General features: G+C 28.8%; 47 protein-coding genes. 40 read left to right on the top strand and 7 right to left on the bottom strand.

The window, feature by feature from the left end:
• The first annotated feature begins 527 nt into the window (after positions 1-527).
• The 19 genes from spo0A (at position 528) to CLCHR_RS09605 (ending at position 24,578) form a co-directional block, all read left to right on the top strand.
• Positions 528-1,343, top strand: coding sequence for a sporulation transcription factor Spo0A (gene spo0A, locus CLCHR_RS09695; protein WP_079439513.1), 816 nt, complete (start codon positions 528-530; stop codon positions 1,341-1,343).
• A 465-nt stretch (positions 1,344-1,808) separates the two neighbouring features.
• Positions 1,809-3,101: a uracil permease gene (gene uraA, locus CLCHR_RS09690; protein ID WP_079439512.1), complete on the top strand. Its 1,293-nt coding sequence runs from the start codon at positions 1,809-1,811 to the stop codon at positions 3,099-3,101.
• Between the two features lie 193 nt (positions 3,102-3,294).
• The gene (locus CLCHR_RS09685; protein ID WP_079439511.1) at positions 3,295-3,696 is read left to right on the top strand and encodes a hypothetical protein; all 402 of its coding nucleotides are present in this window, start codon (positions 3,295-3,297) and stop codon (positions 3,694-3,696) included.
• Positions 3,697-3,733: 37 nt separating this feature from the next.
• Positions 3,734-4,744 (top strand): type II toxin-antitoxin system antitoxin SocA domain-containing protein, encoded by a 1,011-nt coding sequence (locus CLCHR_RS09680; RefSeq protein ID WP_079439510.1) that lies wholly within the window; start codon positions 3,734-3,736, stop codon positions 4,742-4,744.
• Positions 4,745-4,757: 13 nt separating this feature from the next.
• Entirely contained in the window at positions 4,758-5,387 is a 630-nt protein-coding gene (locus tag CLCHR_RS09675) for a histidine phosphatase family protein (protein ID WP_079439509.1), read from the top strand.
• 86 nt (positions 5,388-5,473) lie between these two features.
• The gene (locus CLCHR_RS09670) at positions 5,474-5,944 is read left to right on the top strand and encodes a GNAT family N-acetyltransferase (RefSeq protein ID WP_079439508.1); all 471 of its coding nucleotides are present in this window, start codon (positions 5,474-5,476) and stop codon (positions 5,942-5,944) included.
• 789 nt (positions 5,945-6,733) lie between these two features.
• Positions 6,734-6,964, top strand: coding sequence for a hypothetical protein (locus tag CLCHR_RS09660; RefSeq protein ID WP_079439506.1), 231 nt, complete (start codon positions 6,734-6,736; stop codon positions 6,962-6,964).
• A gap of 328 nt (positions 6,965-7,292) precedes the next feature.
• Positions 7,293-9,923, top strand: coding sequence for an AAA family ATPase (locus CLCHR_RS09655; RefSeq protein WP_079439505.1), 2,631 nt, complete (start codon positions 7,293-7,295; stop codon positions 9,921-9,923).
• A 150-nt stretch (positions 9,924-10,073) separates the two neighbouring features.
• Positions 10,074-10,640 carry a metallophosphoesterase family protein gene (locus CLCHR_RS25170; RefSeq protein WP_242966008.1) on the top strand — a complete coding sequence of 189 codons (567 nt, stop codon included), beginning with the start codon at positions 10,074-10,076 and terminating at the stop codon, positions 10,638-10,640.
• The gene (locus CLCHR_RS25165) at positions 10,600-11,139 is read left to right on the top strand and encodes a metallophosphoesterase (RefSeq protein ID WP_242966007.1); all 540 of its coding nucleotides are present in this window, start codon (positions 10,600-10,602) and stop codon (positions 11,137-11,139) included. Before CLCHR_RS25170 ends, CLCHR_RS25165 begins: the two co-directional genes overlap by 41 nt.
• 263 nt (positions 11,140-11,402) lie before the next feature.
• Complete coding sequence (locus tag CLCHR_RS09645) at positions 11,403-11,990, top strand: TetR/AcrR family transcriptional regulator (protein ID WP_079439504.1); 588 nt, start codon at positions 11,403-11,405, stop codon at positions 11,988-11,990.
• Positions 11,987-12,727 (top strand): epoxyqueuosine reductase, encoded by a 741-nt coding sequence (locus CLCHR_RS09640; protein WP_079439503.1) that lies wholly within the window; start codon positions 11,987-11,989, stop codon positions 12,725-12,727. Before CLCHR_RS09645 ends, CLCHR_RS09640 begins: the two co-directional genes overlap by 4 nt.
• A gap of 114 nt (positions 12,728-12,841) precedes the next feature.
• On the top strand, positions 12,842-14,020 hold the full coding sequence (locus CLCHR_RS09635; protein ID WP_079439502.1) for an acetyl-CoA C-acetyltransferase: 1,179 nt from the start codon (positions 12,842-12,844) through the stop codon (positions 14,018-14,020).
• A 285-nt stretch (positions 14,021-14,305) separates the two neighbouring features.
• Positions 14,306-16,279 (top strand): sigma-54-dependent Fis family transcriptional regulator, encoded by a 1,974-nt coding sequence (locus tag CLCHR_RS09630; RefSeq protein ID WP_079439501.1) that lies wholly within the window; start codon positions 14,306-14,308, stop codon positions 16,277-16,279.
• Positions 16,280-16,690: 411 nt separating this feature from the next.
• Positions 16,691-17,857, top strand: a complete 1,167-nt coding sequence (locus CLCHR_RS09625; RefSeq protein ID WP_079439500.1) for an iron-containing alcohol dehydrogenase — start codon at positions 16,691-16,693, stop codon at positions 17,855-17,857.
• Positions 17,858-18,193: 336 nt separating this feature from the next.
• The gene (locus CLCHR_RS09620) at positions 18,194-19,084 is read left to right on the top strand and encodes a sulfide/dihydroorotate dehydrogenase-like FAD/NAD-binding protein (RefSeq protein WP_079439499.1); all 891 of its coding nucleotides are present in this window, start codon (positions 18,194-18,196) and stop codon (positions 19,082-19,084) included.
• On the top strand, positions 19,084-20,469 hold the full coding sequence (gene gltA / locus CLCHR_RS09615) for an NADPH-dependent glutamate synthase (protein ID WP_079439498.1): 1,386 nt from the start codon (positions 19,084-19,086) through the stop codon (positions 20,467-20,469). The genes CLCHR_RS09620 and gltA overlap by 1 nt, the downstream gene beginning before the upstream one ends.
• Positions 20,470-20,954: 485 nt before the next feature.
• Entirely contained in the window at positions 20,955-22,673 is a 1,719-nt protein-coding gene (locus CLCHR_RS09610; protein ID WP_079439497.1) for a methyl-accepting chemotaxis protein, read from the top strand.
• A gap of 543 nt (positions 22,674-23,216) precedes the next feature.
• Positions 23,217-24,578 (top strand): citrate/2-methylcitrate synthase, encoded by a 1,362-nt coding sequence (locus CLCHR_RS09605; protein ID WP_079439496.1) that lies wholly within the window; start codon positions 23,217-23,219, stop codon positions 24,576-24,578.
• A gap of 187 nt (positions 24,579-24,765) precedes the next feature.
• Here the strand turns inward: CLCHR_RS09605 and CLCHR_RS09600 are convergent, their stop codons facing one another.
• Positions 24,766-25,701 (bottom strand): DMT family transporter, encoded by a 936-nt coding sequence (locus CLCHR_RS09600; protein WP_079439495.1) that lies wholly within the window; start codon positions 25,699-25,701, stop codon positions 24,766-24,768.
• A 142-nt stretch (positions 25,702-25,843) separates the two neighbouring features.
• Between CLCHR_RS09600 and CLCHR_RS09595 the strand changes: the two genes are divergently transcribed.
• Complete coding sequence (locus CLCHR_RS09595) at positions 25,844-26,398, top strand: helix-turn-helix domain-containing protein (RefSeq protein WP_079439494.1); 555 nt, start codon at positions 25,844-25,846, stop codon at positions 26,396-26,398.
• A gap of 42 nt (positions 26,399-26,440) precedes the next feature.
• Here CLCHR_RS09595 and CLCHR_RS25720 read toward each other — a convergent pair whose 3' ends face one another.
• Positions 26,441-27,259: a PLL family lectin gene (locus CLCHR_RS25720; protein ID WP_479723259.1), complete on the bottom strand. Its 819-nt coding sequence runs from the start codon at positions 27,257-27,259 to the stop codon at positions 26,441-26,443.
• Positions 27,260-27,908: 649 nt separating this feature from the next.
• On the opposite strand from CLCHR_RS25720, the gene CLCHR_RS09585 reads away from it, so the two are divergent.
• The 6 genes from CLCHR_RS09585 (at position 27,909) to CLCHR_RS09560 (ending at position 36,855) form a co-directional block, all read left to right on the top strand.
• Positions 27,909-28,880 (top strand): CPBP family intramembrane glutamic endopeptidase, encoded by a 972-nt coding sequence (locus tag CLCHR_RS09585; protein WP_079439492.1) that lies wholly within the window; start codon positions 27,909-27,911, stop codon positions 28,878-28,880.
• Between the two features lie 377 nt (positions 28,881-29,257).
• Entirely contained in the window at positions 29,258-31,351 is a 2,094-nt protein-coding gene (locus CLCHR_RS09580) for a glycosyltransferase family 39 protein (RefSeq protein WP_079439491.1), read from the top strand.
• 94 nt (positions 31,352-31,445) lie between these two features.
• Complete coding sequence (locus CLCHR_RS09575) at positions 31,446-32,993, top strand: glycosyltransferase 87 family protein (protein ID WP_079439490.1); 1,548 nt, start codon at positions 31,446-31,448, stop codon at positions 32,991-32,993.
• A 96-nt stretch (positions 32,994-33,089) separates the two neighbouring features.
• Positions 33,090-33,773, top strand: a complete 684-nt coding sequence (locus CLCHR_RS09570) for a response regulator transcription factor (RefSeq protein ID WP_079439489.1) — start codon at positions 33,090-33,092, stop codon at positions 33,771-33,773.
• Positions 33,770-35,260: a sensor histidine kinase gene (locus CLCHR_RS09565; protein ID WP_079439488.1), complete on the top strand. Its 1,491-nt coding sequence runs from the start codon at positions 33,770-33,772 to the stop codon at positions 35,258-35,260. Before CLCHR_RS09570 ends, CLCHR_RS09565 begins: the two co-directional genes overlap by 4 nt.
• A gap of 368 nt (positions 35,261-35,628) precedes the next feature.
• Positions 35,629-36,855, top strand: a complete 1,227-nt coding sequence (locus CLCHR_RS09560) for a hypothetical protein (protein WP_079439487.1) — start codon at positions 35,629-35,631, stop codon at positions 36,853-36,855.
• 348 nt (positions 36,856-37,203) lie between these two features.
• Here CLCHR_RS09560 and CLCHR_RS09555 read toward each other — a convergent pair whose 3' ends face one another.
• Together CLCHR_RS09555 and CLCHR_RS09550 are read right to left on the bottom strand one after the other, a co-directional pair.
• Entirely contained in the window at positions 37,204-38,514 is a 1,311-nt protein-coding gene (locus CLCHR_RS09555; RefSeq protein ID WP_079439486.1) for a hypothetical protein, read from the bottom strand.
• On the bottom strand, positions 38,507-38,995 hold the full coding sequence (locus CLCHR_RS09550) for an RNA polymerase sigma factor (protein ID WP_079439485.1): 489 nt from the start codon (positions 38,993-38,995) through the stop codon (positions 38,507-38,509). Before CLCHR_RS09550 ends, CLCHR_RS09555 begins: the two co-directional genes overlap by 8 nt.
• A gap of 365 nt (positions 38,996-39,360) precedes the next feature.
• On the opposite strand from CLCHR_RS09550, the gene CLCHR_RS09545 reads away from it, so the two are divergent.
• From CLCHR_RS09545 to CLCHR_RS09500, 11 genes are all read left to right on the top strand, one after another.
• Positions 39,361-41,385 (top strand): sensor histidine kinase, encoded by a 2,025-nt coding sequence (locus CLCHR_RS09545; protein ID WP_079439484.1) that lies wholly within the window; start codon positions 39,361-39,363, stop codon positions 41,383-41,385.
• Positions 41,386-41,809: 424 nt separating this feature from the next.
• A complete protein-coding gene (locus CLCHR_RS09540; protein ID WP_079439483.1) occupies positions 41,810-43,816 on the top strand; it encodes a methyl-accepting chemotaxis protein in 2,007 nt (668 codons plus the stop codon).
• 217 nt (positions 43,817-44,033) lie between these two features.
• Entirely contained in the window at positions 44,034-44,402 is a 369-nt protein-coding gene (locus CLCHR_RS09535) for a desulfoferrodoxin (RefSeq protein WP_079439482.1), read from the top strand.
• Positions 44,403-44,745: 343 nt separating this feature from the next.
• Complete coding sequence (locus tag CLCHR_RS09530) at positions 44,746-45,342, top strand: FMN-dependent NADH-azoreductase (RefSeq protein ID WP_079439481.1); 597 nt, start codon at positions 44,746-44,748, stop codon at positions 45,340-45,342.
• Between the two features lie 319 nt (positions 45,343-45,661).
• Positions 45,662-45,817, top strand: a complete 156-nt coding sequence (locus tag CLCHR_RS24745) for a hypothetical protein (RefSeq protein ID WP_169896781.1) — start codon at positions 45,662-45,664, stop codon at positions 45,815-45,817.
• Positions 45,818-45,883: 66 nt separating this feature from the next.
• Complete coding sequence (gene yaaA / locus CLCHR_RS09525) at positions 45,884-46,669, top strand: peroxide stress protein YaaA (RefSeq protein ID WP_079439480.1); 786 nt, start codon at positions 45,884-45,886, stop codon at positions 46,667-46,669.
• Between the two features lie 16 nt (positions 46,670-46,685).
• Positions 46,686-47,612 (top strand): ribonuclease Z, encoded by a 927-nt coding sequence (locus CLCHR_RS09520; RefSeq protein WP_079439479.1) that lies wholly within the window; start codon positions 46,686-46,688, stop codon positions 47,610-47,612.
• 48 nt (positions 47,613-47,660) lie between these two features.
• Positions 47,661-48,092, top strand: a complete 432-nt coding sequence (locus CLCHR_RS09515) for an N-acetyltransferase (protein WP_079439478.1) — start codon at positions 47,661-47,663, stop codon at positions 48,090-48,092.
• A gap of 488 nt (positions 48,093-48,580) precedes the next feature.
• Positions 48,581-49,282 (top strand): lysophospholipid acyltransferase family protein, encoded by a 702-nt coding sequence (locus tag CLCHR_RS09510; protein ID WP_079439477.1) that lies wholly within the window; start codon positions 48,581-48,583, stop codon positions 49,280-49,282.
• Positions 49,283-49,642: 360 nt separating this feature from the next.
• Positions 49,643-51,682: an elongation factor G gene (locus tag CLCHR_RS09505; protein WP_079439476.1), complete on the top strand. Its 2,040-nt coding sequence runs from the start codon at positions 49,643-49,645 to the stop codon at positions 51,680-51,682.
• A 52-nt stretch (positions 51,683-51,734) separates the two neighbouring features.
• The gene (locus CLCHR_RS09500) at positions 51,735-52,547 is read left to right on the top strand and encodes a M48 family metallopeptidase (RefSeq protein WP_079439475.1); all 813 of its coding nucleotides are present in this window, start codon (positions 51,735-51,737) and stop codon (positions 52,545-52,547) included.
• Positions 52,548-52,615: 68 nt separating this feature from the next.
• On the opposite strand, the gene CLCHR_RS09495 is transcribed toward CLCHR_RS09500, so the two are convergent.
• Both CLCHR_RS09495 and CLCHR_RS09490 read right to left on the bottom strand, forming a co-directional pair.
• Positions 52,616-53,080, bottom strand: coding sequence for a DMT family transporter (locus CLCHR_RS09495; RefSeq protein ID WP_079439474.1), 465 nt, complete (start codon positions 53,078-53,080; stop codon positions 52,616-52,618).
• Positions 53,081-53,099: 19 nt separating this feature from the next.
• A complete protein-coding gene (locus tag CLCHR_RS09490) occupies positions 53,100-53,522 on the bottom strand; it encodes a DMT family transporter (RefSeq protein WP_079439473.1) in 423 nt (140 codons plus the stop codon).
• Between the two features lie 195 nt (positions 53,523-53,717).
• Here CLCHR_RS09490 and CLCHR_RS09485 point away from each other — a divergent pair, with 195 nt between their 5' ends.
• The 3 genes from CLCHR_RS09485 (at position 53,718) to pgaD (ending at position 56,325) form a co-directional block, all read left to right on the top strand.
• Entirely contained in the window at positions 53,718-54,416 is a 699-nt protein-coding gene (locus CLCHR_RS09485) for a cyclic nucleotide-binding domain-containing protein (protein WP_079439472.1), read from the top strand.
• 254 nt (positions 54,417-54,670) lie between these two features.
• Positions 54,671-55,897, top strand: coding sequence for a poly-beta-1,6-N-acetyl-D-glucosamine synthase (pgaC, locus tag CLCHR_RS09480; protein WP_079439471.1), 1,227 nt, complete (start codon positions 54,671-54,673; stop codon positions 55,895-55,897).
• 2 nt (positions 55,898-55,899) lie between these two features.
• Complete coding sequence (pgaD, locus tag CLCHR_RS09475; RefSeq protein ID WP_079439470.1) at positions 55,900-56,325, top strand: poly-beta-1,6-N-acetyl-D-glucosamine biosynthesis protein PgaD; 426 nt, start codon at positions 55,900-55,902, stop codon at positions 56,323-56,325.
• Positions 56,326-56,479: 154 nt separating this feature from the next.
• Here pgaD and CLCHR_RS09470 read toward each other — a convergent pair whose 3' ends face one another.
• Positions 56,480-57,589, bottom strand: a complete 1,110-nt coding sequence (locus CLCHR_RS09470; RefSeq protein ID WP_079439469.1) for a DEAD/DEAH box helicase — start codon at positions 57,587-57,589, stop codon at positions 56,480-56,482.
• Positions 57,590-57,671 lie beyond the last annotated feature (82 nt).

Genomic DNA, 57,671 nt, shown 5'->3' with positions numbered 1-57,671 from the left:
ATAATCAAAATTTCATTAAAAAGTGTTGTTGAAGAAAAATAGTAGAATAAATAGATTTGTCTAGGAATTTTCAGCATAATTAAATAAATTTGGTATAATTTTATTACTATAATAAATATACATTGTAGAAAAAGTAATATAATTATATAATAAATATATATTATCTAAATAATTGAGAATTAAGGAAATATATAGTTACAAGTTTATTTATAAAAATACCTAAAAGTATTTTAATATAAACTATTTACTTTCTGAGAAAAAAAGTGTATAATTTACAAATAGTGGAAGATAAATACATTAAAACAATAAAACCTATTAAATATTTACCGAAGATTAAATATATTAATGGATATTCAATAAGAAAGGTACATACCCCTATAATAAAAAGAAATCTTACAAAAATTTGTTGAAATAACCTTATGTTATAAAAATTTTAGAGTGACATTATTCAATAAGAAAGGTTATATGGGTAAATAAAATAAAAAGTTAAACATAATTTTAGAATGGACAAAAGGAGAGAAAAAGATATGGAAGATTCAAAAATATCTGTACTTATTGCTGACGATAATAAGGAATTTTGTAGCATCTTAAATGATTATTTATTAAATCAGAGAGATATAATTGTTACAGGAATTGCAAAAGATGGGAGAGAGGCATTAGAGCTGATTGTAGAAAGAAAACCGGATTTGGTAATTCTTGATATTATCATGCCTCATCTAGATGGGTTAGGTGTACTTGAAAAATTAAATACAATGCAATTAGAGAAAGTTCCAAGAATAATAATATTATCAGCAGTTGGGCAGGATAAAATTACTCAACAGGCTATAACACTAGGAGCAGATTATTATACTGTAAAACCTTTTGATATGGAAGTATTTACAAAAAGAATAAGAGAAATGTTTAATTCTTCTACACTTCAAGAAACAAGTATTAGAACTTCATATCAATCATCAATTATTTCTTCAAATGAAACAAAAACAAAGACACCTATAGATTTAGAAACAGAAATTACTAGTATCATACATGAAGTTGGAGTACCTGCGCATATTAAAGGGTACATGTATTTAAGAGAAGCAATAACTATGGTTGTTAACGATATGGAATTATTATCAGCAGTAACTAAAGAGTTATATCCTTCAATAGCTAAGAAGTACAATACAACAGCTTCAAGAGTTGAAAGAGCAATAAGACATGCAATAGAAGTTGCATGGGGTAGAGGCCAAATAGAGGCTATAAACAGATTATTTGGATATACAGTTCATAATGATAAAGGCAAGCCAACAAATAGTGAATTTATCGCGATTATAGCTGATAAATTAAGACTTAAGAATAAAGTGTCTTAATAGGATTCTTTGTGCGAAATGTCATGGCAATAATATCTATAAAAATCACTATGGATTTCAACGTTTTATACCTATAAAGATTAAATTGAATTATTAGATAAACATCTTTTGTACTTCGGTTTTAAGACTGATATACAAAAGATGTTTTTTTATTGCCGAGAATTACAAAAATAATAAAAATAGTGTTAGATTAAAAAAAGAAGTTGCGAATTAAGAATTATAGATATGTAACAAAGGAGAAAATAAAATGCGAAATGCAGATGAGAGAGATTATTAAGGCAATACTTGAAAGTGATTACAAAACCATTGTGGCATTTAAAAGTAAATTAATGAATTCACATTTGTGAAATTTTTAAATAATTAACTGAAAATATTATAATGTTATTGACAAAATACATATATTTGTGTTACATTTTGTAAAGCATACTTTTAATTTAGTTCAGAGAAACTAAGAAGGGGGAACATATGACAAATAATAATATTAAAAATGAAAAAGATTTTGTAGACGTAACAGAGAAATTATCTTTAAAGAAGGCAATTCCATTAAGTATCCAGCATTTATTCGCAATGTTTGGTGCTTCAGTCTTAGTGCCACTTATTTTCAAAATTGATCCAACTACAGTCCTATTTTTTAATGGTATTGGTACATTACTATATGCATTTATCACTAAAAAGAGGATTCCAGCTTATCTAGGATCAAGTTTCGCATTTATTTCGCCAGTTTTACTTTTATATAGCCAAGGTTATGATTTCCAAACTATACAAGGTGGATTTGTATTTGTTGGAATAGCGTTTTCAGTGATAGCAATTATTGTAGGATATACTGGAATGGGATGGATAAATAAATTATTCCCACCAGCAGCTATGGGATCAATAATAACAATTATAGGTTTAGAACTTGCTAGTAATGCTGCTGATCAAGCAGGATTTCCAGTAGGATTAAGTAATTCACCTACTTTAAATGTAACATGGGTAATAGTTTCAATGGTAACGTTGGGTACAGTGATTTTATGTAATGTATTATTAAAAGGATTCTTAAAAGTTATACCAATACTTATTGGGGTAATTGTAGGATATATTACAGCATTTTGTATGGGACTAGTAGATTTTGGTACTGTAAATAATGCAAACTTCTTTGTATTACCAAACATAAAGGTTGCTCATTTTAATATGAATGCAATATTAACAATACTACCGGCAACTTTTGTTGTAGTAGCTGAACATGTTGGGCATTTAAAAGTTACAAGCAGTATTGTAGGTAGGGACCTAGCAAAAGATCCTGGACTTCACAGATCTTTATTAGGTGACGGATTATCAACAATTATTTCAGGAATGTTTGGTTCTGTGCCAACAACAACTTACGGTGAAAATATTGGTGTTCTAGCACTAACTAAAGTATATAGTGTATATGTAATTGTAGGAGCAGGATTAATATCTATAGTTTTAGGATTTTCAGGAAAGATGTCAGCACTTATAAGTACAATTCCTACTCCAGTAATAGGAGGTATTAGCTTCTTATTATTTGGAACAATAGCAACATCTGGACTTCGAACTTTTATTGAAGAAAAAGTTGATTTCGCTAAATCAAGAAATTTAATACTTACATCAGTAGTATTTATAGTAGGATTAAGTGGTATAAAACTAACGCTAGGAACTATCGAGCTAAAAGGAATGGGATTAGCTACAATTGTAGCAATGTTAATAAGTATTTGTTTCATGATTTTCGATAAACTAGGAATTATGAACGAAGCAGAATAAAATTGCTCGGAAAATAAAGAAATTTAAATGATAATGTACAGGGGATAATGGAGAAGAATCTTTATTATCCCTTATTTTTTACGTTAAGTATAAACAAAGTTCTTGTTTTTAGCTTTTATTGACACACATACTTTTAGATGATACGCTTTTGTTATGTAAAATATAATCTATATTTTGCTAAGGTGGTGAAAAAATGTTATTAAAAGATTACTCGGAGAATCAAATCAAAAATCTAGTGGAAATTATAAGAGATTGTGCTTTAGAAGGTAGATATACAATATCTTTTGAAGATAACAAGTTTGAAAATATTCAATTTATTCAGGAATATAACATAAACGAAAATAAACGTATCCATATATTATTCAATTTAAAGTATACAAATTTCTGTTATGGACTTCAAAATATGAAAGAGGGTATAGAACAAAATAATTTATATGTCTTTTGTTCTCAAGAAGAATTATATAATATTGAAGGAATTAAAGAATTGGTTGATATATATTTGAAATTTAATATAATACATAGCGATTTAGAAGAATATAGAATTATAGTGTCGATGCATAAGAGAAATAAACCTAGTACATATCTTTTTAAATAGAATTATTAGTTCCAACCTTTAAAGGAGGGATATATATATGAAGAATTTAGCATACTGTGAACATTGTATGAGCAATAAAGAGTATAAATTACAAAGAAATAAAAAAACTTCTGTTTTGAATAATGAAGAAATAAGTTTTGAGGCTAAAGAGGCTATTTGCGAAGCATGTGGCAACGAAATTTTTGTTTCTGATATCTGCGATCACAATTTGAATGTATTATATGAAAAATATAAAATAAGACATAATATTATTAGTATTATGGAAATTAAGAATATCTTAACTAAATATTCTATAAGTAATGAGGAATTATCGTTATTACTAGGATGGAAGAGTTATACGTTAAAAAGATATTTGAATGGAGATATGCCTCTAAAAGATCATTCCAATGTGCTTAAAAAAATATATGAAAGCATAGATTATTATTCAATAGTATTACAAACAAACAGAGATAAATTAGATGTAATTAGTTACAGTAAAAGTAGGCAGACAGTTAGAAATTTATTAAATGCAGAAATTATTGAAGTGAAGATGGAGGCTGTAATAAAATATATTTTAATTAGAGGTGAGGACTTTACAGATTTAACTCTACAAAAATTATTATACTTTGTACAGAGTTTTTATTACATGTTTACAAATACTTTTATTTTTGAAGAGGATTGTAAAGCTGCAATTGATGGGCCTGTTTATGCAAGTATACGTGAAAGATATAGAATATTTGGTTATAAAGAGGTTCATCGCGGGATTTTAAGTAATGACAAATTAACTTTGGATGATTTTGAAAGAAATATTGTAGAAAGTGTAATAAAGTTTTATGGTTGTTATAGTGGGAAAATTATAAAACAAATGACTCAAAATGAAGCACCTTGGATATTATCTAGAACAAAAAATACATGTTCTACAGATTTAGACGAAGAAGATTTTGGGATAATAATAGATAAAAGTTTAATTTCAGAATACGTTATAAGTGTTAAAGAAAAATATAATATATTAAATCTATTAGATATTCAAAAATACAGCACTGATTTATTTAATAAAATATCGATGTAGAAAGAGGAAAGACATGAAGACAACATTATTACTTATCAGGCATGGTGAAACAGAGTGGAATACACAAGGTAGATTTCAGGGATGTACTGATATTGATTTATCAGAAGAAGGAATTAAACAGGCGGAATTATTGAAAAAACGTCTTAATGGTAATTTTGACTATATATATACAAGCCCTCTTAGTAGAGCACTAAAAACAGCAAATATAATAGCATCTGATACGGATAAAGAGGTCATAACAGCTCCAGAAATACGAGAAATAAATTTTGGTGAATGGGAGGGGCTGACGATACATGAGATAAGTGAAAAATATCCTGAAATATTTAAGGCTTGGAGAACAGATAAAGTAGAAAGTTATATCTCAGGTGGAGATTTAAGTATTAGAAATGCTGCGAATAGAGCATCAAAGTGTATTCTTGATATTGTTTCAAAACATAAAGGTAAGAAGATAATAATTGTTGCGCATGGTGGAATTATTAAAGCTGGGCTTATTGGAATATTTGAATGGGATATGACAATGTATCATAAAATTTTGCTTGGAAATACATGCATAAATACAATAAACTTTAATGATGAATTGATGCCATCAATACTATCATTAAATGACACTAATCATATTGGCGATAAAATAAAGAAAGTTTAATTATTATGTGTATTCAATCATTAAATGCAAAGTATGCTATAAGAGTTGAAAGATATTTTTTAGCGTAATTACGGGGGTACTTATTTATGTTAATAAGAGAAATAGAAGAAAAAGATAATAAAGAAGTAGAAACTCTAATAAGAACTTGTTTAATAGAATTTGGTGCAAATAAACCAGGATGCGCTTGGTCTGATCCAAATTTAGGCTGTTTTTATCAAGTTTATCAAGATCAAAAGTCAAAATATTGGGTTGTTGAAAAAGACAATAAAATTATCGGTGGATGTGGTATTGGTCCATTAGAAAATACTAAGAATATATGTGAGTTACAGAAGATGTATGCCCTAAAAGAGGCAAGAGGGACTGGAATAGCAAAGGAATTATTGAAAATATCATTGGATTTTGCAAAAAAATATTATGATAAATGTTATCTTGAAACATTTAATAACATGGTCGCTGCGAATAAATTTTATCAGAAGAATGGATTTGTTCAGCTCGATAAACCTATATTAGAGACTGAACATTATGCATGTGATGTATGGTATGTAAAATCCTTATAGAGTAGAGTTTTGGGATATAATAACAAAATTATTGTAATTGTAATCATTAAATCATATTTAATAGAAAATGCAGTCAAACCAGACTGTATTTTTTATTATTTAATTCATATAAAATTTCGAACTAAATTATTACAATTGATTGTATTATTGTATGTATCTGAATGAATTATATTTTATTATTTTGTAAATAATATTGATAATTTAAATGCCTTTGGTAAAGAGTAATATATTTGTCCAAATTTTTCGATAATGAAATAATAAATTTATTTTTGGGAATAAAAAAAAGCAGTAAGCAGTTAAGCAAAGTTTTTCTGAAGAATATCTTCTGCTTAAGTCTTAATATTTCTATATATCCCACAATAACACCCCTTTTGCTAAAATTTACAGATTTTTATAGATAAATTATAATGTATGAAGAATTATTTAGCAAAGAAAATCGTAATACAATTATTATTGTATAATGACATAATAATTATTATTTATATTCAAATTAATAATGTTTAATTTCAACTTTAAATCAAATTAATAATTAAGATATTATTTAGGAGTAAAAAAGTCTAAATAATTCTAAAAAAGAAGGTGAATTATAAGAAAATATTTTACTATAATATAATGCATATGTAGTATGAGACTATAATATAAATAGATTAGTTTCATAGTAAACATTTTATGGAATTATGAATCTTAAGAAGATATGTTAGGGGTGAAACAAAAAAAGTTTGAGTTTATAATCTTTTATTAAAATTGCTGCTTTACAATGTGTACAAGGGATTGTGATGAGTGTAAATTATGAATAAAAATATGTCTAGACAAATAGCAATTGAATTTATATCCAGTGATAAAATTATGAAATTTAGTGTAGATTCTTTACATGAGACTATACAAATTAGTAGTAAAGATATGAATAGGTTGTATGAATGGTTAAAAGATGATGAAATATCTGTGAGTTTAAATAGTGAGAATAAACAAATTATACTTTTTAAGAGCAGTTTACTTAAAGCTGAAATAATTAATGGATAATGGAAAGGGATTGGGAAAATAGTAGACCAAGGACCTTTAATACTAAATTGGTGAGCTTGCCACAAATGCTGTAGTTATTTTCTTAAATCCATTTAGCTAGGTAAATATATGCAAAATGCAATAAGGTCATAGTAAGGAGAAAATCCTTTCTATGGCTTTTTAAGGTTATATAATTTCACAATTAAATAATTGTGAATGTAAAGGTTGTAATATGAAAAAAATTGGACTTATGATATAATTTTGGAGATGAGAGAATTTAAAGTAAGAATATATATAAATATGAAAAGATAAGATATTGAGAACTTTATGTGCTTTGAGAGGAGGAAATATGGACTACACTGATTTACATGATAAAATGCAATTTCATAGATTTCAAAGTGAGATACAACAATATAATAATAATCGTTTTTATAATAAATCCACTACAATACTCTCAGAAGCTATAAAGTGTTTCGGTGATCATCCAGGGTTGCACTATCTTTTAGCGTTAACTTATTATTATTGCAAGGAATACTTAAAAGCAACTGAGTGTTTAAAAACAGCAATTTATTACGATGAGAATAACAACAAGTACTTAGGGCTTATTGGCTGTTGTTTTTTTCAGATAAATGATTTTGAAAGCGCTTATAATTATTCTAAAAAAGCATATGAATTAGACCATTACAATTTAGATGCTATTATTACTCTTGGAAAAATTGAACTTTACAGAAACAATTATGACGAAGCATTGCAATATGCTGCTTTAGCTGTAGGTATAGATGATAAAAATTTCAAAGCAACAAGATTGTTAAGTAAATGCTATATTGCAAAAGGTGAAGATGAAATCGTAACTTTGGAGATATTAAGAAAAGCTAGAAGATTAGGTAATGATGATGATCTTGATTTTGATATAATTAAATTTTTATACATAAATGGGAACTATTTTGAATGTTTAAAAGAATGCAAGAGGAGTATAATTGAAAACACTGATTCCTATATTGCTCAAAAGGCAACAATGTATGTTTCTAAGATATATGAAAAAGTAATGTTAAGTAAAGCCAGAATGAACCAAGAATTAGAACTTAGACAAGATAAAGAGAATTCCGATAATTTAAATCTAAATGAAGAGTTTAAGATAAATGAGAACAAGATAAAATCCTCGATTGATAATATCATGGATTTGGGACTGAAAAATGAAGATTTAGTAAGTTCCAGCGAAGATAAAATGGAAAAAGTAAAAGAAGAATATTCAAAGAAAAATGAAGATATTTCAAATAAACAAATAGTTAATCAAAATAATTTTACGCATAAGGAGAGATCAAAAGAAAATGGAGACAGAAATTCAGCTTCTTTGGAAGAGGCTTTAGATAAGCTTGAAGCTTTAATAGGATTAAATAACGTTAAAACAGAAATAAAAAGAATAGTGCAACTCATAAAGTATGAGAATAATAGAGCAAATGTTTTGGGAATAGAGAAGAATATCAGCCAAAGTTATCATTTTTTATTTTTGGGTAATCCAGGAACTGGAAAGACGACAGTGGCGAGATTGATTACAGATATTTTTTATTATCTGGGAATCTTGGAAAAAGGGCAATTGGTAGAAGTTGATAGAAGTTCAATTGTAGGTCGTTTTATAGGTGAAACCGCAAAACTCACAAAAAAAGCGATCGATAATGCAATGGGTGGTATCTTATTCATCGACGAGGCGTATTCTCTAGCAAAGGGTGGAGAAGGAAGCAACGATTATGGAGCTGAAGCAATAGAAGTTTTAATTAAGGAAATGGAGGATAAAAGAGATAAGTTCACAGTGATTCTAGCAGGATACACAAAGGAAATGAGAAATTTAATGAAACTAAATCCTGGATTAAAAAGCAGGATTAATTTAGAGATTGAATTTGAAGATTATAAAGATCATGAATTAGTTGAAATTGCTAAAAGTATGGCAAATGAAAATTACTATCAGCTAAATAAAGATGGAGAAAGAGCCTTTTTAGAGAAAATAAAAATAGAAAAGGTTGATGAAAATTTCGCTAATGCTAGAGTAGCGAGAAATATCCTGGAATCAGCTATAAGAGAAAAGGCTTATAGAATCGGGGATAGCGAAGTTACTAAAGAAGAATTATTAACTTTATCTTCTGAAGATTTTGGGGTGAATTTGGAATTTAATGCACGAGATAAGATGAAAGAATTGCAAGAAGAATTGGATAGTTTAGTTGGACTAAGTGAGGTTAAAAATATTGTAAAAGGCATAATAAATACATTAGAATTACAACATAGAAAAAAGGAACTAGGCATAGAGTCTGAAGATATTTCATTAAATATGATATTTACAGGAAATCCGGGGACTGGAAAAACTACAGTAGCAAGAATTCTAGGAAAAATATTAAAAACTATAGGTGTGCTAAAAAAAGGTCATATGATTGAGGTGACTAGAGCAGATTTAGTTGGAGAATATGTTGGGCAGACTGCTCCAAAAACTTTAAATAAAATCAAAGAAGCTTATGGTGGAATATTGTTTATTGATGAAGCTTACAGCCTAAATGGTAGTGGTGGGAATGATTTTGGAAAAGAAGCTATAGCTACATTAATTAAAGAAATGGAAGATAATAGAGATAAGTTAGTTGTAATAATGGCTGGATATACAAAAGAAATGAAAGATTTAGTGAATTTAAATCCAGGCATGGAAAGCAGAATAAAATTAGTAGTAGAATTTTCAGATTACGATGCCGGTGAACTAATGGAAATCTTTGAAGGACTATGTATAAGAGAAAGTTACGTTCTTACAGAAGAAGCTAAACAAGAATTAACATCTGAGTTTGAAATTCAATATAATAATAAAGATAAAAATTTTGGTAATGGAAGATTAGTAAGAAAATACTTTGAGAAAATAAAAATGAAACAAGCAGGCAGAATTATAAAAGATGATATTAGAGATAAAGAAGAATTACTTAAAATTATTATAGATGATATAAAAGAATAGATAAAAAAGTGAGATTTTAACTTTTAAATTATACACAATGGATGAAAGAGGGAAGATATGTTTTACATGATAATCAGCATCATTTTGTTATTATATTTCGGTTTAAATTATTATATAGGCTCATGGTTTCGGGATAACATGGGGGATGCAATGTCATTTATGAATATTGAAGTATACTGGAGTATTTTTTTTATAATTGTTTTGTTTAGTTTTGTTGGAGTTATATTGAATCACTATTTACCAAAGTTCTTACAACATAGAATATATTTATTGGCTTCCTATTGGCTGGCTGCTTTAACATATTTCACGATGTGTATTATTACGTTAAATTTAATTAATATGTTAGGAATATGGTTTCACTTAATCCCATTGCAGATTCTAAGTAAAGAAAATAATTCTTTTAGAATAGGGCTATTAGTTTTAATTACAGTATCAATTTTACTTATATATGGGACTATAAATGCTAAGAATTTGAGAGTTACATCATATAAGTTAAATATAGAAAAACAAGCAGGTCCTTTAAAAAGATTACATATCGCTCTTTCATCTGATATCCATCTAAGTGATTTAAAAGATAAGGGGATGAAAAAACTAGTTGAAAAGATTAATGAAATAAAACCTGATATTGTATTATTTGCAGGAGATATTATTGATGCTGACCGAGATATGGCTCTATATGATTTTGATAGTATGCAAAATCATTTTAAAAAATGTTAAAAGCAAATATGGGATTTATGCATCACTCGGAAATCATGACTATGATCATAAAGGTGATTCTACATATAGAATTGATAATTTTGAAAAGGTTGGAATTAATATATTAAGGGATAGTGTTATTAATATCAATAAAAGTTTTTACATAATAGGACGCGAGGATAAGTTTTATGAAAGAATCAATGGAACAAAACGTAAAGAGTTTTTAGAATTAATGGATGGGATTGATAAAAACCTGCCTATAATTGTACTAGATCATCAGCCATCTAATTTAGAAGAGCCTATCAAGACAGGAGTTGATTTACAGTTATCTGGTCATACGCATAAAGGGCAGTTCTTTCCATTTAATTTGATTACAAAAAGAGTTTTTAAAAAGGATTATGGATATTTAAAGATAGGTAACTTCCAAATTATAGTTTCAAGTGGAGCAAGAACTTGGGGGCCTCCCATACGTATTGGCAGCAAAAGTGAAATTGTAGATATAGAAATTCAATTTATGTAAGGCAATAGCTATTTAAGCCGTGATATTTGAATAAAAATAGATTATAGCTACAACTATTAAATAAATATCTGTCTATAGTATGGATGAAAATATAGAATTAAGAAAAATTATAAAAGTTATAGTGCGTAATAAAAAATAAAGCCTATAACTTTTATTTTATATTTACAGAATTATTAATAAGAATTTTATAATTATAATTGACAAAATAGACAAAGTGGTCTATTATTAAGTTAAGAATTTAACAATCTATTCGAGGTGATAAAATGATTAAGACAACAAAAGGAGAGCAGTCCAAAATAAGATTAATTGAATGTGCTGCAGAGTTGTTTTTGCAAAAAGGATATAATGCAACTGGAATTAATGATATTTTAGCAGGTACAGGATTACCTAAAGGATCATTTTATTTTCACTTTGCAAGTAAAAAAGACTTAGCTATTAATGTTTCAGCTTATTATGAAAACAAAATTGGAACATGGATATTTAACACTTCTAAGGGAAAGATTTGGACAGATTTTATAACTGAAATAGTACAGAAAATGATTGAAGAAGCAGAAAATGAAAAACATTATGGGTGTCCTTTTGCGGTATTAGGCCTCGAAATAGCTTTTTCTGATCCAGACATCTCAGAATATTATTATAAATCTATGAAAAAATTAATACATATTTTTGCCTCTGTTCTTAAGTTTTCAGATATACCAGAGGACAAGATAGATATTTTATCAAATCGTGCTTTTGCTATATATGAAGGATATTTACTGTATTATAGAATAGGCAAAGATGTAGAAGTATTAAAAATGATGTTAAGGGATTTAATAGATATATATGAAAATTTTAAGGAGGTGAAAGCATGAAAGAACAAATAAGAAATTATATTAAAAGCAGAGGAGTAGATGATGTAGGATTTGCATCAGTATCTGAATATTTAAGTCCAAATACACCTAAAATAGAATCTTTTTTTCCTAGAGCAAAATCAATAATAGTAATGGCTTATAAAGAATTGACGACTTGTGAGAGTAGCGATCCTCAACTAGCAATGAATGGAAGATTGGATAAGAAAGAGGTAATGAGATCTGATGCTTATAAGATATGTCATTATTTAGAGGAGGAATTTAATGCAAAGATTCTTTCCATACCAGAATCATTTCCTAGGGGAGGAACCTCAGCAGTATCCCTTAGGCATGCTGCAGTGGCAGCGGGGTTAGGAACTTTTGGAAGACACAATCTTGTTATACATCCTAAGTTTGGAACAAGAGTTACTTTCACTGCAATAGTCACTAATTTAGAGATTGAGCCAGACGATAAAATAGAAAATAGATTTTGTAATGATTGTAATATTTGTGTTAAAAGTTGTCCAGCAAAGGCTTTAGATGAAGAAGGTAAAACCGATGTGAGAAAATGTATGACAGTTTCGCAGCCGTTTTCCTTTGTATCATACTTATCATTTTTAGATAAATATGTTGAGGCTAGTAAAGAAGAAAGGCAAGCAATGACGATGGAATTCTTTCCTTATTATCAAGCCACTGCATATACAACACAATATTATTGTTTTAATTGTTTAAAACTATGCCCAGCATGTAGAAGTATTTAGATAAATCCAATTTAAATTTAGGATATATTTTTTAAAAAACAAAATAAACAAACTGGTCTATTAATATTTGTTAACAAGTGACAAGAATATGTTAAATTATAGGAGGAATAGAAAATGAGAGATGTAGTAATAGTAAGTGCAGTAAGAACAGCAATAGGAGCATATGGTAAGACTTTAAAGGATGTACCAGCTGTAGATTTAGGAGCTATAGTAATAAAAGAGGCTGTTAAGAGGGCCAATATAAATCCAGAAGAAATTAATGAAGTGATTTTCGGAAATGTTCTTCAAGCAGGTTTAGGACAAAATCCAGCAAGACAAGCTGCTGTAAAAGCTGGATTACCTATAGAAATACCAGCTTTTACAATCAATAAGGTTTGCGGATCAGGCTTAAGATCTATTAGTTTAGCAGCTCAAATTATTAAATCAGGAGATGCTGATGCTATTGTAGTAGGTGGAATGGAAAACATGTCTAGTGCACCATTTTTACTTAATAATGCAAGATGGGGACAAAGAATGGGTCATGGAGAATTAGTTGATGAAATGATAAAAGATGGTTTGTGGGATGCTTTCAATGATTATCATATGGGTGTAACTGCCGAAAATGTAGCCGAAAAATGGAATGTAACAAGAGAAGAACAGGATGAATTTTCACTTTTATCACAACAAAAAGCTGAAAATGCTATAAAGAATGGAGAATTTAAAGATGAAATTGTTCCTGTAGTAATCAAAACTAAAAAAGGTGATATAATATTTGACCAAGATGAATTCCCTAGGTTTGGTAATACTATAGAAGCATTAAAAAAACTTAAGCCTATTTTTAAAGAAAATGGTACTGTAACAGCAGGAAACGCATCTGGATTAAATGATGGAGCAGCAGCATTAGTAATAATGAGTGCGGATAAAGCTAAAGCTCTTGGAATAAAACCACTTGCTAAAATTACTTCATATGGATCAGCAGGGCTAGACCCAGCAATAATGGGATATGGAGCATTCCATGCAACAAAAGCTGCTTTAGATAAAATAAACTTGAAAGCTGAAGAGTTAGATCTAATAGAAGCAAATGAAGCTTATGCATCACAAAGTATAGCAATAGCTAGAGATTTGAATCTAGATATGAGTAAAGTTAATGTTAATGGAGGAGCTATTGCACTTGGACATCCAATAGGAGCATCTGGAGCACGTATATTAGTTACTTTATTGCATGCAATGGAAAAAAGAGATGCAAAGAAAGGTCTTGCTACTTTATGTATCGGTGGAGGTCAAGGGACTGCACTAGTAGTTGAAAGAGAATAAATTTAAATTTTCAATAAAAACTATAAGTTTATTTTAGCCTAATTTATGACCTTGATATGTTTAAGTGTAGGTGTTAAGTCTAATATTTAGATTTAACATTTGCACTTATTTTTTTGGATAATATATAGGGATGATATTAAAATAAATATTGTCTTAACAATATTTATAAATTTATATCATAGCTTGATATGTGAAAATCAATTCAATATAATAGAGGCATGTCTAAAACTAGAAAAGATCTATATTAAATTAATCAATATAACTACAAAGGATGGAGATGCCTTTATGGATAGTAAAGAAATATTAATTGAAAATTCTCATAGGAGAAGTGAAAGCTATGGCGTTGAGAAGAAATCTAATTACTCAAAAAAGATCCTATTTGGTTCAAAGTTGGAAAAGATTCTAAATGATAATAAGGAATTGATTGAAGTATCCAAAGTATATATAGATATGGTTTTTTCAGCAGTTATGGATAATGAATTCATTATATTATTAACAGATAGAGATGGGTGTATTCTATATATAAAAGGTGCAGAAGAAAATAGTGGAAAACTAGAAGTGGATAATATTAATATTGGTGCCTATATGGATGAGCAGAACATAGGAACGAATGCGATGGGAACTGCTATAAAAGAAGATAGGTGCATTCAAATAACTGCCAATGAGCATTACATTCAAGGTTTTCAAAAATTAACTTGTTCAGCTGCACCTATTCATAATAGCAGTGGTGAGATTATAGGAACTTTGAATTTAACAGGAAGAAGTAATATGAAACATCCACATACATTGGGACTAGTAGTTTTTGGAGTAAAAGCAATTGAAAATGAATTAGATAAGAAAAAAATTAGTGATATTTTGATTCAGACCTATAATTATATGGAAAGTGTTATAGATAATGTGGACAAAGGGATTATGATTATAGACAAAGATGGCAAGATTATTAATATAAATAAGTTAGGTGCTGAAATATTTAATAGAGATAAATATTCTTTACTAGGCGAAGAGATGCATTATATTTTACCCGATTTAGGAAACATTATAGAAGAATCGGACAAAAGAAATAGACCTATAATTAAGGAAGTAAAATTAAAGCATACAAGTAGCTATAAAACCAAACTTTTTTTCAAGGGCATAAAACATAAGGATATTACTGTTGGACTGGTTGTAACTATGAGTAATGAAAAAGAAGAGATTGATATTAAAAATGTTAGTGGAGCATTTTTTACCTTTAATGATATAATTGGCGAAAGTGCTGCAATAGAGAATGTGATAACAAATTGTAAAATTATTTCAAATAGCCCTTCAACAGTATTGATTCAGGGAGAAAGTGGGACAGGAAAAGAAGTTTTAGCCCAGGCTATGCACAATTATAGCTTAAGAAGAAGTAATAAATTCATAGCCATTAACTGTGGCGCTATACCAGCCAATATAATTGAAAGTGAATTATTTGGATATGAGGATGGCACTTTTACTGGAGGAAAAAAAGGAGGAAATCCCGGAAAATTTGAGATAGCAAATGGTGGAACCTTGTTCTTAGATGAAATTGGAGAAATGCCATTAGATATGCAAGTTAAGCTACTCAGGGTACTTCAAAATAGTAGAGTAACAAGACTTGGTGGAAGTAGGGAAATTTCTATAGATATTAGAGTAATAGCGGCTACAAATAAGAACCTTAAAAATGAAGTGAAAAAAGGGAATTTTAGAGAGGATTTGTATTATAGGTTATGCGTTATTCCGATAAAGCTGCCTCCACTAAGAGAAAGAAAAGGCGATGTAGTTAAGCTTATAGAATATTTCTTTAGAATAAAATCTTTCAAATTGAATAAACCAATTCCAGATATTAGTGAAGAATTATATAGTAATCTATTAAGCTACAATTGGCCAGGAAACATAAGGCAGTTAGAAAACTATATAGAGAATATAGTGAATTTAGATGGAAAGTTATCTTTTGATTTATGGGATGAAAATGATTATAGAATCTCTGAAGAAATTAATGAACTAGAATCAATAAATGATTGGAATAGGGAAAGTAAAGTAAATTATCTAGAAATAATGCATAATGAAAATAATAAAAAAAGATTTAGTGAAATTTTTGACGCAAATGAAGAAGAATTTAATTTAGAGATAATAGAAAGTAAAGCTATCAAAGCTGCGATAAAATTATGCAATCATAACATGAGCAAAGTTGCAAAGACTTTAGGTATAAGTAGAAATACATTGTACTTAAAAATAAAAAAATATAATATTAAAATGTCCTAAAATAATACACTGTCCTAAAATAACACAGTAATTATATGATAATGTGTAATGTTTTAGGACATTTTTATTTCAAAACGTTGAATAGAAAAATGTCGTAAGCTGACGGCAAATGGATAGATTAAATTTGAATATAATTTATTTAATACTTTATATTTAAGAGAAAACTGTGGGAAGTATGGGATTAAGAATGAATGCAGATTATTTTTCATATGTTTTTTGATGTATAAGGAATAATTTTGAAGGATTTAGTAGAAAGATTGATAAAATTATAACAAGTTGGCATGAATATTGCTTAATATAATCATGTGGTTAGAAAGACATATTATAGAAAACCTAGAAATTATACATAACCTTGTTTTTAAATATGTCAAAATAAAAAATGACAGATAAATATTAGGAGGAATTAAATTTATGGCACGTTTTACTTTACCAAGAGATTTATACCATGGAGAAGGATCGCTTGAAGTTCTTAAGACTTTAAAAGGAAAGAAAGCTTTTGTAGTTGTTGGCGGTGGATCAATGAAGAAGTTTGGCTTTTTAAAGCAAGTAGAAGACTATCTAAAAGAAGCTGGAATGGAAGTTGAATTATTTGAAGGGGTAGAACCAGATCCATCAGTTGAAACCGTAATGAAGGGTGCAGAAGCTATGAGAAACTTTGAGCCTGATTGGATTGTTGCTATGGGTGGTGGATCACCAATAGACGCAGCAAAAGCTATGTGGATATTCTACGAATACCCAGACTTTACGTTTGAACAAGCAGTTGTTCCATTTGGATTACCAGAGCTTAGACAAAAAGCCAAATTTGTAGCTATTCCATCTACAAGTGGTACAGCTACAGAAGTAACAGCATTTTCTGTAATCACAAATTATACAGAAAAGATTAAATACCCATTAGCTGATTTTAATATAACTCCAGATATAGCTATAGTAGATCCAGCGCTAGCTCAAACAATGCCTGCTAAATTAACAGCTCATACTGGAATGGATGCATTAACTCATGCTATAGAAGCATATACTGCATCACTTAGATCAAATTTTTCAGATCCATTAGCTATTAAGGCAATAGAGATGGTTCAAGAAAACTTAGTTAAATCATATGAAGGAGATAAAACTGCTAGAGATTTAATGCATGAAGCTCAATGTTTAGCTGGAATGGCATTCTCAAATGCGTTACTTGGAATAGTTCACTCAATGGCTCATAAGGTAGGAGCGGTATTCCATATTCCTCATGGATGTGCTAATGCAATTTTCTTACCATATGTAATTCAATACAACAGGGTAAAATGTGAAAATAGATATGCTGATATAGCAAGAGCATTGAAATTGGAAGGAAATAGCGATGCAGAATTAACAGATGCATTAATAGCAGTAATAAATGAATTAAATGATAAATTAAGTATCCCTCATTCAATGAAAGAATATGGAGTTGAAGAAGCTGATTTCAAAGCTAATCTTTCATTCGTAGCTCATAATGCAGTTTTAGATGCGTGTACTGGTTCAAATCCAAGAGAAATAGACGATTCAACAATGGAAAAATTATTTGAATGCACATATTATGGAACAAAGGTTAACTTATAATAAGTTCTGTCAAATAGATTCATTATAATTAAAGATGAACTAAGAATTAGAATAACTATTTTTTTAGTATAAACCAAATTAAGAAGAATAGTTTTAAGTTAAATAGAGTGACAATTTTATTTATATAAAAGTTAATTGGATTAAGGTTAAAAAATTCCTATGGACTTAATTGAATTAATATATTAAGATATCGTTAGAAAGTTATTTGATAGCAACGGCTCTCGCCTTAGAGAGCTTTTGTTATTATGAAAACTATTAGGAATAACATAGAAAAATAGTAAATATAAGTAATGATGAATTACTGTTTAGCTATTTAAATTATAGGGGGTACAAAGATTGTATAAAATAGTTAGCAAAAGAGAACTTACGGATAATATATTCTTAATGGATATAGAAGCACCTAGAGTTGCTAAATCAGCAAAACCAGGTCAATTTATAATTATAAAAAATGATGAAAAAGGTGAAAGAATACCTTTAACAATAGCAGATTACGATAAAGAAAAAGGAACAGTCGCAATAGTTTTTCAAACTGTTGGACAAGGAACAAAACAACTGGCTTCTTTTGAAGAAGGAGAGTTTGTTTGTGATTTTGTTGGGCCGTTAGGACAACCTAGTGAATTTGTTCATGAAAATATTGAAGATTTAAAGAAGCAAAATATCATTTTTATTGCTGGTGGAGTTGGAGCAGCTCCAGTATATCCACAAGTAAAATGGATGCATGAAAATGGAATTAAATGCGATGTTATAGTTGGAAGTAGAAATAAAGAATTATTAATATTAGAAGAAGAGATGAAAAAAGTTGCGGGAAACCTATATGTTGCAACTGATGATGGTTCGTATGGATTTAACGGTAGGGTTACAGATTGCTTAAAGGAATTGGTTGAAGTTCAAGGCAATAAATATGATCATGCTGTTGTAATTGGACCAATGATTATGATGAAGTTTATGGCAATCCTTACAAAAGAACTTGGCATTAAGACAACTGTTAGTTTAAATCCTATTATGGTTGATGGTACTGGAATGTGCGGTGCTTGTAGAGTAACTGTAGGCGGGCAAGTTAAATTCGCATGTGTTGATGGACCAGAATTCGATGGGCATTTAGTTGACTTCGATGAATCAATGAGAAGACAAACAATGTACAAAACAGAAGAAGGCAGATCTGTATTAAAGAGTGAAGAAGGAGATACTCACAACCATGGTGGTTGTGGATGTAAGGAGGATAAGTAATAGATATGAACGATAGAATGAAAAGAACACCTGTCACTGAACAGGCTCCTGAAGTAAGGGCTAGAAACTTTGAAGAAGTTTGTTTAGGATATAATGAGGAACAAGCTATAAAAGAAGCTAATAGATGTTTAAATTGTAAAAATCCAAAATGTGTTGAAGGATGTCCAGTCTCAATTGACATTCCGGGATTTATCTCAAAAGCTAAAACAGGAGATTTTGAAGGGGCTGCTAAAGAAATAGCAAAATATAGTGCACTTCCAGCAGTTTGTGGTAGAGTATGTCCACAAGAAAGCCAATGTGAAGGAAACTGTGTGCTTGGAATAAAAGGTGAAGCTGTAGCAATCGGTAAGTTAGAAATGTTTACTGCTGACTGGTCAAGAAAAAATAATGTAGACTTATCACAAAGAGAACCCTCAAAAGGAAAGAAAGTTGCTGTTATTGGAAGTGGTCCTGCTGGACTTACTTGTGCTGGTGATTTGGCTAAAAAAGGCTACGATGTAACTATATTTGAAGCTTTACATGAAGCCGGCGGAGTTTTAGTATATGGTATTCCAGAATTTAGATTACCTAAAGATGATGTTGTAAAGGCCGAAATAGAAAACATAAAGAAATTAGGAGTAAAAATTGAAACCAACGTTATTATCGGAAGAACAATAACTATAGACCAATTAATGGAAGAAGAAAAATTTGAGGCTGTCTTTATTGGGTCGGGTGCAGGTCTTCCTAAGTTTATGGGGATTCCAGGAGAAAATGCAAATGGAGTATTCTCTGCTAATGAATTTTTAACAAGAGTAAACTTAATGAAAGCATTTAAAGAAGAATATGACACTCCAGTTAGAGCAGGTAAAAAAGTTGCTATAGTTGGTGGTGGAAATGTTGCTATGGATGCTGCTAGAACTGCCTTAAGATTAGGAGCGGAATCACACATTGTTTACAGAAGAAGTGACGCAGAACTCCCAGCAAGAGCAGAAGAAATACATCATGCAAAAGAAGAAGGAGTAATATTTGATGTTTTAACAAATCCAACAGAAATCTTAGTAGACGAAAATGGATGGGTTAAAGGAATGAAATGCGTTGTAATGGAACTTGGAGAGCCAGATGCTTCAGGAAGAAGAAAACCTGTAGTTAAAGAAAACTCAGAATTTATTATGGACGTTGATACAGTAATAATGTCACTTGGAACATCGCCAAACCCATTGATTTCATCAACAACTGAAGGATTATATGTAAATAAATGGAAGTGCATAGTGGCAAATGAAGATGGATTAACTACTAAAGAAGGTGTGTACGCTGGTGGAGATGCAGTTACAGGAGCTGCAACTGTAATTTTAGCTATGGGAGCAGGTAAGAAAGCGGCAACAGCTATAGATGAATATTTAAGTTAATTAGTTTTTATAATGAGGTACACAAAATAATAAATCAAATAGTAGAAATTAAATATTAAGTATAAATAAACTAACACTATGATAAAAAGGTCCAAGGTATAAGAATACATTGGACCTTTTTGTATGAGAAATAACTTAATGGTAGGATATGGAGAATAAATGGTAATGAATTGTATAATTTACATTGTTAGGTTGATTTTTTTGTGTTTGAATGTTAATATTACATATATATTGTTAAAATGTAAAATTGAATTGGAAATTTAGTTATAGTAGATGATAAGAAAATATAGAAATGAGAAAAAATTTGTTTAATATTTCTATAATATAAGGTAACTTGACAATGAATCAATTTGAAATCGATTTAATATTAGTTTTAGTTGGAGTAATTGTCTTTATATAATTTGTAAAAGGGGAAGTGTTTTTTTATTTAGAAATTAAAACACATAGGAACAATAAAGATTATTGGTATACAAGGGGGATTAAAAATGTTAAATGATTTAAAAGTAACGAAAAAGATTTTCTTATTTTCAACTACAATGATTCTACTACTTTTTATTCTTGGAGGTACAGGCTATTATTTTAATTTAAAAGCGAGTAAAAGTATTAATGAAATGTATCAAGAATCATTATTGCCAGTTGAGTGGTTAAATGATAATAGAGCGCAAGCTAGAACCATTGAAGGCGACATATATTATATTATTTTAGATACTAAAAATCCTAACGAGCAAAATTCAAAATTAGTGGATATCCAATCTAAAGCAAAATCTTTTGATGAAAAGTGGCAAATGTATAAAGAAATAAAACATGATGAATATGAACAGGAGACGATTAACACTCTTGAAAAAAACCTTAAAGAGTATAGAGAAAAAAGAGATGAAATCATAAAACTAGCTATGAATGGAAATCAGGATGCAGCATTAGAGAAATATAAATCAATTGATAGTATAGCTCAACAATTTCAAAAGAATTTGAAAGATTTAGCGTTTTACAGAGCTAGTTTAGCTGAAAACTTGAATAAACAAAATATTAATGATTTCAATTTTTCGACAAAGATTATTATTATAATTAGCTTAATTGCAGTATTTATTGGGACTATGCTTTCATTGGTTATTTCAAAGACGATATCAAACCCTTTAAAAGCAGCAGTACAATATATAAAAGTTTTATCAAAAAGGGATTTTACAGGGGTAATTTCACAAGAGCTTCTAAAGCGTAAAGATGAAATGGGAGAGCTTGCTAATTCAATTCATATGATGCAAAATGATATGAGTGCATTAATAAAAGAAATAATGGGCAGATCTCAGGATATGAATGCATCAAGCCAGGAACTTTCTGCTACGGTTGAAGAGCTTACTATTAAAGCTGAAAATATAGAAGCAGCAATAAATAGAATTACAAATGATGCACAGGAAACCAGTGCGTCAGCGGAAGAAATAAGTGCGGCTATAGAGGAAGTTAATTCAAGTATTACTATATTATCGAGCAGGGCTATTGAAGGAAGTAATAATGCTAATGAATCCAAAGGAAGAGCTACAGAAGTTCAAAATAGGGGGAAATCATCTGTTCAAGAAACAAGACGAACATACGACGAGAAAAAAGAAAAAGGATTAAGAGCTATTGAAGATGGTAAAATAGTAGAAAATATTAAGGTGATGGCGGATACCATTGCAGAGATATCAGAGCAAACTAATTTGCTTGCATTAAATGCGGCTATTGAAGCTGCGAGAGCAGGAGAACAAGGAAAAGGATTTGCAGTTGTCGCTGAGGAGGTTAGAGCATTAGCGGAGCAATCATCTGAAGCTGTAACCAATATTAAAAATACAATTATAAAAGTGCAACAAGCTTTTAAAAACCTTTCTGATAATAGTAAAGATGTATTAAACTTTATAAGGGATAATGTTGATCCTCAATTTGAATCAATGAAAGACATGGGGAACAAATATTATAATGATGCAGAGTTTGTTACAAATATGTCAAAAGAAATAGCATCTATGTCTAAAGAGTTAACAGTGACCATTAATCAAATAAATGAAGCAATACAAAATACAGCTGGAACGGCGCAGCAATCATCGGAAAATGCTGAAACAATAAAAGAAAGTATAAGCCAAACAACGAAAGCTATTGAACAAGTGGCAGTAACTGCTCAGCACCAAGCAGAGCTTGCGGAAAATCTTAATGAGATGGTTCATAGATTTAAGATTTAGATGAAGAAGTATTTTTTTGAAGCAGCAATATACTAAAGATTGCTGCTTCATTTTTATATGCAGTAAAGGTGTTAGGGAAAGATGGTATAGGATATCTTTTGCATATTATATTGTGAATTAGTTTAGTTACGGTATAAATACACTTTTGTATTTATAAAAATCTGTTGATAAAATTGCTAAATAGTTAATTAAATAATGATGTTTTTGGAAATATGTAAAAGAATTTTTACTTTTTTTGATTTTTTGCTATAATAGGATTAAGAGTTTTTCTCTTAATTATTATGGTTACTTCATTTATATTATTTACATCATATCATTTGGGGAGAATGTTGACATATAAAAAAATAGAATTTTAAAATTATAAAGGATATATTTTTTAGGCATGAGAAATTAAACTACAGCAATTAAGATACGAAATTACGAATCTTTAATTATTTTTTAAAATAATTAAAATCAAACTATTGATTTTATAAATGTTATAGTAAAAAAGATCTGAAATTGTAAGTAGAATGAGTAAAAAATTTATCTTGAAAGGGGCTTAAAATGAAAAAAATTATCCAACTTGAAGAAAAGATGTTAAAAGAACTTACCAATAGAGCACGTACAAGCAATATAATAGACTCTGAACTATTTTCAAAATATCAGGTTAAAAGAGGACTTAGGGATATAGATGGAAGAGGCGTTCTTGTAGGACTCACAGAAATTGGGGATGTTAGATCTTATATTGTTGAAGAAAATGAGATGGTTCCAATACCAGGAAAATTGCTTTACAGAGGCATAGATATTTCAGATATTGTCACGGGTTTTATGAAAACTAATAGTTATGGTTTTGAAGAGACGTGCTATTTACTTTTATTTGGAAATCTACCAAATAAAGAGGAACTTAAGGACTTTGAAGAGTTATTGGCGGAATATAGAAGTTTACCAGATGATTTTGTTCGTGATATGATATTAAAAATGCCGAGCAGGGATATTATGAATTCTATTGCAAGAAGTGTGTTGGCTTTTTATAGTCTAGATGATTCAGCTGACGATACTACAATAGAAAATGTGCTAAAGCAGTGTTTAAAACTTATAGCATGTTTTCCATTGATTGCAGTTTACGGTTATCAGGCGCATTCACATTATCATGGAAATAAAAGTTTATTTATACACAGTCCTCAAAAGAATCTAAGCACAGCTGAAAATATTTTATATATGCTCAGACCAGATAGTAAATATACAAAGCTTGAAGCAACTTTATTAGATCTTGCTCTTGTTCTCCATGCAGAACATGGAGGTGGAAATAATTCTTCTTTCGTTACACATGTTGTTACGTCTTCAGGTTCTGACACTTATTCGGTTATAGCTGCGGCGCTTGGATCTTTAAAAGGACCTAGACATGGTGGAGCAAATATTAAAGTGACACAGATGTTCGAAGATATAAAACAAAATGTAGAGAATTGGGAGGATGATAAGGAAATTGAGGAGTATTTAGTTAAGTTGCTAAATAAGAAAGCGTTTGATCGATCAGGACTCATTTATGGCATAGGTCATGCTGTTTACTCAATTTCTGATCCAAGAGCTGTAATTTTTAAGGAACATGTTGCAAGATTGGCAAAGGAAAAAGGGTTTGAAGATGAGTATAATCTATATGAGAAGGTTGAAAAACTAGCGCCTGAAGCAGTGGGAAAAGTGAGAAAGATGTATAAGGGCGTAAGTGCGAATGTAGATTTTTATTCAGGTTTTGTATATAGAATGTTAGATATTCCTCCTGAATTATTTACTCCTATCTTTGCCATTTCAAGAATAGCAGGTTGGAGCGCTCACAGAATTGAAGAAATAGTCAATTCAGGAAAAATAATTAGACCTGCATATAAGAGTGTTGTTAAAAGAAAAAAATATATTGATATAGATGAAAGATAAAAAAGCTATATAATAATAAATGTATATAGATAAGAAACGTGTGTACTAGATTAAATTTAGTACACACGTTTTTAGTTATCATAATTCATGCACAAATTAATATGAGAACAAGTTTTCATTTATTATATTCACTTATTTAAACTTTCTATTTGTAGCCTATTAACATGAAACATTTCTATATTTTTTGTTACTCTTGAATAAGACTATTAAGAATCATACCTGTAACAACAAGGGTGATACCTACAATACTAATAAGAGTTGGAACTTTGTCATGAAATATAAACAAACCTCCAAGAAGTGTAAAGATAACTTCACCTGATTGTGTTGATTCAACAACTGATAGCTTGTGAGTATCATTACTTACCATATCAGTAGCCTTGAAAAATAGTATAGTTGCAATAATACCTGAGAAAATAGCAACTATGAAAGATTGGAATACTTGTCCGCTACTTGGCAGTCCAACATCTAAAATACCACAAATAGATATTATTAACCAAAAAGGCATACTGCATAGTGTCATACCAAAAACTCTTTGAAAAGTAGTAAACTTGTTATCACAAATCTCGATCATTTTACGGTTGCCTAGGGGATAAGAAAATGCGGCTAAAACAACAGGGATAACTCCAAGAAGTGTTTGAGAAGTTGATATGCCTTTTGATATTTCTAGCTGCATTAAAAAAATACCCAAAAGAATTATTGAGGACATTAAGAGTGATTTTGTTGGCATTTTGTTTCTTACTTTATAAAAGCCATCCTCTGTTTCAACATTCCTATAAAATAATGGAGACATAAGTGCACCAGCAATTATTGTTATTTGCCAAGTTCCAGCAACTAACCATGATGGTCCGTATACTGATGCAAAACTTAATGGTGCATAAAAGAAGCCAAAACCTACTGTACTCCAAATCAACCATTGAATAGGTTTTTCTATAATATCATTTAGAACTGCCAGTAATTTATTGTTTATAACCATGATAAAAAATAGTATAGGTAACATAAAAATATATCTTAGAGATGAACTCCAAAGCCAGCTGCCTCCAGAAATATTCATTTGCTGATTAAGTATAAAAGTAAATGCAAAAAAAAATGATGCTGATATTCCTAATATAATTGCTTTTGCCATTTTCAACCCCCGTATGTTATAGTAAGATAAAATTATAAGTTAATATGAGAAGTAGTATATTATATATTATAAACCTGTATGTTATAATATACAATATATTTAGTATTTATGTTATAACATACATACTGGTAGGAGTGAGGCAATGAAAAGTTTGAATATTATAATTGGTAATAAATTAAAGGAAATAAGGAACACAAGAGAACTAAGTTTGGATGAGGCATCTAAATTAACAGGCGTAAGTAAAGCAATGCTTGGGCAAATTGAAAGGGGAATATCAAACCCAACAGTCTCAACACTATGGAAAATTGCAACTGGGTTAAAAGTATCCTTTTCATTTTTTATTGATGAGGATCAAGATGATTTAAAAGTAGTAGATCAGAAAGTTATAAAACCAGTAATTGAAGACAATTGTATGATGAAGCTATTTCCAATATTCCCTTTTGATGCAAGTAAGGGGTTTGAAATATTTACAATTGAATTAGAACCAGGGTGCAATCATATATCTCCTCCACATAATGATGGGGTAGAAGAATATGTTATAGTTACAGCAGGGCAGATTGAATTGGAAATAAATAATAGAAAGTTTATATTACAAAAAGGAAATTCTATTAAATTTGCCGCTAATAAACCACATTCTTACAAGAATTTCAGTGAAAGAATAGCTATATTTCAAAATGTTATACTTTACTGCAAATAGTAATGAAAATGCTTAGTGTCCTGCACCAAGCATTTTATTTTACTAGTCCCTCCATATATGCCATAAAGCATTATTCGTGCCTCTAGCAAATACATCAGTTCTATTAGGTCCCCAAGAAACGGCAGCTGGATCGGAGGTGAGTATACCTCCTATGTCTTGCCAATCGCTCCAGCGAGTTCCATTCCAAATTATTGTTTGAAGCTGATTATTTTCTCCTCTTGCAAATACCTCAAGTCTATTAGAAGTTCTAGAGGAAACAGCAGGAGCAGAAGTTATATTGCCACCTAGGTTCTCCCAATCACTCCAATTTGAGCCATCCCACCACTTATGGTACAGCTGATTTCCTTGACCTCGAGCGAACACATCAATTCTGCTATTGCCCCAAGAAACAGCAGCAGGAGATGAAGTAAGAACACCACCGAGACTCTCCCAATCACTCCAACTGGAATCATTCCAGTATTTATGATAAAGCACATTATTGGTACCACGTACAAAAGTATCAATTCTATTATTACCCCATGAAGAGGCAGCGGGAGATGAAGTGAAAATACCACCGAGGTCTTCCCAATCACTCCAGTTAGTGCCATTCCAATATTTGTGATACATGGAGTTACTTGTGCCTCTTACAAAGACATCAATTCTATTAAGTCCCCAAGAAATAGCTGCAGGGGCAGATGCTAAAACTCCGCCTAAGCTTTCCCAGTCACTCCAGCTAGATCCATTCCAGTATTTATGGTACAAAGCATTGTCGCTGCCAGCTACGAAAGTATCAAGTCTATTTGTTGACCAAGATGAAACGCCTGGTCCAGAGTTTAGTACACCACCAAGATCTTCCCATTGACTCCAATTAGTGCCGGGAATTGGTGTAGGGCTAGGTGCTGAGTCGCTGTATCTTAAGGTGAATGCAATTACATTTCTAAAAATACGGTTAATTATGCCATTAGGAATGCCAGAAGAGCGTAGTTCAACAAAAATTTTGTTATATCTTCTTCTAAAATCGTTAAAAATGGAGTTTGTTCTTTGATTAATATTTCCTGTATAATTTGAAGAATTGTCTAATGTAAAAGAAATAACTGTTCTAAAATAATTATCGATTATCCCTTGAAATCCTGTATAGAGCTGAGGTTGCTGAGTTTGAAGAGCTCGTATAATTTTATTCACATCCTGTTCAGAAGCTCGAGTATCGCGTAAGTAATATCTATCATAAAATGAATCAAGTTCATCAAGTACTTTTCGATCATTATCGTTATTATACCCTCTAAATTTAGCATTTAATGATGGAAAATCAGCGTCTTCCATAAAACTAGGACAGTAAAAAAAATCATCAATACACATTTGATATCACCTTATAATATTTTTTATGGTTTAAGAACCTATCAAATTCATATTATGAATAATGTTTAGGAGTGTTACTGAAAGAAGAAAACAACAGTTTCACTATTAGAGATATTCTTTTATTAAGTATAATGTAATATACTTAAACTAGGAAAAGTATATTGGAGTGAGATGAATGAATAATAACGAATCTAAAGCTATTAGTAAGTTAATAAAAAAAGATTTTAATAAGCTTGGGCTTACTATTTTAATGAAAGAGTTGTTGGCTAATTTAGCTGTAATAATTTTTGCTATGTTTATTACATTAGTCGAGATTATAAAAGATCCTAATATAACTAACTATCAATTAGAAAAGGTTCTAGATAATGGAACTTATAATGGAATAATGAGTATAGTTGCAGTCTTGGTTTCATTTATTCCATTTCTCATATATAGAGGAAAGAAATTTTTTTATTATGATTTAAAGTTAGAAAATAGAAAATTTACTTTTAGAACTTTAGTGTTTGGTTTTATTGTAATAATAGCTATAAATAGTTCATTGGTATTGTTTTCTAATATCTTAGAAATAGGCTTAAATGCAATTGGATTAAGTGCTAATTCAGCATTGGAAGATCTGGATGCATTAAATGAACTCACAGTACCAATGATTATTTATTCGTGTATATTGGGACCTATAATCGAAGAATTTATATATAGAGGTGCAGTTCTTAGGAGTCTGCAGAAACATGGAAAGCGTTTTGCTATAATAGTTTCAGCATTATTATTTGGATTGATGCATGGCAATTTCTTTCAGATATTTATGGGAGTTGGGATAGGTATAATATTAGGATATTTAGCGACTGAGTATTCAATAAAATTAACTATAATTTTACATATTATTAATAACATTAGTGTACAAGTATTATCACAATCTACTTCATATGTAACTAATAATACAAATATAATTATTAATATGTCTCTTATATCTGTCAGCTTAATAATACTAATAATAGCTATTCTTAGAAATAAGAATAATATTACTGGGTGGCTTCAAGCTAATACTACAGAAAAGGGAATTTGGCTTAAGTTTTTCACTTCTATTTTAGTAATTGTAGTAATCATTTTTGATTTGTTTAGTGTTATAAGTAGTATAAAACCAATTTCATAAAGGTTCGTGAAAGAAAAATGATTAATAATGTAATTCAATTTAGATTAAAATAATAATATTTGAATAATAAAGGTAACTGAAAATATGATTTTATGCAGAAAAGTAATTCAAAATGTATAAATAAATTTTTCAGTAACCTTTATTTTTTATTGGTATAATTACTTGGTTTATAAAGGAAGTATTAGTAACTTAGTAAAAGACATTTATATAAAACTGGAATATGATTTCACAAAATCCAATGTCATGAATAAAAAATTATTTAAAACATTTACTGATGCAATAAAATTGTAATTATACTGTAACAAGAATGTGACAATTAAATAATACAATACCACTATATAATAATTAACTGAGGCTCACGGTATGAGGAGGTAAAAATGAAAAAATATAAATTCACTAAAGAATATTTAGGGATATCTTTAATTTTAATATTATCTGGAATATTAAATTTTGCAAATATAGGAATAGAGGGGAATGGAAATGGGTATTATGCCGCAGGAGTAAAAAGTATGACATTGAGTATCAAAAACTTCTTTTTCGTATCTTTTGATCCGGGGAGCTTTGTAACAATTGATAAACCGCCACTTGGATTTTGGATTCAAGCAATATTTGCTAAGATATTTGGATTTAGCGGGTGGAGTATACTGTTACCACAAGCTTTAGCAGGAGTAATATCAGTTTATCTTATATATTATCTTGTTAAAAGGGCTTATGGGACCGAAGCAGGATTAATATCAGCAGTCTGTCTTGCTATAACTCCAGTTTTTGTAGCAGCAAGCAGGAATAATACTATTGATAATCTGCTTGTAGTTACGTTACTTTTTGCGTGCATTATGCTTACTTTTGCTGCAGAAAAAGGAAGGGTAAAGTATTTATTTATGAGTTTAATACTTGTGGGAATTGGATTCAATATAAAAATGTTAGAGGCATATATGATTGGGCCGGCATTTTATATTACATATCTTCTTTCATCAACAATATCTTTTAAAAGGAGAATTGGTAATCTTGTTATTGGTACAGTTATTCTTTTTGCAGTATCTTTATCGTGGGCGTTAATTGTTGACTTAGTTCCATCACAAAACAGACCTTTTATTGGTAGCAGCACAAACAATAGTGTTTTAGAACTTATAATTGGTCATAATGGCTTAGAAAGACTTGGATTAAGTGGCAAATCTGTTAGAGATAATGATGGAAATAACAGAGGAATGGATGAATCACCTCAAAATAATGATAAAGGAATGCATGGAGTGACACCAACTATTAAGAATCAGAAAAATGGAAATATGCAGTCACCTAATGGTACTGGACAAAGCGGTATTCAGGGTTCTTTTGGAGGTCAAGCTCAAGCTGGCATAACAAGATTATTCTCTAAAAATAGTTTGTCTGATCAAATAGTTTGGTTTTTACCAATAGCGTTAATAGGTTTTGTGGCAGGTGCATTAAAGGAAAAATTGCGATTTAAATTAGATAATAAGAGGAAAATATCGTTAGTTCTTTGGTTTATATGGTTAGCACCTGAATTTATATATTTTAGTTACACAACAGGTCTATTTCATCCTTATTATTTAACTATGATGGCACCTCCAATAGCAGCTTTAACTGGAATTGGAGTGGTAGCTATGTGGGAATTATTTAAAGAAGGCAAATGTAAATCATGGTTGCTGCCAGCTTCTTTATTAGCAGAGGGGGTAACCCATTTAGCAATGTTCTCCAACTTTGAGGCTAATATATCAGGTATAGCTAGAAATATTATTATAGCTGGTTTAATACTGTGTTTTTCTGCTTCAGGAATGTTGATTATATTGAACATTATTACGATTATTAGAAGAAAAAAATATACAGACTTAAATAGCAATAAAAATGTGCGCATTAAGAAGATAGTATTAGGGTGTGGGATTCTAGGAATTTTAACTACACCATTTCTTGGTGCTAGTGCAGCTATAACTCATAGTGTAAATAGTACTATCCCTTGTGCTGGATTAGAACTTCTTTCAAACAATAAAATAGGAGGTTTTAATGCCGGAAGAAATAATTCTAGCTCAAATTCAAAGTTAATAAATTTTTTAATTAACAATAGGGTAGATGAGAAATATATACTTGTTGTTGCTTCATCACAAAGTGCTGATAATATTATCATTCAAACTGGCGAACCAGTGATGGCTCTTGGAGGTTTTTCAGGTTCAGATAATATAATATCATTAGATCAATTTAAGGAATTGGTTAAAAATGATGAAGTAAGATATGTACTTACTGGAGGTATGGGTCGTGGTGGCAGTAGTGAAATTATGAACTGGGTCACTAAAAACGGTACATTGGTGCCTCAAAGTCAATACAAAGATGTAGTACAAAACAGTGAGTCTAAAAATAGTGATGAAAATAAAAATTTAATAGGACAAAACATGGCAAGGTTTAGTAGTAATAATTCAGAGCAACTTTATGATCTAAAAGGCGTAGCCGATACGTTAAAATAAAAATTAACATAACTATTATAAATGGATGAATTATTTTATCCATTTATTTAATTGTAACAATTTAATACAGTTCATTAGAAAAGGAGAGAAAGGAATGGGGAAAACTAGCGGTAAAAAATATATACTAAGAATAAGCTTAATATTGGTACTAATAGTATCAGTATTTATAAGTATTTTTTCTGTGCAGAATTATAATAGTAATAGTTTAATGAAGCAAAACAACCAAGTTGATCTAAACAGAGATAGTCAAGTAAATCGAAATCAGGGAAATCAGTCAAATATAAATAATAACAAGCAAATAGGAAACAATAGAAATATGCAAAGGGGAGGTGGAGGCAGTAAATATCTTCAGCAACTTACTGTATACTCTGTAGTATTTTTAATTTTAAGTTGTGGGATTTATTATTTTTTACGTAAAAAAGAGATAAAAGTAGATTTTCATGATGAAAGGCATATTTTAATTACATTGTTAGCAGTAGGATTCCTTTTGAGAATAGGAGCTTCAACTTTAATGAATGGACATAATGATATTAATTTATTTAAGAATTGGGCACAAGTAGCGGCTAATGGATTTTCACAGTTCTATTCTAATGCAAGGCAGGCAGATTATCCGCCTTTATATATATATGTTTTAGCATTAATCGGGAAGTTGGCTAGTTTACCAACTTTAAATGCATATTATATATTGCTGCTAAAAATACCTTCTATAGCAGCGGATGTTATTTCAGGCTATTTTATATATAAATTAGGGAAAAAATATTTAAGCTCTTTAATCAGTATTTTATTGGCATTTTTTTATATATTCGATCCAGCTGTATTTATTGATTCAACATTTTGGGGACAAGTTGATTCTTTCTTCACATTATTAATTATATTTGCAGTATATTTCTTATGTGAGAAGAGATATGTGTTTTCATCTTTAATATTTGTAATTTCAGTATTAATGAAACCTCAGGGAATTATATTCTTTCCAATACTTTTCTTTGAATTAGTAAGGCAGAGAAAAGTAAAGAATTTTATCTACTGTGCAGTTTCTTCCGTAGTTACTGCAATAATTATTATAATTCCATTTGCTTTTAATCAGCAAAGTCCATTTTGGATTGTTAATTTATATTCTAGAACTATATCAGAGTATCCATATGCTTCTGTTAATGCATTTAATTTCTTTAGTTTAATAGGCGCCAATTATAAAAATGACAATAGAACTTTATTTTTGTTTAATTATCATACAATAGGAATGGGTTTTATTATAATAACAACTTTAATAAGTTGGTTTATCTATATTAAAGGAAATAATAGGAAGTATATTTCTGCAATAGGGCTGCTTCAAATAGCGGGAGTGTTCACTTTTTCGGTTGGAATGCATGAACGATATCTATTTCCTGCAGTGGCATTAGCTATTGTAGCTTATATTTATTTAAGAGATGCAAGGTTCTTCATTTTGGCCGTAGGGTTTAGTATTACTAGTTTTATCAATATAGCTATCGTACTTTTTGGTGCAACTGAATCTACTTTTAATATTTTTCTTAGAGGAAGCGCAGTTTTAAACATACTATTAGTAATATATTTAGTAAAAATTCTTCTAGATAATACTTTAAAAAGAGTTTCTAATAATTTAAAATTAATAAAAACAAAGCAATAAAGAAATTTCCTAATACTAATTTTCTTACTTTGTGACTATATTGTAACGAAGAAGGATTATAATGAGCTGTAAGGCAGTTATTTCGGAGGTATGACCATGAAAGAAAAAAAAATACTAGTTGTTGATGATGAACAATTAATTAGAAAACTCGTAACAGATTTTCTTAAAAGACAAGGATATAGAACTATTGAAGCAGAAGACGGTAGACAGGCGTTAGACATCTTCTCGTTAGAGGAAAATATTGATTTAATAATTCTCGATGTTATGCTGCCTGAATATGATGGTTTTACAGTATGTAGGGAAATAAGAAAAAAATCTAAAGTTCCAATTATTATGTTAACTGCAAGAGGAGAAGAATTTGACGAAGTGTTTGGGTTAGATATTGGTGCTGATGAATATATTTCGAAACCGTTTAGTCCCAATGTATTAATTGCAAGAGTGAATGCCGTATTAAGAAGAGCCACATCAACAGTTATAGATTCTAGGCTTAAAGAATTTCAGGGATTAAAGATAGATAAAAATGCTCATCAAGTTACTATTGAAGGGAATATTGTTGACTTAAGCCCTAAAGAATATGAACTACTAACTTATCTTTCTGAGAATTATGGAAAAGCTCTAAGTAGAGAACAGATACTTGATAAAGTATGGGGATATGATTACTATGGTGATTTAAGAACAGTGGATACACATATAAATAGGTTAAGGATAAAATTAGATACAAAAAGTGATTATGTACATACTGTACGTGGATACGGTTATAGATTTGAGGTAGATAAATGAATAAATCAATAAGATCAAGGCTTTTTATGTCAATTACATTTCTACTTATATTCTTTATTCTACTTTTATGGATGTTAAATAGTTTATATCTTGATCAATACTACATCAATAATAAGAAAAGCATGCTCATAGAAAGTGCAAAAAAATTAACTGATATGTACACAGGAAATGCGGATGATACTCAGGATGAGTTAGATAGGATGGCTAACATAATTGGGGGAAACATAGATATTCGTGATAAAGAAGGGAAGCTGGTTTATAAATCTTCAAGAAGGCTGCCAAATGAAAAAAACATTATTGATAACAATCATTCAAAGGGTAATATGATGCCGCTGCTAGATCAAGATGATGAAAAAAATAAATATGATCGTTATACTGAAGGCGAATATATATTTGAATCAAGAAGAGATATGCAGCTAAAAGTTGATTTCTTAACACTTGTTACAAAATTAAATAATAGTGATATATTAACTATAAGGGTTCCACTGGTTTCAATAAGAGAAAGTGTAAGTATTGCGAATAAATTCATATTAATAATTGGAGCGTTAATAATTTCATTAGGTAGTTTATGGGCGTTTTGGTTTTCAAAAAAATTTACCAAACCAATATTAGAGTTAAATAGTATAGCTCAAAATATGGCTAAATTTGATTTTAGTGAAAAATGCAAAATTAATGGAAAAGATGAAATTGGTCAGCTTGGACAAAGTGTTAATTATTTATCTGGTGAGTTAAATAGAGCAATCACAGAATTGAATATCAAAAATAGGCAGCTTGAAGAAGATATTGAGAAAGAAAGAAAAATAGATGAAATGAGAAAAGAATTTATATCTAGTGTTTCTCACGAGTTAAGAACACCTTTGTCTGTAATACAAGGGTATGCTGAGGGACTAGCATGTAATGTTAATGAAAGCGAGGAAGATAAAAATTTCTATTGTAATGTTATAATTAAAGAAACAGAAAAAATGAATAAATTAGTTAAAGACCTGCTTAATTTATCTCAAATTGAATCAGGATATTTTCATATAGAAAAGACAGAATTTGACTTAGTATCATTAATAGAATATGTTTTAAATAAATATAGGTCTATTTTTGAAGAAAATTATATACAAGTAATAACAGAACTTGGTGAAAGCTGTGTTGTTTTAGGAGATGTGACCAGAATTGAGCAAATACTCACAAACTATATTAATAATGCTATTAATCACATAGATAATACTAAAATAATTAAAATAGATAAAACAGTTATTGCTGATAAAGTAAGAATAAATGTTTTTAATACTGGCAGGCATATTCCAAATGAGTCACTTGATAAGATATGGGGAAGCTTTTATAAGGTAGATAAAGCTAGAACTAGAGCTTATGGTGGATATGGACTTGGTCTTTCAATAGTAAAAGCCTTAGCAGAGCTTCATAATAATGCTTATGGAGTAGAAAATGTTGAAGGCGGAGTTAAGTTTTGGATAGAAATGAATAAAGTTCATATTTAAAATTATATGATAATAATATAAAAAAGGGTTTTATTAGATTTAAAAGCCATGTATAGAAAGGAAGAATATATCCTTATATGCATGGCTTTATATGTTAATTTACAATAATGAATAAAAAGATTTTATGAAAATCTAACAAAATATATGCAATGAAAATTACAATTAAATGCAGAATTATACAATATAATTTCTTAAAATATATAAATTAATAAAAAGAAACATTTTTAAATGAGAATAAAAGTTGTGAAATGTAATAGGAAAAATAAGGAAAAAGAATTGGAATTATGATAAAATTATTATAACTTTATGAGAAAAGTAAATACATTTCATTAACTTATTAATAGATAAAAGTATTGAAGGAGGAAAAAATGATAAAGAGATTTAAAAATGTTTCGTATAAATCATCTATAGTAACAGTATTATTATTTACGATAACTACGCCTTTTATATTGACAAATTATATTGAAGTAAGTGCTATACAACGTGAGACGACTACTATAGAAAGCGGTGGGAAATATACAGAAAGTCAACATAATTTTATTATTGACGCGCCAGTAAAAAGCTATGATGATATTGGGAAATTAGAACAAGTTTCGAATTTTAAATTTAAGATTCCTGATTTTATACTAGAAGGAAATAAAGTGTCAGGGTTTCAACTAAGAAAACTCTCAGAAAAGTGTAGCGCAGTAGAAATATTCTTTGAGAATTTAAATGGAAGTTTTTCTTTTCAAATTTTTCAAGGAGATCCTTTTGAATCATTAAAGAATGTTGAGAATGATAAGACTAAAGCTTTTGAGAATGTTAAAGTTCATGGTGAAAAGGAACCTCTTAAGATAGGAGGAATTACTGGATTAAATGTCACTTTATCAACAACATTTCCTGATAGAAAAATAGGTAATGGTACTTTTATAGAAAGTCAAAAGATTACAAAATATTTTATTTGGCAGAATGAAGACTTATGGTACAGCATAGAATATAAATCTGAGTCTAAAAGCAGCGATAGTAATAGTATGTCGGTAAATCTTTCTCAAAGTGATATATTGCAAATAGCACAATCGATTAAATATCCTGAAGATTTAAGAAATGTGAAGTATTCAATAGTTAAGGATAGTTATACAGAATCTCCTGTAATGAACATATATGATAAAGAAGATTTAGAGAAGGCAAAAAATATTTTAGAGTTTAATCCTAAGTTTCCTGTAGAAATTGATAAAGAATTAACTATGACAAGTTCAATTGTGAGAATATCGGATGATTATAATAAAGAGAACAATAAAAATAAATTTGAAATTAATAGTTTTTATAATAATAAAAGTGGCTCAATAGTTTTTACTCAAGGAAAAGGTTTAAAGGATTATAAAAGTATAGAAAAGAATGATTATTTAAATGAAGATGAGTACGGAAGTCTTCTGATTAAACCTGAGAAACTAGTGCTAAATGGTATACAAATATTCAAATATGCCTCAACAGGTATTGTTCCAGAGGTTAGCTGCCTTTGGAAGGAAAATGATATTTACTATTCTCTGACATTCTATGTGAATATAGAAAAATCAGATGAAATACTTAGAAAATTCATTGATACAAAACCACTATAAAAATATAATTTTAATTTGTCTGCAGTAATAGTCCAGAATTCTAAAATGTAAGACAAATTAAAATATTAGAATTTTAAGTAAGCAATTTATTTATGAAAGCAGAACAAAATAGCTAGATACTCTTTAACTTAAGCACCTAGCTATTTAATGTTTTGTTATTATCTAAAATCTAAGTATATTTTTAGTACTTATTTATGAACAAAATAATAATTGAAAAGATATGTTAATTCTATAGTCAATAGAGAGTAATAGTTGCCTCAATGCTGACCGGGCTATTAGTAGGCCAATATACTTCCTAATTTATGATATAAAACGCATTTATTAATCAAATTATTATTTTATTTATTTCTAATTAATATGCATAATACTTAGTTTGTCCCAAATTTCTTCGATAATTGTGCCATCAATTTTAAAGTAGACATTAGGTGAATCATAGTATACATAACCACTTTTTAGTACTGTGAAAGTTAAATTTTCACACCCGTCTTTTAAATTAAAGGTTATTTTTTTACAGTTGTCATTATTTCCATAGTCACCTAGTAAAGGTTCTATATTTTCAGGTAAATAAGGGATAGATTTATCTAAATTATCAACAAATGAGTTTAACAAGCTAAAATCATTAATAGAATAAGAAATTCCATTACCATTATTCCAATCATCAAATGTTTGAAATTTAGCCGATAATATATTATTCTGAAGTTTTAACTTTCCGAAAAAGTCCGCACCAGTTTTTATGGATATACCATTAAGACTATCATAAAATTCAGGATAGCTTGTTCCATTTGGGAGGGTTAAATTTGTCATTATTCTAAAATCTTCATCATACCCGTTTACAGAATACACGTCAGTAACGCCGATATTAGAGGCAAACTCTGTTGAATATTCGCTATTTGAGCTTAATTCATTAATATTAGAATTTGTAGTTCCAAGCTTTCTACCTAGAAAGCTTTTGACATTTTTTAAATTTATTTCAATAGGAGATCGTGTATATATTTTTTCTTTATACACTATTAATGGAATCATTTTAGCAGCTACTCTAGTATCCTCAGTAGGCAATTCAAGCCTTGGAATATATACTTCATTATCTGATAAAGTGTTTGTTATAGAATTTATTGGTTCATTAGAAGAAATGCTTCTAATGGGTACTTTTTCAGTATGTGAAGATATTATATCTTTAGAATCCTCTGTAGGAGCTTTTTTCTCTTCATGATTAGGAGTATTATTAACTGAAGAAATATCATTCTTTGTTGATAAACTTTTTTCAGGAGAATTTGGCTCAGATTTATCAGCATAAACTAATAAATCATTACCTTTATTATTATTATCACTATTGTTAGTTTCTTCTTTTTCATTTGTGCTATTATCAACCAAGAAACTATCGGAATTAGTATTTTCTTTATTTGACTTCTCTATTGGATTATAAGCAATGCCATCTAGATTAGTATCATCTGTTCCAAATGTATTCATTATTAACTTTAAACTCACAACTCCAAGTAATATAAATAATATGGAAGCTGCAACTATACTTGGTTTATAATAAATTCTTTTGGAGGGACTAGTTTTTAATGTTAATTGTGTATTGAGTAACTCTTTTTCAAGCTTGTCTTTAAATTCATCACTTGCTTTTAGTTTTGAAAAAGAATCTTTAATTTTATTCATATTCAAAATCCTCCTTAAGTATAGATTTGAGTAACTTTCTTCCTCTACTAAGCTGTGAACCTACAGTGGATTCTTTTATGTTTAAAACATTTGATATTTCCGAGATACTATAATCCTCATAGTAGTATAGTAAAACAATACTCCTATATTTTATTGGAAGGCTGAGTACAGCTTGTATTATTTCATCATCTTTTTGATTAGTATCAATAAAATCTCCTTCTAATGGGGCTGTATTTTTAAAATAAGCGGATTTTAACTTATCTTTACTTAAATTTATTGCAATTCTGAGCAGCCAAGCCTTTTCATGTTCTGTGTTTTCGAATTCAGGTCTTTTTTCAAGTAATTTAATAAATACATCTTGAGTTATATCTTCAGCGTCACTTAAGTTTTTCATATAAGAGTATGAAATTCGAATTAGCATATCAGAATATTTTTCTATTAGATAATGAATATAATTTTTGGTACCATAAACTTTATTCATTTAATTGAACCTCCTTTCAATACTAATACGATTAATTTGTCCAAAATTTTGCATGAGTTAAGAAATTTTTTATATAAAGGTAAATTTTATTATTAATGTAGTAAGGTATAGAAAATCAAACTATCATTACTTGCTTGATTATAAATTGATAAATTTAAAAAATATTAATAATAGAATATCACAAAAAGTGCAAATAGGAATTTTTTCTATATAATAATTTTAATTTAAAATAAACATTTGCATAATTTATTTGAAATATTTGACAAAATATTAGATATAAGGCGAAAAAAATATTTGTAAAACATGGAAAATTAGGAGATTTCTAAAGAAAAAAGTGATAAACTTTTATAGAAAGGGGCACTAAAATGTATAATTTTCCAATTAATCAAAAAAAAGTCATAGAATTTATATATATAACATCAATGTGCATATTTTTATATTTATGTAGTCAACAAAGTTATGTTACTTTTCATACAACTGTAGAAATAATTCCGGTTGTTCTTGGGTTAACATTAATGTTAATTGCATTAGGCACAACTAAAATTTGTGATAATGATTATTTTCATATTTTGGCGATTGTGTTTGGGTTTATAGGGGTTATTGATTTGTTTCATATATTGACATATAAGGGGATTAATGCATTTGATGATGATTCTAATGTTTCAGTTCAATTGAGTATTTTAGGAGCATACTATGAATGTATTATGTTATCTTTATCATCTATATACATTGATAAAAAACTTAATTTCAATAAAGTATTTATAATAAACTTTGTAGTTATAATCCTTGGTTTATCTAGTATTATAATATTTCATTTTTTTCCGGATTGTTATATTGAAGGTACAGGATTAACTTTTTTTCATGAAATAAGTGAGTATATATTTTCTTTATGTTTGATTTCTATTTTATTCAGAATAATAAAAAGTAAAATAGAGGTTGTAAGGGAGAATAAATTTGATTTGATAATGGCATCCATTTTTCAAATAACATCATTCTTACTATTTACTTCATATAATGATATATATGGAGGAATTAGTCTAGCAGGTCATTTGTTTAAGATTTTAGCATATTATTATGGTTTTAAAGTAATATTTAAATGTATAGTTGTTAATCCATATTCTATTTTATTTAAAGAATTAAATCATAAAGTTAGTGAGCTAGAGTGTGTAAATAGAAATCTAATTAAAGCAAATCAAAAGGCTCATAGTATTGAACAACTTCATGAAAAATTTATAAACTTTATTCCTGATGGAATTTTGGTTGTAAGAGATAAGAAAATTGAATCGGCTAATAAGAGATTTTTGAATATGCTTGAAATCGATGATGATAAGAAATTATTAAATATGAATTTTATTGATATAATTGATAGTTCATATCTTGAAATATTTAAAGCAAGAATTAACAATATGGACAGACATATACTAGAGAAACCCCAACAATATGAATTCATATGGGAAAATAAGAGAAAATGGTTTGAAGTAACTTCATTAATTGTTAATGATGAAAGTGGAGAGTATACTATATCGACTATCAGAGATATTGAAGATAGAAAAAAAGCGGAAGAGGCAGAACAATTGCTGAAATTAAAGACAAAAGAAGAAGCTATGAAAGATGAATTTTTTGCAAATATGTCACATGAACTAAGAACACCAATAAATGTTATTTATTCTGCACTTCAAGTTGAGAATAACTATTTGAAAAATGAGAATATTAATCAGCCAATTATTAAATACAATAAAATTATTAGGCAAAATTGCTTAAGGCTCATAAGATTAATTAATAATATAATAGATACGACAAGGATAGAGACGAGCTTTTTTAAACCAAACTATAATATAGAAAATATTGTTTCAATTGTAGAAGATATAACAATGTCCATAGTTGAATATGTGGAAAGCAAGAAAATAAACTTAATATTTGATACAGAAATAGAAGAAGCATATGTTAAATGTGATTCGGATTTAATTGAGCGAATAATGTTAAATATTTTATCAAATGCAGTAAAGTATGGTAAAGAAGGCGGAAATATAGAAGTTTACATATATCAAAGTAGCGAAGATAATATATCGATTTTGATAAAAGATGATGGCATAGGTATAGCAAATGAAATGAAAAATAAAATATTTGATAGATTTTTAAAGATAGATACAAGTCTATCAAGAAAAACAGAGGGTAGTGGTATCGGATTATCTCTTGTAAAGCAACTTGTAGAAATGCATAAGGGTACCATCACTTTTGAAAGTAAATTAAATTGTGGTACAGAGTTTAAAGTAACTTTTCCAACGGTAGAATATACATTAGAAGCTTGTGCTACAATCGAAAAACCGATTAACTATCAAAAAAATATAATCGAATCTGCTGAAATAGAATTTTCAGATATATACTATTAATTTAATAAAGATTTGAAATATAAGTTCTAAAAGAGAAGAATTAATAACAATGATTAAAGCAGTAGTTTAGGCGTAACCCAATTACTGCTATTTCTTATGGAGAAATAATCTACATATAGTTTAATGATAAATTATTTAAATATTTAATAAAATTAATATTTTAAGTAAATTAGAGGCTTAAATTTGGGAGATTAATCAGCATTAGTTAAAAAAATAAAGAGTTCGATAATATTTTCCGCAAACATACTTGGATTGATTAAAAGTTATGATAAATATTGATAAGCATTATACTTTTTTTCTATAAAGTTATTTTTTTATAGAACGATAATGTACTTTGTATACTGTAAAATGTTGAAAAAAGTATTATTTTACAGAATTGTAACCGTTATATAATTTAATGCATTTAGGAAAAGGGGAAATAATAATGAAACAACAAAAATTTAAGCTGAATACTATTCGGACTAAGCTAGTTGTGAGCTTATTAGGAATATGTATTATTCCATTGATTATTCTTGGCTATGGAGCAAATAGACAAGCAAAATTAATTCTTAATGAAAAATTAAAAACAACAAGTCAACAGACACTTCTAGAAGTAAATGATGGAATTGACAATTATTTTAATGGATTTAGCAGCTCAGTTACTATGTTATCAACTAATTATAATTTTGTTAATGCGGATAAGGATGAACCATACTCATTTACCGCAGGAATGTTAAAGAATGTAAAGGAAAGCAATAAAGATATCTCTAGTGTTTTTTTTGCAACTACTGATGGGAAATTTGAAATATTCCCCAATGACAAGATGGAAGAAGGTTTTGATCCTAAGGAAACAGAGTGGTATAAGAAAGCTTTAGAACAAAAAGATAAGGTAATAATAACTTTGCCATTTAAAAGTGCTCAAACAGGGAAAAGTGTTGTAGCAATTGCTAAGGTAGTAGAGAGAGAAGGCAAAACTATAGGGGTCTGCGCAATGAATGTTTCATTAGATATCCTTGTAGAAAAGATAGCTACAAAGAAAATAGGAAATAGTGGATATATATTTGCTTCAGATTTTGAAGGTAAAAATATGATAGTACATCCAAAGAAAGAATTAATTGGTACAAACGAAGCATCTAAGCAATCCTTCTGGGAGAGTGTTGAAAATTCTGAAAAAGGTTTTTTGGCGTATGAGTATAATAATGCGAAAAAATTTGGTGTTTTTGAGACTAATAATGTGACTGGATGGAAGTTAGTAGCAACATTAGATGAAAAAGAAATAACAAATGATACAAATTCTATATTAACGACTACAGTGATTACAGTTTTAGTTATATTATTAATTTCTATTGTGTTATCTTTATTTTTAAGTAAAGGTATAGCAGAAAATATTAAAAAATTAATAGCCGTATTTGAAAAAGCTTCAAGTGGAGATTTAACGATAACAATTAATCCATCTACAAAAGATGAATTTATGGATTTAGCTAATTCATTTAATAGTATGATAAAAAATATATCAGAACTTATGGATAGTGTTACAAAATCATCTAAGACAGTATTGGAAACTTCATCAAACTTAGCGAGCATGTCAGAAGAAGTGACGGCTTCAATTGGTGAAGTATCAAGAGCTATAGAAGATGTTTCACATGGTGCAACAAATCAATCACAAAATGCTCAAAGTGGAGTTTCAGAGATGAATGATTTATCAATCAGATTAGATAAAATAAGTGATAACTCTAATGAAATGGATAAGCTTTCTACAGCAACAAAGGAATTGGGATCTAAAGGTCTAGAAATGATAGACACGCTAATAGAAAAATCACAGAAAACTAAGTCTGCAACTAGTGAAGTTGATAACATAGTGCAAGATATGAATGAAAGTACTAAAATAATTAACAATATATCTGAAACTATATCTCAAATTACAGAGCAAACTAACCTTTTAGCATTAAATGCAAGTATTGAGTCTGCCCGTGCAGGTGAAGCTGGTAAAGGATTCGCTGTTGTAGCTGATGAAATTAGAAAACTTGCTGAACAATCTAAGAGTTCAACAGAAGAAATTAAGGGGATTATAGTAAATATTCAAGCAAAATCAGATGCTGCAGTTGAGGCTATCAAAGTTACAAATGATGTGGTAATTGAGCAAGATTTAGCAGTAAATAAGACGCAAGAAATATTTAGTGAAATACTTAAATCAATTGGAGTCATGATTAATAAGGTTGAAGAAGTAAAGTTATCGGTTGCTGATATAAATGAAAGAAAACAGAGAGTGGTAATAGAGATAGATAATATTTCGTCAATATCACAAGAAACTGCTTCTGCATCAGAAGAAGTAACTGCATCAACAGAGGAAATTAGTGCAGCCATGGACAGATTTACTAAATATGCAGATGATCTTCAATTATTGGCAGAAAAATTAAATTCAGAGATAGACAGGTTTAAGATAGAAAATTAAATTTTATACTGAAAATAAAACTTCTATAATCAAATAGGTTTGTGAATTTGATTATAGAAGTTTTTATTCATAATACTTTAGTTGTGTTACAATTATGATAATTATGAAAAAATATGAAGTATAATAGGAATAAATTAGGCAATTAATGATGAATTTAAATGTATCTGGTGTTATAATAGATATGTATTATAAATCTATGGTGAAGGGTGGTTTAATTATGATATCATTTTATCGTTGTGAATTATGTGGGAACATTGTAGGTCTTATTAAAAGTGGAGGCGGAAAATTAGTTTGTTGTGGCAAAGAGATGACTAAGCTCGAAGCTAATACTACAGATGCTGCACAAGAAAAGCATGTTCCTGTAGCAGTTAGGGAAAATGGACAAATCCATGTGACAGTAGGTTCGGTTGAACATCCAATGGCAAATGAACATTATATAGAATGGATTGCAGTGGTTTCTGATAAAGGAACGGAAAGAGTTTCGTTATCCCCAGGTGATAAACCAAAGGCGTTCTTTGTTGATAAAGGAAAAGCAATTGTGTATGCATACTGTAATTTACATGGTTTATGGAAAACAGAAATATAAGTTAAATTAGTTTTCTTGAACGTTTATGGTTAAACATAAATTTCTTAAAAAATTAGACAGTAATATATTAAAAATAAGAATAGATTAAGAGTATTTAATGGCAGGTTAAAAAAGTTATTGTTTCAAGTTTTTCTAGGGACAATCAGGTTTTGATAACCTGCCATTAGTATTTACCTTAATATTTTTATATATTAATTTAATAAAAATATTGGTAGAAGTAATTTGGAATGGTTTAATAGTATATTTCATTCTTATTTTTTAGTAATAGAAATGAAGAAAAAAGTGCAAACTTATGTATAGGAATTATGAATCCAATAAAAATTATTAAGGAGATTGATTAATTATGAGTAGAGTATTATATATAAAAGCAAATGCAAAACCAGAAGGGCAATCAAGAACTTTTAAAATATCAGATAGTTTTATTGAAGAATATAAGAAAAATAACCCTGAAGATGAAATTACAACATTAGATTTATATAAAGAAAACATTAATTTTTTAAAAACAGAAGATTTAAGCGCGGTTTTTGGTCCTAAAGATGAAGAAAGTAGAAGTCATTCAATACTAAAGTATGCATATCAATTTGCAGAAACTGATAAGTATATAATTGCAGCACCGATGTGGAATTTAAGTATTCCATCAATTCTAAAGGCGTATATTGATTATGTGAGCGTAGTAGGAATATCATTTAAGTACACAGAACAAGGGCCGATAGGACTTTTAGAGAATAAAAAGGCTGTATACATAGCTACGAGAGGCGGCGCATATGCAGAAACTCCATACGAAATGGATGGCATTTACTTAAGAGCGATTCTTGGATTTTTTGGAATCAAGGATATTACAACAATAGCTACGGAAAAGCTAGACATTCAAGGTGAAGATACAGATAAAAAATTATATGAGGCGATTAATAGAGCAAAGGATATTGCAAAGAATTTTTAACTAAGATTAAAAACTATAAAAGGAAGAGAGTTTATAAAAAGCTAACTTCCTTTTAGGCTAAAAAGAGTGAGTATATTATATTTTAACTAATAAAATTAAAACAGTATCAATTTATACATACATTATTTCGTCCAAGCAGTTCTCGATTATTCACTATAAAATTAAGGTTATTTTTCCTTAGAATAACAACTCTTTGAGAAAAAACATAAGGGTAATTTTTAAACATTACAGGCGCCTAAGTTATTTGTTTTTTTGATATAATTCATTATATTTTTTATGTATAATAGATGTATAATTAATTAGAGAATGGGAGATACAAATGAATAATAAAAGTATGGAAATGATGAAAAAGCTAATAGAGGAAAGAAAACAAAAAAGTAACAATGCTAAAAATAACAGAAAAGCAGCAAAAGTTATAGGAAAAGCTTCGAAAGGAGTAAAAGTTGGAAATGGTGGAGGATTATTTGATAAATAGGTTATGGAAAACGAAGAAAGTTGTATCCTTAGCTTAAAATATTATAATCCAAGGAGGAAAAGATTAGTGCTGATAGTAATTTCACCAGCAAAAACTTTAGATTTTGAAAAAGTAAATGAAACATTGCCAATGACAGAGCCTCAATTTTTAATAGAAGCTAAAGAATTGGTTCACGAACTAAAAGGATTTGACTCTTTGTCATTGGAGAGAATAATGAAAATAAGTCCCAAATTATCTACATTAAACTACAAAAGATTTCAAACATGGTCAGATTCATTAGATTCAGCAAGGCAATGCATCATTGCATTTAAAGGTGATGTGTATAGGGGAATGGATGTTGGAAGTTATACTATTGAAGACTTTTTTTATGCAAATGATAATTTGAGGATTCTGTCAGGATTATATGGTGTTTTAAAGCCTTTTGACGGAATTAATTTATATAGATTAGAGATGGGTACTAAATTAAGTTTTGATGGTTATAAAAATTTATATAATTATTGGGGAAATAAATTATTAAAAAATATAGCTCAAGATGTGAGAAAAGGTGAAAGCAAGATGCTTGTAAATTTAGCTTCTTATGAATATTTTAAAGCTATAGAAAATATTAAAGAATTAGATGATATTAAGGTCATAACACCTATTTTTAAAGAATATAGAAATGGAGAATATAAAATAATATCGATAATGGCTAAAAGAGCAAGAGGTCTAATGACTTCTTTTATAATAAAAAATAAAATTAAAAGTATAGAATACTTAAGAAAGTTTAATGATGAAGGTTATGAATATAATGAGGAACTATCAAATGGTAATGAACTAGTTTTCACTAGAGAGGAAAATTATTCTTACAAATAAGAAAGGAGTCAATGTTATGGTTGATTTGCTTTTATTGGGATGCGGTGGTGGAATGCCTATGCCTAATAGATTTTTGTCAGCTACTTTATTAAGCTATAAAGGAAGAAAGATTCTTATTGACTGTGGAGAAGGGACACAAGTATCTATGAGAATTTCTAATACAGGTTTTAAAAATATAGATATCATATGTATTACACATATTCATGGAGATCATATCGTAGGACTTCCGGGGTTACTTGGAACTATTGGCAATAGTGGACGAAGTGAGCCTTTAACAATAATAGGACCAGAAGGAATAGCTGATACGGTTAATAAATTAAGAGTTATAGCTAATTGGCTACCTTACGAAATTAATATAATTGAAAACCCAAAAGAATCATTTGAAATTAAGGATAAAAATATAAATTGGAATACAGAGATATCAACTATAGAATTAGATCATTCTTCTCCCTGCATTGGATATAGTTTTTATTTTAAGAGAAGGCGTAAGTTTGAAGTAGAAAAAGCATTAAAAAACAATGTTCCTAAACATTTGTGGGGAAGGCTACAAAAAGGTGAAAAGGAGATATCTTTTGATGAAATAAATTATACAGATGATATGGTTATGGGTGTAGAGAGGGACGGAATAAAAATTACCATAGTTACAGATACGAGACCTATAGAAAGCATAAATACGTTCATTGAAAAGAGTGACATATTTATATGTGAAGGCACTTATGGAGATGATGAAGATTTACCTAAAGCTATTAAGAATAAGCATATGACGTTTAGGGAAGCTGCAACATTAGCACATAAAGGAAAAGTTAAAAATTTATTGATAACTCACTTTGGTACCGCTATGAGCGAACCAGAAATATATTTAAATAGTGCAGCAGAGATTTTTAAGAATACTTTAATTGGCTATGATAGATATAAAACAACGTTGAATTTTGAAGAGGATTAAACAATAGTGAATAGGAAAAGTAAATATATATTAGCTGGGGTGTAATAGATGATAAGTAGATTGAATAAAAATGAAGTTGATGAGATCATGAGGATATGGTTAGATGCAAGTATGGCAGCTCATGATTTTATAGATAAGCAATATTGGATTGATAAATATGAAGTAGTTAAAAACGAGTATATACCAAACTCTGAGACTTTTGTTTATAAAGATAAAAATGAAATAAAAGGATTTATAAGTATTATTAATGAAAATTTTATTGGTGCATTATTTGTAGATAATAAGAATCAATGTGAAGGAATTGGTAGTAGGTTAATTGATTTTGTTATAAATAAATATAATGAATTGTCTTTAACTGTGTATAAAGATAATCTAAATGCTGTGGATTTTTATAAGAAACATAATTTCAAAATAATAAGCGAAGACTTAGATGAGGATACAAACAAAGTTGAATTTATGATGATGAGACAACGCAGTTAATGCTGAAAATTAATATAAAGATATTTTATTGTATTTAAATTTTCTTTACTAAAATAGATATAAAATCTTTCCTAAGCAAAATAGGAGGGATTTTTTTGTTACCCAAAAATTGAATAAAATAAAGTATAGTTATTTCAAAATTGTAAACTCCAAGCGAACTTTTTTCTTGGAGTAATCTTAATTCTAGAATTTATTATTGGTAAGTTATGTGATTAGTAATAGAAAACGGCATATAAAAACTCTAATTATGGGAAAAATAACACTACAGTAACAATAGAAATCATAACTATAAAATATAGAAAAAACTACAAAAAATAATTTGACAAATATATAGTTAGCAAAATTATAAAATAAATAGTATAATATTGTAGAAAAATATGTTGATATACTTAAAAAATAGTATTTTAAACAAAAGATATATTGAATGAGCTTTAATAATTATGTTTAAAAAATTAAATTATTAAAGATGTCAAAAAGGAGACAGGAAAATGTTTTTAAAAAAAATAGTGTATGGCTTTTATATGATATGGCTTAGAATTCAAGGATTTAAATTTGAATACCTTAAGAAAAATAAAGGTGAAGCAGCATCATTAGAATACCTTAGAAAAGTTGCGTATAATTGGAGCAAATTTACTATGAATATAATTGGTATAGATTTAGAAGTGAAGGGACTAGAGAATATTCCAGATGAAACATGCGTATTTATCGGGAATCATTCTAGTATACTTGATATCCCTATATTACTGTATGTTACAGAGAGAAATTTGGGCTTTATAGCAAAAAAAGAGATGTTAAAAACTCCAATAATAGGATACTGGTTAAGAAATAGCAAATGTGTACCTATTGATAGAGAAAATACAAGAACAGCTATGGCATCGATTAATGAAGCTATAAGAAATATACAAGAAGGCAATTCTATGGTCATTTTCCCAGAGGGAACCAGAAATAAAGAAGGTAAAGTAGGAGAATTCAAAAGGGGCAGCTTAAAACTTGCAACAAAATCAAAAGCACCAATTATACCTGTAAGTATTGATAGAGCATCAAGGGCATTTGAAGATACAAGAAAATTTCAATCTATAAAAATAAAAGTTATATTCGGAAAACCAATAGAAACAAGAAATTTGACTAAGGAAGAAGAAGGAACTTTAGCAAGCGACATTAGAAATATAATAATAGATAATTTAAAATAAGAAACTTACAATAATATTTATAAGGAGTTAACGAGGAAATTAAGCTTATTAAATTAATAAATCCTATAACCCTAATTTAAAAAATATTATGAAAATATTAATAGATTAAGATATAGCCCCTCTGCAAAATGAACAGAGGGGCTATATCATTGTATTAAAAAATATATAATCAAGCAATATTTGAAGTATTGCGTACAAATTCTATATTACATAATTTCTTGCTTATTCTTATGGTATAATAAGTTATATTATTAATGGTTTGGGTTCTAATATTCATGTAATACTCGCCTTTTTAAAGTGATGATTTTACCAAATATTTTACCCAACTTACCATTCAAATTAAACAATAAGGATGATTATATGAAAAAGACAATAGGAGTATTAGCACATGTTGATGCAGGAAAAACCACCTTTTCAGAACAAGTGCTTTACCACACTAATAGTATAAGAAACAGAGGTAGAGTGGATCATAAAGATTCATTTTTAGATAGTCATAATATTGAAAAACAGCGTGGAATAACTGTATTTTCAGATCAAGGCGTATTTGAATATAATAATTCTAGATATTATTTAGTTGATACTCCTGGACATATTGATTTTAGTACTGAAATGGAAAGAGTAATTGCTATAATGGATTATGCAATAATAATTATTAGCAGTGTTGAAGGAGTTCAAGGACATACTAAAACAGTTTGGAATTTGCTAAGAAAATATAATGTTCCAACAATATTTTTTATTAATAAATTAGATAGAGTTGGAGCGGATAAAGATAGAGTCATAAAAGAAATTAAGAAGGATTTAACTCATGATGTATTTTACTTTGATAGTAATTTAAATGATAATAATGAGAAAAGTTTGATAAATACTGATAAATTTAATTTTGGAGAAGAATTAGTAGAATTTGTAAGTGAATATGATGATTTACTTTTAGAAAAATACCTAGAAGGAAATTACGATTATGAGCTTTGGTATACTACATTAAAAAACTTAATCAAGGAATGTAAAGTATATCCTTGTTTTGTAGGATCGGCTCTTCAAGATAAAGGTATAAAAGAATTCTTAATGGATTTAGATAAGTTAACTGTTACAAATTATAAGGAGAATGAAAAGTTTTCGGGACGTGTATATAAAATCCGCTATGATGATAGTGGAAATAGAATTACTTTCATTAAGGCGTTAACAGGAACTCTAAAAGTTAAAGATGAAGTCACTTATGGTGGCGAGATTCAAGAAGAATTAAGTTCAGATGGTGAGACAAAATTTAATTATATAAATGAAATCAATGAAAAAATAAATAGTATTAGGATATATAATGGAAGTAAATTTAAGACAGTGGATAGTGTAAATGCTGGTGATTTGTTTGCTGTTTCAGGTATATCAAAAGCAATAGCAGGTGATGGTATTGGAGAGCTAAAAGAAAGAATTAATTATAAAATGGTACCGACATTAATGTCAAAGGTCATTTTTGATAAGTCTTGTAATGTTCGAGAAGTGTTAGGGTATTTCAGAATTTTAGAGGCTGAAGATCCAGCTTTAAATATAATTTGGAATGAAGTTCTTCAGGAAATACATGTGCATGTAATGGGCAAAATTCAGTTAGAAGTATTAAAAGAAGTAGTGGATGAAAGATTTGATTTGAAAATAGAGTTCGGTCCATGTCAAATTCTTTACAAAGAGACAATTTCAGAAGAAACTATAGGTCGTGGGCATTTTGAGCCATTAAGGCATTATTCAGAGGTGCATTTAAAACTAGAGCCGTTGCCTAGAGGTGCTGGAATAGTATTTGAAAATAAATGCCATAGCGATGATTTAACCTTCGGAAATCAAAATCTAGTTAGGACTCATATCTTTGAAAGAGATCATCATGGATTGTTAACAGGCTCTCCAATAACAGATTTGAAAATAACACTTCTTACTGGAAGAGCTCATAATAAGCATACTTGTGGAGGGGATTTTAGAGAAGCAACCTTTAGGGCGTTAAGGCAAGGATTAGAAAAAGTAGAAAATATACTATTAGAGCCATACTATAAATTCACTATCGAAGTATCTAGTGAATTTATAGGAAGAGTACTATCAGATATTCAAAAGTTATATGGAACTTTTGATCCTGCGGAAATTCATGAGGATAAAGTGATTATAAATGGAAGAGGGCCAGTTGCGACATTTATGGATTACAGTATGGAAGTAATTGCATTTACAAAAGGTAAGGGAAGTATTAGTTTGATTTTTGATGGATATGATAGATGTCACAACAGTAAAGAGGTAATTGAGGGTACGGGATATAATAAAAATGCTGATATAGAATATACTTCAACTTCAATATTTTGTTCTCATGGGCAAGGTTATTTAGTTCCATGGGATAGAGCAGATGATGAAATGCACTGTGAAATTGAATTGTAGAGTGGATATTAAACTTATAATTTAAAGATTTAATCAATATTTAGGAGAACAAATGAAATTAAAATTCAAATATGGAAATAAAGAAATAGAATTTAGTCTAGTTAGGAAGAAAAGAAAAACTATTTGCATCAAGCTTGAAGACAGTGGAGAAGTTATTGTAAGTGCACCATTAAGAACTAGTAAAGAATATATTTTATTAGTAGTAAAAAATAAGGCATTGTGGATTTTGGAAAAGCAAAAGGAAATACAACAAAGGACATCGAGAAAAGTTAAAAGAGATTTTGCTACGGGAAGTACTTTTATGTATTTAGGAGAAGAGTATCCATGTAAAATAATATCTAATGAAAAGAATAAAAAAATAACTATAGATTTAGTAGTAGAACAAAGTTATGAAGAGTTAATTTTAAATAATGAATATACAAATATAAATAACATTGAGATGTTAGGTAATAAACTTGAAAAAACTATTTATAGTAATAAAATATTTATAATAAATACCAATACAATGGATAACGAGAAAATAAAAATGGCGCTAGAAAAATGGTATAGAGCAGAAACATTAAAAATCGTACAAAAAAGAATAGATTTTTATGCAGTTAATTTTAAAGATAGGGTTACAGAAATAAGAGTAAAAGAGCAGAAAAGAAGATGGGCAAGCTGCACAGGGAAAAATGCAATTTTATTCAATTGGAGATGCAGTATGGCAAGAGCTGATGTATTAGATTATATAGTTATACATGAGATGTGTCATATGGACCATAGAAATCACTCTAAGTACTTTTGGAATAGAGTATCAGAAATAATGCCGGATTATAAAGAAAAACATGAATGGCTCAGAAAAAATGGAATAAATTTATATATTTAGAGGTAGCAATAGCTACCTCATTTTCTTGAATTAATAAAGCAAAGCTATAACATTAAGTCGTTAATAATCTAAGTTGTGATTTCTTTTGACTTAGTTGCTATTTCTTCAGAATTATAATCAATATATAAATTATATGCTAAGCCTGCAATAACAAGCAATCCACCGACTATTTTAGTTAAAGGAATTGTTTGATCAATTAGACAGTCTATAACTATTCCAGCAAAAAGTTGTCCGATGAAAATAATTAAAGTAGCATAGAAAGACGACATTTTGGGAGTTATAACACTAGATAAAATAACAATTATTACTCCTAATAATCCTCCTAAATAAGCATAAAAAGGTATTGTATTAAATTGGTTAGTTGACAATTTATCTCTTAAAAAAACTATTAAAATTAAAGAAGCTGATAAACCAGTTAAATAATTAAAGAAACTTGATTGCATTAATCCTATCTTTTCAGAAAGCTTAGTATTAAGAATCCTCGAAGTTACAACTATAGAACCTGATAGAATTGAAATTAATATATAGAACATATATTATAAAACCTCCTTTTTAAATAAATGTCATTATATAAATACCTATAGTAATAATTAATAATCCTATAAACTTTTTCTTGTTAAATATTACTTTTGGCATTCCTAAAAAGCCATAGGAATCGAAAGCTAATGAAGTTAAAAGCTGTCCTAAAAGTCCTAATGCTACAGGGAGTGAAACTCCAAGAGCTGTGTAGCTTAAGTTATTAATCATAACAGTAAAAACACTTATGGCTCCGGCACTATATAGGTATAGTGGAATATTATTTTTAAAAGATATTTTGAGTTTTTTGTAAAATAATATTCCAATCATAACTATAAAACCAGTAATATGAATTATAATTAAAGAATAATAATTTCCGAGATTATCTGATAATGTTCCATTAAAAGCTATCATTATAGCAATAAGAACTCCTATAAAAAATGATAAAAAATTATACATATGTGTCTCCTTATAAATAATTAATAATTGCAATTTAAGTATGCATAGTTACTAATAGGCAATTTAACCTAAATAATATTTCTGAACAAAACTTAAGAGTTGCTCTTTATATTTTAAGTTATTATAATTAAATACTAATAGGACAAATGTCATATTTACAGTTCTATTTATATAAATTGTTTAGGAGAAGAAATATTGATTAAAGTAGAAGATTATAAAAAGCTTGAAAACTATATAAAAAAGTATGAATTAAACAACATATTTTCTGATGACGTAAGAGATTATATGTCACTATATATGTTTAATAAAAATGATTATATATGCAGAGAAAACGAACATTTAGAGAATATGTTTTTCTTAGTTAAAGGAAAAGCAAAAGTTTCAAAGCATTTGGAAAATGGAAGATCGCTACTAATTTCTTTTTATAGTCCTCTTACTATTATAGGAGATGTTGAGTTTGTAAGAAATAATAAAACTGATTGTAGTGTTCAAACCATAAAAGATACTTATTGTATAGGTATCAAATTTGAGGTAGTGAGGAAACATCTAACTAAGGATTGTAAATTTTTATTAAAAATATGTGATTATTTAGGTGAAAAACTTAGAAATGGAAGTAATAATAGCTCAATAAATTTACTATATCCCCTTGAAAATAGACTTGCAAGTTATATAGTTGCATTCACAAATATCGAAAATGAAGATAATGAGGTTAAAAAATTCAAGTTTAAAGAAAATTATAGTGAGATTGCTGAATTGTTAGGAACAAGTTATAGGCATTTAAATAGAACATTAAATAAATTTTGTTTAGATGGAATTTTAGAGAAACATGGTAGAGAATATATAATAGAAGATTTACAAAGATTACTTTATTTAGCAGGAGAACTATATAAATAAAATAATCTTTCGTCTTCCTCAATATAAAAAAAGCTTTGGTTTAAACACTAAAGCTTTTTTGTGTAGTGACAAATTATCTATGAGTATAAACCGTTAAATTAATATCTATTTTATACATAAAAAGACTTATAAATATATAAAATATAATCATATAAGCAAAAATTTTTATAAAATATATTATTTTCTAACAATTTATTTTATAAGAAACATGTTATAAGGATAAGCAAGTAATTAATTCTTGGAGGTATCCTGAAATGAATTTAATAATGTACTTCTTATATCAATTTATATTTTGGTATCCACTTGTTATGAGTATGTGCTGGATAATTGGTGGCATACTATTTTACTTTAGAAGAGAAAAGAAAGAAGAAAAAGATCTAAAAGAGCATCCTCTAGTTTCAATTTTAATTCCATGTTATAACGAAGAAAAAACAATAGAGGAAACAATTGAAAAATTAGATAAATTAAATTATGAGCACTATGAATTAATAGCTATCAATGATGGCAGCAAAGATAGAACTGATGTGATTTTAGATAGTCTTGCAGATAAATATGAAAAGTTAAGAATAATTCAACTTAGGACAAATAGTGGAAAGGCCAATGCATTGTATTTAGGACTCATAGCATCTAAAGGTGAATATATTGTGGGGTTAGATGCGGATGCTTATTTAGATAAGGATGCATTAAATTACATGATTCCTCACTTCATTGCTCCAAATTATGGGGAAAGAGTAGGTGCCGTAACGGGAAATCCAAGAGTAAGAAATAGAAGTTCTCTTTTAGCTAAAATTCAGTTATGCGAATTTTCAAGCATAATAAGTTTAATAAAGCGGACACAAAGATTATTAGGTAAAGTAATGACGGTTTCAGGGGTTGTTGTTGCATTTAGGAAAAGGGCTCTGATTGATTGTGGATTATGGGATAGAGATTTAATTACAGAAGATATTGGAGTTACTTGGAAATTGCAAAAAAGGTTTTGGGATGTACGATATGAACCTAAGGCTCTTTGCTATATGTTAGTCCCTGAAACATTATCAGGATTATGGAAACAAAGGGTAAGATGGGCACAAGGCGGAATGGAAGTGATACTAAGACATTATGATATTCTCTTTAGCAAAAAATATAGAAGATTATTTCCAATATTTTTTGAACAAATTTTCAGTATATTATGGGCAATTATATGGACAATATTTTTTACAATAACTATAATACAATCGATTCAGGGACAAAAATCGTTTTTAGATTTTTTTTGGCAGGGTCAGTATTTAGCGTTACTATGCTTACTACAATTTTTAGTGGCAATGTTATTGGATAAAAGATACGATGAGAATTTAATGAAATATTATTTGTGGGCTATATGGTATCCGATATTTTATTGGTATATAAACGCATTTATAGTAATAAGAGCCTTGATAAAAATATTAACGAAGAAGAAGAATTTGAAATTTGCTACGTGGGATAGTCCGGACAGGGGGCTATAATAATGGCTCATGATGATTTAGATGAAAATATTATTGATGGAAAGCAAAAAAAGAAATTTAAAATTATTGAATGGTTTTTTTCTGTATTTGGATGGAGTTTGATGCTAGGATATTTAATTCAGATAATAGTGTCATTAGTTGTTTGGGGGTTTAGTTTAACTAACTTTTACGATAAGCTTTTTATGATTGGCAATTTAGAAAATACCATAAGAATAATATTAGCGACAATTTTAATATCACTAATATTATTTATAGTAATGTATGGATGGGGAAAATATAATTTTAAAAGATTTGCACATTTAAGAAGAAGAAAATTTCCAGAGGATATTAAACCAGAAGAGTTGGCTAAATATTTTAACTTATCAGTTGAGGAAATAGAAAAAATGCAAAATGATAAAAAAATCGAATTAGAAAAAACAATAATTTAAATAGTGCAACATTGTACAAAAAATATCTTCATTTTTAGCATGGAATGTATTTATAACTATAAATACATTCCATAATGGAGATAGGTATATATAAATTTATTTAAAACTAGATTTCATTTTTTCAGTTTTTATTTAATATAAAGAAAAATTGAATTTATATTTCAACAATTCGTCTGTTTATTTTAAAGCCAATAGTCTGTTCTATTTCATCCAAATCTCTCATGTTTTTAGGATCTACAAACATGCAAGTATATCCTTTTTCACCAGCCCTTCCTGTTCTGCCAATACGGTGAATATAGCTTTCAACATTTTCAGGAATATCATAATTATAGATATGAGTAATTCCGCTGATGTCTAAGCCTCTTGCAGCTACATCTGTAGCAATTAAATATTGTATATCTGCATTCCTAAAGGACTTCATTATTCGTTCTCTCTTGTTTTGAGGAATATCACTATGTAACTTCACGCAGTTGTATTTACGTGTATGTAAAATTACTTCAAGTTCATCGACTCTTCTCTTAGTCCTGCAAAATATAATAGCCATGAATGGGTTATCTTCATCTAGCACTTTACATAAAGCATCTCTCTTGTTTCTATCAGTTGTTTCAACAACATCCTGCTTAATAGCATTTAAAGTTACCTCCTCTTTTTTGATGGAAACTATGGCTGGATCGTTCATATATCTATATGCTAATTTTTTTACAGCTGAATCCATAGTAGCAGAGAAACATAGCATTTGTTTCTTTTTAGGCATTTGTTTTATAATTGCTTCAACTTCATTTTTAAATCCCATAAATAACATTTGATCTGCTTCATCTAAAATAAAAGTTTTAAGTTTACTTAAGTTTATAGATTTTCTTTCTAAATGATCCAATAGTCTTCCGGGGGTGGCGATAATTAAATGAATGTTGTTATTTAGTTTTTTTAATTGAGATCCTATATCTTTTCCACCATATGTAGCTAATATATTTATATCTTTTACTTCTTTTAATTTGTTAGCCTCATTAGTTATTTGAAGAGCTAATTCTCTTGTTGGTGTGAGTATAAGAGCTTGAACTTCATCAGATTTTGGATTTATTGTTTCAAAAAGTGGAATAAGAAAAGCAAGCGTTTTACCGGTTCCAGTTGCTGCTTCAGCAATAATATCTTTTCCTTGATTTATAATAGGAATACTTTGTTCCTGAATTGGAGTAGGGATACTAATTCCAGAATTATTTAATATATTTACTAAATCGTCACTAAGACCTAATTGTTTAAAATTCATTTTTTTCATACCTTTCATAAATAATGTATTATTTATTAATTTAATTATTTGAGTTTTTGTTAAGCACTATTCTATATAATAT

The organism is Clostridium chromiireducens, from assembly GCF_002029255.1.
Lineage (GTDB): Bacteria > Bacillota > Clostridia > Clostridiales > Clostridiaceae > Clostridium > Clostridium chromiireducens.
Note: the sequence above shows the minus strand (reverse complement) of the source record. Positions and strands in the feature narration are given on the sequence as shown.

Bases quoted from the DNA above. Each gene is read 5' to 3' on its own strand.
- spo0A (WP_079439513.1), top strand. From the start codon at position 528: ATGGAAGATTCAAAAATATCTGTACTTATTGCTGACGATAATAAGGAA.
- uraA (WP_079439512.1), top strand. From the start codon at position 1,809: ATGACAAATAATAATATTAAAAATGAAAAAGATTTTGTAGACGTAACA.
- CLCHR_RS09685 (WP_079439511.1), top strand. From the start codon at position 3,295: ATGTTATTAAAAGATTACTCGGAGAATCAAATCAAAAATCTAGTGGAA.
- CLCHR_RS09680 (WP_079439510.1), top strand. From the start codon at position 3,734: ATGAAGAATTTAGCATACTGTGAACATTGTATGAGCAATAAAGAGTAT.
- CLCHR_RS09675 (WP_079439509.1), top strand. From the start codon at position 4,758: ATGAAGACAACATTATTACTTATCAGGCATGGTGAAACAGAGTGGAAT.
- CLCHR_RS09670 (WP_079439508.1), top strand. From the start codon at position 5,474: ATGTTAATAAGAGAAATAGAAGAAAAAGATAATAAAGAAGTAGAAACT.
- CLCHR_RS09660 (WP_079439506.1), top strand. From the start codon at position 6,734: ATGAATAAAAATATGTCTAGACAAATAGCAATTGAATTTATATCCAGT.
- CLCHR_RS09655 (WP_079439505.1), top strand. From the start codon at position 7,293: ATGGACTACACTGATTTACATGATAAAATGCAATTTCATAGATTTCAA.
- CLCHR_RS25170 (WP_242966008.1), top strand. From the start codon at position 10,074: ATGTCATTTATGAATATTGAAGTATACTGGAGTATTTTTTTTATAATT.
- CLCHR_RS25165 (WP_242966007.1), top strand. From the start codon at position 10,600: ATGATTTTGATAGTATGCAAAATCATTTTAAAAAATGTTAAAAGCAAA.
- CLCHR_RS09645 (WP_079439504.1), top strand. From the start codon at position 11,403: ATGATTAAGACAACAAAAGGAGAGCAGTCCAAAATAAGATTAATTGAA.
- CLCHR_RS09640 (WP_079439503.1), top strand. From the start codon at position 11,987: ATGAAAGAACAAATAAGAAATTATATTAAAAGCAGAGGAGTAGATGAT.
- CLCHR_RS09635 (WP_079439502.1), top strand. From the start codon at position 12,842: ATGAGAGATGTAGTAATAGTAAGTGCAGTAAGAACAGCAATAGGAGCA.
- CLCHR_RS09630 (WP_079439501.1), top strand. From the start codon at position 14,306: ATGGATAGTAAAGAAATATTAATTGAAAATTCTCATAGGAGAAGTGAA.
- CLCHR_RS09625 (WP_079439500.1), top strand. From the start codon at position 16,691: ATGGCACGTTTTACTTTACCAAGAGATTTATACCATGGAGAAGGATCG.
- CLCHR_RS09610 (WP_079439497.1), top strand. From the start codon at position 20,955: ATGTTAAATGATTTAAAAGTAACGAAAAAGATTTTCTTATTTTCAACT.
- CLCHR_RS09605 (WP_079439496.1), top strand. From the start codon at position 23,217: ATGAAAAAAATTATCCAACTTGAAGAAAAGATGTTAAAAGAACTTACC.
- CLCHR_RS09600 (WP_079439495.1), bottom strand. From the start codon at position 25,701: ATGGCAAAAGCAATTATATTAGGAATATCAGCATCATTTTTTTTTGCA.
- CLCHR_RS09595 (WP_079439494.1), top strand. From the start codon at position 25,844: ATGAAAAGTTTGAATATTATAATTGGTAATAAATTAAAGGAAATAAGG.
- CLCHR_RS09585 (WP_079439492.1), top strand. From the start codon at position 27,909: ATGAATAATAACGAATCTAAAGCTATTAGTAAGTTAATAAAAAAAGAT.
- CLCHR_RS09580 (WP_079439491.1), top strand. From the start codon at position 29,258: ATGAAAAAATATAAATTCACTAAAGAATATTTAGGGATATCTTTAATT.
- CLCHR_RS09575 (WP_079439490.1), top strand. From the start codon at position 31,446: ATGGGGAAAACTAGCGGTAAAAAATATATACTAAGAATAAGCTTAATA.
- CLCHR_RS09570 (WP_079439489.1), top strand. From the start codon at position 33,090: ATGAAAGAAAAAAAAATACTAGTTGTTGATGATGAACAATTAATTAGA.
- CLCHR_RS09565 (WP_079439488.1), top strand. From the start codon at position 33,770: ATGAATAAATCAATAAGATCAAGGCTTTTTATGTCAATTACATTTCTA.
- CLCHR_RS09560 (WP_079439487.1), top strand. From the start codon at position 35,629: ATGATAAAGAGATTTAAAAATGTTTCGTATAAATCATCTATAGTAACA.
- CLCHR_RS09555 (WP_079439486.1), bottom strand. From the start codon at position 38,514: ATGAATAAAATTAAAGATTCTTTTTCAAAACTAAAAGCAAGTGATGAA.
- CLCHR_RS09550 (WP_079439485.1), bottom strand. From the start codon at position 38,995: ATGAATAAAGTTTATGGTACCAAAAATTATATTCATTATCTAATAGAA.
- CLCHR_RS09545 (WP_079439484.1), top strand. From the start codon at position 39,361: ATGTATAATTTTCCAATTAATCAAAAAAAAGTCATAGAATTTATATAT.
- CLCHR_RS09540 (WP_079439483.1), top strand. From the start codon at position 41,810: ATGAAACAACAAAAATTTAAGCTGAATACTATTCGGACTAAGCTAGTT.
- CLCHR_RS09535 (WP_079439482.1), top strand. From the start codon at position 44,034: ATGATATCATTTTATCGTTGTGAATTATGTGGGAACATTGTAGGTCTT.
- CLCHR_RS09530 (WP_079439481.1), top strand. From the start codon at position 44,746: ATGAGTAGAGTATTATATATAAAAGCAAATGCAAAACCAGAAGGGCAA.
- CLCHR_RS24745 (WP_169896781.1), top strand. From the start codon at position 45,662: ATGAATAATAAAAGTATGGAAATGATGAAAAAGCTAATAGAGGAAAGA.
- CLCHR_RS09520 (WP_079439479.1), top strand. From the start codon at position 46,686: ATGGTTGATTTGCTTTTATTGGGATGCGGTGGTGGAATGCCTATGCCT.
- CLCHR_RS09515 (WP_079439478.1), top strand. From the start codon at position 47,661: ATGATAAGTAGATTGAATAAAAATGAAGTTGATGAGATCATGAGGATA.
- CLCHR_RS09510 (WP_079439477.1), top strand. From the start codon at position 48,581: ATGTTTTTAAAAAAAATAGTGTATGGCTTTTATATGATATGGCTTAGA.
- CLCHR_RS09505 (WP_079439476.1), top strand. From the start codon at position 49,643: ATGAAAAAGACAATAGGAGTATTAGCACATGTTGATGCAGGAAAAACC.
- CLCHR_RS09500 (WP_079439475.1), top strand. From the start codon at position 51,735: ATGAAATTAAAATTCAAATATGGAAATAAAGAAATAGAATTTAGTCTA.
- CLCHR_RS09495 (WP_079439474.1), bottom strand. From the start codon at position 53,080: ATGTTCTATATATTAATTTCAATTCTATCAGGTTCTATAGTTGTAACT.
- CLCHR_RS09490 (WP_079439473.1), bottom strand. From the start codon at position 53,522: ATGTATAATTTTTTATCATTTTTTATAGGAGTTCTTATTGCTATAATG.
- pgaC (WP_079439471.1), top strand. From the start codon at position 54,671: ATGAATTTAATAATGTACTTCTTATATCAATTTATATTTTGGTATCCA.
- pgaD (WP_079439470.1), top strand. From the start codon at position 55,900: ATGGCTCATGATGATTTAGATGAAAATATTATTGATGGAAAGCAAAAA.
- CLCHR_RS09470 (WP_079439469.1), bottom strand. From the start codon at position 57,589: ATGAATTTTAAACAATTAGGTCTTAGTGACGATTTAGTAAATATATTA.